The 53,673-nt window shown below is 70.6% G+C and carries 51 protein-coding genes and 1 tRNA gene (1 of these 52 running past the window's edge); 27 read left to right on the forward strand and 25 right to left on the reverse strand.

Annotated elements, in window-relative coordinates; genetic code table 11:
* From FHW79_RS25415 to tsaD, 3 genes are all read right to left on the reverse strand, one after another.
* Positions 1-365, reverse strand: partial view of an NAD(P)H-dependent glycerol-3-phosphate dehydrogenase gene (locus FHW79_RS25415; RefSeq protein WP_183181475.1) — the 5' portion only. 646 nt of this gene lie to the left of the window's left edge; 365 of the gene's 1,011 nt are visible here — the first part of the coding sequence; the start codon lies at positions 363-365; its stop codon lies off the left edge, out of view.
* Positions 366-448: 83 nt separating this feature from the next.
* Positions 449-916, reverse strand: coding sequence for a GNAT family N-acetyltransferase (locus tag FHW79_RS25420; protein WP_183181476.1), 468 nt, complete (start codon positions 914-916; stop codon positions 449-451).
* Between the two features lie 13 nt (positions 917-929).
* On the reverse strand, positions 930-2,003 hold the full coding sequence (tsaD, locus tag FHW79_RS25425; protein WP_183181477.1) for a tRNA (adenosine(37)-N6)-threonylcarbamoyltransferase complex transferase subunit TsaD: 1,074 nt from the start codon (positions 2,001-2,003) through the stop codon (positions 930-932).
* A 76-nt stretch (positions 2,004-2,079) separates the two neighbouring features.
* Here tsaD and FHW79_RS25430 point away from each other — a divergent pair, with 76 nt between their 5' ends.
* The 6 genes from FHW79_RS25430 to FHW79_RS25455 all read left to right on the forward strand — a co-directional run bounded on the left by FHW79_RS25430 (position 2,080) and on the right by FHW79_RS25455 (position 8,931).
* Entirely contained in the window at positions 2,080-2,916 is an 837-nt protein-coding gene (locus FHW79_RS25430; RefSeq protein WP_183181478.1) for a class I SAM-dependent methyltransferase, read from the forward strand.
* A gap of 101 nt (positions 2,917-3,017) precedes the next feature.
* Entirely contained in the window at positions 3,018-3,944 is a 927-nt protein-coding gene (gene hemC, locus FHW79_RS25435; protein ID WP_183181479.1) for a hydroxymethylbilane synthase, read from the forward strand.
* 12 nt (positions 3,945-3,956) lie between these two features.
* On the forward strand, positions 3,957-4,712 hold the full coding sequence (locus FHW79_RS25440; RefSeq protein WP_183181480.1) for a uroporphyrinogen-III synthase: 756 nt from the start codon (positions 3,957-3,959) through the stop codon (positions 4,710-4,712).
* 62 nt (positions 4,713-4,774) lie between these two features.
* Entirely contained in the window at positions 4,775-6,646 is a 1,872-nt protein-coding gene (locus FHW79_RS25445) for a mitofilin family membrane protein (protein WP_183181481.1), read from the forward strand.
* The gene (locus tag FHW79_RS25450) at positions 6,643-8,052 is read left to right on the forward strand and encodes a heme biosynthesis HemY N-terminal domain-containing protein (protein ID WP_183181482.1); all 1,410 of its coding nucleotides are present in this window, start codon (positions 6,643-6,645) and stop codon (positions 8,050-8,052) included. The genes FHW79_RS25445 and FHW79_RS25450 overlap by 4 nt, the downstream gene beginning before the upstream one ends.
* Before the next feature lie 408 nt (positions 8,053-8,460).
* The gene (locus FHW79_RS25455) at positions 8,461-8,931 is read left to right on the forward strand and encodes a Rid family hydrolase (protein WP_183181483.1); all 471 of its coding nucleotides are present in this window, start codon (positions 8,461-8,463) and stop codon (positions 8,929-8,931) included.
* On the opposite strand, the gene FHW79_RS25460 is transcribed toward FHW79_RS25455, so the two are convergent.
* The 3 genes from FHW79_RS25460 to FHW79_RS25470 form a co-directional block, all read right to left on the reverse strand.
* The gene (locus FHW79_RS25460) at positions 8,906-9,886 is read right to left on the reverse strand and encodes a LysR family transcriptional regulator (protein WP_183181484.1); all 981 of its coding nucleotides are present in this window, start codon (positions 9,884-9,886) and stop codon (positions 8,906-8,908) included. The genes FHW79_RS25455 and FHW79_RS25460 overlap by 26 nt on opposite strands.
* 296 nt (positions 9,887-10,182) lie before the next feature.
* Positions 10,183-11,421: a pentapeptide repeat-containing protein gene (locus FHW79_RS25465; RefSeq protein WP_247884601.1), complete on the reverse strand. Its 1,239-nt coding sequence runs from the start codon at positions 11,419-11,421 to the stop codon at positions 10,183-10,185.
* 43 nt (positions 11,422-11,464) lie between these two features.
* Positions 11,465-12,442, reverse strand: a complete 978-nt coding sequence (locus FHW79_RS25470; protein ID WP_183181486.1) for a hypothetical protein — start codon at positions 12,440-12,442, stop codon at positions 11,465-11,467.
* A 441-nt stretch (positions 12,443-12,883) separates the two neighbouring features.
* Here FHW79_RS25470 and FHW79_RS25475 point away from each other — a divergent pair, with 441 nt between their 5' ends.
* Positions 12,884-13,990 (forward strand): Do family serine endopeptidase, encoded by a 1,107-nt coding sequence (locus FHW79_RS25475; protein ID WP_183181487.1) that lies wholly within the window; start codon positions 12,884-12,886, stop codon positions 13,988-13,990.
* A 34-nt stretch (positions 13,991-14,024) separates the two neighbouring features.
* Positions 14,025-14,762 carry a hypothetical protein gene (locus FHW79_RS25480; RefSeq protein ID WP_247884602.1) on the forward strand — a complete coding sequence of 246 codons (738 nt, stop codon included), beginning with the start codon at positions 14,025-14,027 and terminating at the stop codon, positions 14,760-14,762.
* A gap of 10 nt (positions 14,763-14,772) precedes the next feature.
* Here FHW79_RS25480 and FHW79_RS25485 read toward each other — a convergent pair whose 3' ends face one another.
* Both FHW79_RS25485 and FHW79_RS25490 read right to left on the reverse strand, forming a co-directional pair.
* On the reverse strand, positions 14,773-15,042 hold the full coding sequence (locus FHW79_RS25485; RefSeq protein ID WP_183181488.1) for a DUF2934 domain-containing protein: 270 nt from the start codon (positions 15,040-15,042) through the stop codon (positions 14,773-14,775).
* Between the two features lie 77 nt (positions 15,043-15,119).
* Positions 15,120-15,785, reverse strand: coding sequence for an NnrU family protein (locus FHW79_RS25490; RefSeq protein WP_183181489.1), 666 nt, complete (start codon positions 15,783-15,785; stop codon positions 15,120-15,122).
* A 220-nt stretch (positions 15,786-16,005) separates the two neighbouring features.
* On the opposite strand from FHW79_RS25490, the gene FHW79_RS25495 reads away from it, so the two are divergent.
* From FHW79_RS25495 to FHW79_RS32900, 4 genes are all read left to right on the forward strand, one after another.
* Positions 16,006-16,536, forward strand: coding sequence for a hypothetical protein (locus FHW79_RS25495; protein WP_183181490.1), 531 nt, complete (start codon positions 16,006-16,008; stop codon positions 16,534-16,536).
* A gap of 229 nt (positions 16,537-16,765) precedes the next feature.
* Positions 16,766-17,239, forward strand: a complete 474-nt coding sequence (locus tag FHW79_RS25500) for a DUF4398 domain-containing protein (protein WP_183181491.1) — start codon at positions 16,766-16,768, stop codon at positions 17,237-17,239.
* Positions 17,239-18,009, forward strand: a complete 771-nt coding sequence (locus tag FHW79_RS25505; RefSeq protein WP_183181522.1) for an OmpA family protein — start codon at positions 17,239-17,241, stop codon at positions 18,007-18,009. Before FHW79_RS25500 ends, FHW79_RS25505 begins: the two co-directional genes overlap by 1 nt.
* A 274-nt stretch (positions 18,010-18,283) precedes the next feature.
* On the forward strand, positions 18,284-19,591 hold the full coding sequence (locus FHW79_RS32900; protein ID WP_247884603.1) for a methyl-accepting chemotaxis protein: 1,308 nt from the start codon (positions 18,284-18,286) through the stop codon (positions 19,589-19,591).
* A 21-nt stretch (positions 19,592-19,612) separates the two neighbouring features.
* On the opposite strand, the gene FHW79_RS25515 is transcribed toward FHW79_RS32900, so the two are convergent.
* On the reverse strand, positions 19,613-21,190 hold the full coding sequence (locus FHW79_RS25515) for a phospholipase D-like domain-containing protein (RefSeq protein ID WP_183181492.1): 1,578 nt from the start codon (positions 21,188-21,190) through the stop codon (positions 19,613-19,615).
* A gap of 328 nt (positions 21,191-21,518) precedes the next feature.
* Between FHW79_RS25515 and FHW79_RS25520 the strand changes: the two genes are divergently transcribed.
* The gene (locus FHW79_RS25520) at positions 21,519-21,896 is read left to right on the forward strand and encodes a hypothetical protein (protein WP_183181493.1); all 378 of its coding nucleotides are present in this window, start codon (positions 21,519-21,521) and stop codon (positions 21,894-21,896) included.
* A gap of 74 nt (positions 21,897-21,970) precedes the next feature.
* On the opposite strand, the gene FHW79_RS33565 is transcribed toward FHW79_RS25520, so the two are convergent.
* The 4 genes from FHW79_RS33565 to FHW79_RS25540 all read right to left on the reverse strand — a co-directional run bounded on the left by FHW79_RS33565 (position 21,971) and on the right by FHW79_RS25540 (position 27,898).
* Positions 21,971-24,289, reverse strand: coding sequence for an ATP-binding protein (locus tag FHW79_RS33565; protein ID WP_183181494.1), 2,319 nt, complete (start codon positions 24,287-24,289; stop codon positions 21,971-21,973).
* 125 nt (positions 24,290-24,414) lie between these two features.
* Positions 24,415-25,128, reverse strand: coding sequence for a type 1 glutamine amidotransferase (locus FHW79_RS25530; RefSeq protein ID WP_183181495.1), 714 nt, complete (start codon positions 25,126-25,128; stop codon positions 24,415-24,417).
* 10 nt (positions 25,129-25,138) lie between these two features.
* Positions 25,139-26,149, reverse strand: a complete 1,011-nt coding sequence (locus tag FHW79_RS25535) for an amidoligase family protein (RefSeq protein WP_183181496.1) — start codon at positions 26,147-26,149, stop codon at positions 25,139-25,141.
* A 72-nt stretch (positions 26,150-26,221) separates the two neighbouring features.
* A complete protein-coding gene (locus FHW79_RS25540; protein WP_183181497.1) occupies positions 26,222-27,898 on the reverse strand; it encodes an ATP-binding protein in 1,677 nt (558 codons plus the stop codon).
* Positions 27,899-28,449: 551 nt separating this feature from the next.
* Here FHW79_RS25540 and FHW79_RS25545 point away from each other — a divergent pair.
* The gene (locus FHW79_RS25545; protein WP_183181498.1) at positions 28,450-31,416 is read left to right on the forward strand and encodes a PAS domain-containing protein; all 2,967 of its coding nucleotides are present in this window, start codon (positions 28,450-28,452) and stop codon (positions 31,414-31,416) included.
* 24 nt (positions 31,417-31,440) lie between these two features.
* Here the strand turns inward: FHW79_RS25545 and FHW79_RS25550 are convergent, their stop codons facing one another.
* Positions 31,441-31,662: a hypothetical protein gene (locus tag FHW79_RS25550; protein ID WP_137103943.1), complete on the reverse strand. Its 222-nt coding sequence runs from the start codon at positions 31,660-31,662 to the stop codon at positions 31,441-31,443.
* 289 nt (positions 31,663-31,951) lie between these two features.
* On the opposite strand from FHW79_RS25550, the gene FHW79_RS25555 reads away from it, so the two are divergent.
* The 3 genes from FHW79_RS25555 (at position 31,952) to FHW79_RS25565 (ending at position 34,618) form a co-directional block, all read left to right on the forward strand.
* Entirely contained in the window at positions 31,952-32,902 is a 951-nt protein-coding gene (locus FHW79_RS25555; RefSeq protein ID WP_183181499.1) for an ABC transporter substrate-binding protein, read from the forward strand.
* A 129-nt stretch (positions 32,903-33,031) separates the two neighbouring features.
* A complete protein-coding gene (locus FHW79_RS25560) occupies positions 33,032-33,820 on the forward strand; it encodes an ABC transporter permease (protein WP_183181500.1) in 789 nt (262 codons plus the stop codon).
* A gap of 9 nt (positions 33,821-33,829) precedes the next feature.
* Positions 33,830-34,618 (forward strand): ABC transporter ATP-binding protein, encoded by a 789-nt coding sequence (locus FHW79_RS25565; RefSeq protein ID WP_094307089.1) that lies wholly within the window; start codon positions 33,830-33,832, stop codon positions 34,616-34,618.
* Positions 34,619-34,711: 93 nt separating this feature from the next.
* On the opposite strand, the gene FHW79_RS25570 is transcribed toward FHW79_RS25565, so the two are convergent.
* Positions 34,712-34,924, reverse strand: coding sequence for a hypothetical protein (locus FHW79_RS25570; RefSeq protein WP_183181501.1), 213 nt, complete (start codon positions 34,922-34,924; stop codon positions 34,712-34,714).
* A gap of 608 nt (positions 34,925-35,532) precedes the next feature.
* Here FHW79_RS25570 and FHW79_RS25575 point away from each other — a divergent pair.
* Positions 35,533-35,760, forward strand: a complete 228-nt coding sequence (locus FHW79_RS25575; RefSeq protein WP_014238634.1) for a YMGG-like glycine zipper-containing protein — start codon at positions 35,533-35,535, stop codon at positions 35,758-35,760.
* A 113-nt stretch (positions 35,761-35,873) separates the two neighbouring features.
* On the opposite strand, the gene FHW79_RS25580 is transcribed toward FHW79_RS25575, so the two are convergent.
* Both FHW79_RS25580 and FHW79_RS25585 read right to left on the reverse strand, forming a co-directional pair.
* A tRNA-Gly gene (locus FHW79_RS25580) sits at positions 35,874-35,947 on the reverse strand.
* A gap of 35 nt (positions 35,948-35,982) precedes the next feature.
* A complete protein-coding gene (locus FHW79_RS25585; RefSeq protein WP_183181502.1) occupies positions 35,983-36,642 on the reverse strand; it encodes an N-acetyltransferase in 660 nt (219 codons plus the stop codon).
* A 416-nt stretch (positions 36,643-37,058) separates the two neighbouring features.
* Between FHW79_RS25585 and apaG the strand changes: the two genes are divergently transcribed.
* Both apaG and folE read left to right on the forward strand, forming a co-directional pair.
* Complete coding sequence (gene apaG / locus FHW79_RS25590) at positions 37,059-37,451, forward strand: Co2+/Mg2+ efflux protein ApaG (protein WP_014238636.1); 393 nt, start codon at positions 37,059-37,061, stop codon at positions 37,449-37,451.
* Positions 37,452-37,784: 333 nt separating this feature from the next.
* The gene (gene folE, locus FHW79_RS25595) at positions 37,785-38,417 is read left to right on the forward strand and encodes a GTP cyclohydrolase I FolE (protein WP_183181524.1); all 633 of its coding nucleotides are present in this window, start codon (positions 37,785-37,787) and stop codon (positions 38,415-38,417) included.
* A 12-nt stretch (positions 38,418-38,429) separates the two neighbouring features.
* Here folE and FHW79_RS32910 read toward each other — a convergent pair whose 3' ends face one another.
* A complete protein-coding gene (locus FHW79_RS32910) occupies positions 38,430-39,014 on the reverse strand; it encodes a helix-turn-helix domain-containing protein (protein WP_183181503.1) in 585 nt (194 codons plus the stop codon).
* A 236-nt stretch (positions 39,015-39,250) separates the two neighbouring features.
* Here FHW79_RS32910 and ybaK point away from each other — a divergent pair, with 236 nt between their 5' ends.
* The 3 genes from ybaK (at position 39,251) to FHW79_RS25615 (ending at position 41,435) form a co-directional block, all read left to right on the forward strand.
* A complete protein-coding gene (ybaK, locus tag FHW79_RS25605) occupies positions 39,251-39,733 on the forward strand; it encodes a Cys-tRNA(Pro) deacylase (RefSeq protein WP_183181504.1) in 483 nt (160 codons plus the stop codon).
* 135 nt (positions 39,734-39,868) lie between these two features.
* Positions 39,869-40,780 carry a DMT family transporter gene (locus tag FHW79_RS25610; RefSeq protein WP_183181505.1) on the forward strand — a complete coding sequence of 304 codons (912 nt, stop codon included), beginning with the start codon at positions 39,869-39,871 and terminating at the stop codon, positions 40,778-40,780.
* Positions 40,781-40,919: 139 nt separating this feature from the next.
* Positions 40,920-41,435, forward strand: a complete 516-nt coding sequence (locus FHW79_RS25615) for a MarR family winged helix-turn-helix transcriptional regulator (RefSeq protein ID WP_183181506.1) — start codon at positions 40,920-40,922, stop codon at positions 41,433-41,435.
* A gap of 3 nt (positions 41,436-41,438) precedes the next feature.
* Here FHW79_RS25615 and FHW79_RS25620 read toward each other — a convergent pair whose 3' ends face one another.
* The 5 genes from FHW79_RS25620 to FHW79_RS25640 all read right to left on the reverse strand — a co-directional run bounded on the left by FHW79_RS25620 (position 41,439) and on the right by FHW79_RS25640 (position 46,823).
* Positions 41,439-42,215 carry an ABC transporter ATP-binding protein gene (locus FHW79_RS25620; RefSeq protein ID WP_183181507.1) on the reverse strand — a complete coding sequence of 259 codons (777 nt, stop codon included), beginning with the start codon at positions 42,213-42,215 and terminating at the stop codon, positions 41,439-41,441.
* A gap of 3 nt (positions 42,216-42,218) precedes the next feature.
* Positions 42,219-43,061, reverse strand: a complete 843-nt coding sequence (locus FHW79_RS25625; protein WP_183181508.1) for an ABC transporter ATP-binding protein — start codon at positions 43,059-43,061, stop codon at positions 42,219-42,221.
* Entirely contained in the window at positions 43,058-43,978 is a 921-nt protein-coding gene (gene nikC, locus FHW79_RS25630; protein ID WP_183181509.1) for a nickel transporter permease, read from the reverse strand. The genes FHW79_RS25625 and nikC overlap by 4 nt, the downstream gene beginning before the upstream one ends.
* A gap of 10 nt (positions 43,979-43,988) precedes the next feature.
* On the reverse strand, positions 43,989-45,008 hold the full coding sequence (locus FHW79_RS25635; protein ID WP_183181510.1) for an ABC transporter permease: 1,020 nt from the start codon (positions 45,006-45,008) through the stop codon (positions 43,989-43,991).
* A 207-nt stretch (positions 45,009-45,215) separates the two neighbouring features.
* Positions 45,216-46,823 carry an ABC transporter substrate-binding protein gene (locus FHW79_RS25640; RefSeq protein WP_183181511.1) on the reverse strand — a complete coding sequence of 536 codons (1,608 nt, stop codon included), beginning with the start codon at positions 46,821-46,823 and terminating at the stop codon, positions 45,216-45,218.
* 228 nt (positions 46,824-47,051) lie between these two features.
* On the opposite strand from FHW79_RS25640, the gene FHW79_RS25645 reads away from it, so the two are divergent.
* Both FHW79_RS25645 and FHW79_RS25650 read left to right on the forward strand, forming a co-directional pair.
* Positions 47,052-47,210 carry a hypothetical protein gene (locus FHW79_RS25645; protein WP_183181512.1) on the forward strand — a complete coding sequence of 53 codons (159 nt, stop codon included), beginning with the start codon at positions 47,052-47,054 and terminating at the stop codon, positions 47,208-47,210.
* 58 nt (positions 47,211-47,268) lie between these two features.
* A complete protein-coding gene (locus tag FHW79_RS25650; protein WP_183181513.1) occupies positions 47,269-47,490 on the forward strand; it encodes a hypothetical protein in 222 nt (73 codons plus the stop codon).
* A gap of 22 nt (positions 47,491-47,512) precedes the next feature.
* Here FHW79_RS25650 and FHW79_RS25655 read toward each other — a convergent pair whose 3' ends face one another.
* Entirely contained in the window at positions 47,513-49,345 is a 1,833-nt protein-coding gene (locus tag FHW79_RS25655; protein WP_183181514.1) for a tetratricopeptide repeat protein, read from the reverse strand.
* A gap of 45 nt (positions 49,346-49,390) precedes the next feature.
* Between FHW79_RS25655 and FHW79_RS25660 the strand changes: the two genes are divergently transcribed.
* The gene (locus FHW79_RS25660; protein WP_183181515.1) at positions 49,391-49,798 is read left to right on the forward strand and encodes a hypothetical protein; all 408 of its coding nucleotides are present in this window, start codon (positions 49,391-49,393) and stop codon (positions 49,796-49,798) included.
* Between the two features lie 8 nt (positions 49,799-49,806).
* Here FHW79_RS25660 and FHW79_RS25665 read toward each other — a convergent pair whose 3' ends face one another.
* On the reverse strand, positions 49,807-51,369 hold the full coding sequence (locus tag FHW79_RS25665) for an ATP-binding protein (protein WP_183181516.1): 1,563 nt from the start codon (positions 51,367-51,369) through the stop codon (positions 49,807-49,809).
* 183 nt (positions 51,370-51,552) lie between these two features.
* Here FHW79_RS25665 and FHW79_RS25670 point away from each other — a divergent pair, with 183 nt between their 5' ends.
* Positions 51,553-53,406 carry a bifunctional diguanylate cyclase/phosphodiesterase gene (locus FHW79_RS25670; RefSeq protein WP_348984273.1) on the forward strand — a complete coding sequence of 618 codons (1,854 nt, stop codon included), beginning with the start codon at positions 51,553-51,555 and terminating at the stop codon, positions 53,404-53,406.
* Positions 53,407-53,673: the final 267 nt, after the last annotated feature.

Raw genomic sequence — 53,673 nt, forward strand, 5'->3', positions numbered from 1 at the left:
TCGCTCATCAGGGCGTGGCTGTCCAGCTCGATCCCCTTGGCGCAGATGACCAGCGGGGTGCCCGGCCGCAGATGGGCGGCGAGGCCGGCGCAGGCGCTGCGCAGATGCTGGGCCGGGGTGACGAGGAGGATGGCGTCGCAGGCGGCGGCCTCGCCCAGATCGCCGGTCGCGCGCAACTCGGCGGGCAGGGTCACCCCCGGCAGATAGTCGCGATTCTCCCGCGCGGCGTTGACCGATTCGACCACCGCCGGCTCGCGCGCCCACAGCAGAGCCTCCCGCCCGGCGCGCAGGGCGGCCAGAGCCAGCGCCGTGCCCCAGGCCCCGCCGCCGATCACGCCGATGCGCCGGAAGTCCGTTGCCGCCATGGATGCCCCCCGTTTTTAAGACTTGCCTTGAAAGAATCGCCCGACTGTTTAGGCGGAGCGTCCCCGGTCCGCAACCCGGTCGGTCACGCCTCCGGCGTCAGCAGAAGCTTCATCCCGACATGGCTCGCCCGGAAGCCCAGCCGCTCGTAGAAGCGGTGGGCGTCGGTGCGCCGGGTCTGGCTGGTCAGCTGCACCATCACGCAGCCCTCGGCGCGGGCCAGCGCGATGGCGTGCCGCATCATGGCGCTGCCGATCCCCTGGCCGCGCAGCGCGCCGTCCACCTTCACCGCCTCCACCGTCGCCCGCGCCGCGCCCCGGCGGGCCAGCCCGTGGGTGACGGTGAACTGAAAGCAGCCGACGATCCGCCCGTCCCGCTCCGCCAGCACGATGGAATTGCCCGGCTGGGCCGCCATGCGGTCGAAGGCGTCCCAGTAGAGCGGGTCCAGCGGCTCTGCATAGACGTCGCCGCCGGTGGACAGGGCGTCGTCGGCGGTCAGCCGGACGATCTCCGGCACGTCGTCGCGCCCGGCGGTGCGGAAGGTCAGGGTCACGACGGCATCATCCTCACGCCTTCACGCCGGAGCCGACTCCGGCCTTGCCGATGGCCGGCTTCGCGCTGGGGTCGAGCGGCCAGCGCGGGCGCGGCGCGAAGTCCAGCGGGTCGGTCTGGCCCAGCCGCAACCGCTCGATCCCCGCCCAGGCGATCATCGCCGCGTTGTCGGTGCACAGCCGCAGCGGTGGCGCCACGAAGGGCATGCCCTCGCGGTCGGCCAGCGTCTGCAGGCGGGCGCGTAGCGTCCTGTTGGCCGCCACGCCGCCGGCCACCACCAGGGCGCCGCCCTGCGGGTGCATCTCCTTGAAGCGGCGCATGGCGCGGGCGCAGCGGTCGGCCATCACCTCGGCCACCGTGGTCTGGAAGGCGGCGGCGAGGTCGGCCTGGTCCTCCGCCGACAGGGGCGTTCCCAGCTCCTCGACATGGCGCCGCACCGCGGTCTTCAGGCCGGAGAAGGAGAAATCGCAGCCGGGGCGCCCGACCATCGGGCGCGGCAGCTCGAAGCGGCCCGGGTTCGTCGCCAGCGCCGCCGCCTTCTCCAGCAGCGGCCCGCCGGGATAGCCGAGGCCGAGCAGCTTGGCCGTCTTGTCGAACGCCTCCCCCACCGCGTCGTCGATGGTGGTGCCGAGCCGCCGGTAGCGGCCCACCCCCTCGACCACCAGGAGCTGGCAGTGCCCGCCGGACACCAGCAGCAGCAGGTAGGGGAACGGCACGTCGTCGGTCAGCCGGGCGGTCAGCGCGTGGCCTTCCAGATGGTTCACCGCGACGAAGGGCAGACCGCGCGCCGCGGCGATGGCCTTGGCGGTCATCACCCCGACGATCACCCCGCCGATCAGCCCCGGCCCACCGGTCGCCGCCACGGCGTCGATGTCGGCGAAGCCCAGCCCGGACTCCGCCATGGCGCGGCGGATCAGCCCGTCCAAATGCTCCAGATGGGCGCGCGCGGCGATCTCCGGCACCACCCCGCCGTAGGGCGTGTGGTCGTCCAGCTGCGAGAGCACCACGTCGGCGCGGATCTCCCGCGCGTCGGTCACAATGGCCGCCGCCGTCTCGTCGCAGCTCGTTTCGATTCCAAGAACGATCATGATGGCCGTCAAACTAGCCGTCTCCACCGCTCTGGTATAGGGTCTTGGCCCGGATTCTTCAGGGTTTTCCCTTTCCATGAACAAGGACGTCCCCGACGACGACGCCAGCATCGTCTATTACGACGGCGACTACCCCTCGCTGGAGATCGGCGAGGCGCGGGCCGAGCATGCGGCAACGCTGGCCCGCCTCGGCATGCTGGGCGACGTGCCCTTCTACACGGAGCGCGCGGCGGCAACCGGCGGCCCGGTTCTGGAGATCGGCTGCGGCACCGGCCGCCTGACCATCCCGCTGGCCCGCGCCGGGCACACGGTGTGGGCGGTGGACGTCTCCGCCGCCATGCTCGACCAGCTCGGCGCCAAGCTGGAACGCGAGGCGCCGGAGGTGCGGGACCGCGTCCACATGGTGCGGCAGGACGCCGCGGCGCTCGACCTGCCGGTGCGGGATTTCCGGCTGGCGGTCATCCCCTTCAACGTGCTGATGCTGATCCCCGACCTGACGGCGGAGCGCCGCACGCTGGCCGCCGCCGCCGCCCATCTGGCGCCCGACGGCATGTTGGCGCTGGACGTGATGAACCCGCTGACTCTGCCGATGGACGCCGAGACGAAGCCCAGCCCGTCGGAGCCGCGGCGCAACCCGCACAGCGGCAACCGCTACATCCGCAACAGCCTGGCCACCCGCCTGGACGAGCGGCAGTGCCAGCGCATCCACGGCTGGTACGACGAGCTGCTGCCGGACGGCAAGATCGCGGTGACCGAGTACGGCTTCACCTGGCGGATGATCTTCCGCTACGAGCTGGAACTGATGCTGGAGAGCGCCGGATTCGCCATGGAACGGCTGGCCGGCGATTTCGAGGGAGCGCCCTGGACGGTGGACAGCCGCCGCATGGTCGTCACGGCCCGGCGCGCGCAATGAGATGCGCATCATGAGATGCACGGCGAAGTCTTTCACCAAAGAGTAGCAGGCCCGTCACCAGGGCTTGCAAACCGCGGTGGATCGCCTAGAACACTGGCCCCATGACCCAACCGCTCCGCATCGGCACGCGCGGCAGCCCGCTGGCGCTGGCGCAGGCCCACGAGACCCGCGACCGGCTGATCGCGGCGCACCCGCATCTGGCCGCCCCCGGCGCCATCGAGATCGTCGTCTTCAAGACGACCGGCGACCGCATCCTGGACCGCACGCTGGCCGAGGCCGGCGGCAAGGGCCTGTTCACCAAGGAGTTGGAGGACGCGCTGCTCGACGGCCGCGCCGACCTCGCCGTCCATTCGATGAAGGACGTGCCGACCTGGATGCCGGACGGGCTGGAGATTTCCACGCTCCTGCCGCGCGAGGACACGCGCGACGCCTTCTTCTCGCGCGGCGGCCATACGGTGGACACGCTGCCTGCCGGGTCCGTCGTCGGCACCGCGGGCCTTCGCCGTCAGGCCCAGATCCTGGAGCGGCGGCCCGACCTGACGGTCGTCCCCTTCCGCGGCAACGTTCAGAGCCGCCTCGCCAAGCTGGAGGCCGGGGAGGTCGACGCCACCCTGCTGGCGCTCGCCGGGCTGCGCCGCCTCGGTCTGACCGATCGCATCACCGCCGTGCTGGAGCATGAGGAGATGCTGCCCGCCGTCGCCCAGGGCGCCATCGGCATCGAAATCCGCAGCGCCGACGAGGCCACCCGCGCCCTGCTGGCCCCGCTGAACTGCGCGGCCACCACGGCCCGCGTGACGGCGGAGCGCGCGCTCCTCGCCATGCTCGACGGCTCCTGCCGCACTCCCATCGCCGGGCTGGCCACGCTGGACGGCGACCGGCTGCATCTGAAGGCCAAGGTGCTGTCCAACGACGGACGGCAGGTCTTCCGGGCCGAGCGCAGCGGCAGCGCCGGCGACGCCGCGGCGATCGGCGCCGACGCCGGGGCGGAGATCAAGGCGGTCCTGCCGCCCGACTTCTTCAAGAGCTGACGGCGGCCGGCGATGGCGGCCCCTCACCTCCTGGTCACCCGTCCGGCGGAGGATTCCGAGCCGCTGGCGGCCCGTCTGCGCGCGCTGGGCTTCACCGTGTCGGCGGAGCCGATGCTGGAGATCCGCTGGCTGGACGGGCCGGAGCCGGACGTCGGGAACGTACAGGCCCTCCTCTTCACCAGCGCAAACGGCGTACGGGGATACACCAGACGTACAAGCCGGCTTGACCGTCCGGTCTATGCGGTCGGCGACGCCACCGCGACCGCCGCCCGCGCGGCCGGTTTCACGCAGGTCGAAAGCGCGTCCGGCGACGTGTACGCGCTGGCCGATCTGGTGCGCCGACGCTGCAGCGCGGCGGCGGGTCCGCTACTTCATGTCGCAGGAACCAAGCTCGCCGGAGACCTGTCGGCCCTGCTGGGGGAGTCCGGATTTTCCATCCTGCGGGAAACGCTGTACGACGCCGTTCCGAGCGCACGGCTGTCGGACGGCACGGCGGCGCTGCTGCGTACGGGAACACTGGACGCCGTGTTGTTTTTCTCTCCCCGTACCGCCCGTTCGTTTGTTAGGCTTGTCGCCGAGGCCGGGCTCATCGACCGCTGTCGTACAGTGGACGCGCTCTGCCTCAGCCCCGCGGTCGCGGAGGCTGCCCGCGCGTACGGTGAGCTGGGAGTGACACCGTGGCAGAACGTACGGGTGGCGCCACGGCCGGAGCAGGACTCTCTGCTCGGCCTGCTGCCGGAAGCATCCGGCGGCACGGGCCGGGCTTGAGCGCATCCGCTTGGGGGCTTGTGTGGCGTTCGTTGAGAACAACTGCGACCAGAAGGCACCCAATGACCTCTCGCCCAGGCTCCGAACACGAGGCTGACCCGAACGGCCACACGCCGTCCGACCAGAACCAGACGCCCAACCAGAACCAGATGGCCGACCAGAATCAGGTGGCCGGCGGCCCCGCCGTCGAACGCATCATCGAGCGCTTCGGCGGCATCCGTCCCATGGCCCACAAGCTGGACATCCCGGTCACCACGGTGCAGGGCTGGAAGAAGCGCGGCGCCATTCCGCTGGCCCGCCACGCCGACCTCCGCGCCTCCGCCGCCAAGCATCGCATCAAGCTGAGCGAAGCCGACCTGGAAGCCGCCACGCCGAGCGAGGACCGCAACGCCCCGGACGCCGCCGGCTCGGTGACGCCGCTGCCGCCGGACGCCGCCATCATCGCGTCGGCCTCCCCCCTCCCCAGGAGCGCCGAGCCGTTCAAGACCGAGCCCGGCAAGACCGAGCCCGACCAGAACGAGCCCGGCAGGACCGAGGACACCCTGCCGGGCGCCGACACGCTGCCGGGTGGCGGGCCGGTGCCGGCCACGGATTTGCCGCCTTCCACCCTGCCGCCCGCTGCGGACACCCTGCCGCCCTCCACTTTGCCGGGCGCCGACACGCTGCCCGGCGGCGAGGTGAGGGCCGAGACGATCAAGGTCGAGGAGACCCGGATCGAGGAGGGCAAGGCCGATCCCTTCAAGTCGGACGAGGTCAAGAGCGAGACGCCGCCGCCGGTGGAGCCCCCCGCCCCCGCCTACACCGCCTCCTCCTACGAGCCGCCGCGCTATGAGGCGCCGCGGGAGGAGCGCAAGTCCGGCGCCGGCTTCGCCACCGCCGTGTCGCTGATCGCCCTGCTGGTCGGCGCCGCCGCCTTGTCGCAGCCCTGGTGGGGCCCGCGCGTTCCCGGCTGGCCCACCGCCGGCGGCCCCGCCGCCCCGTCCGCCGCCGCCCCGGCGGCGCAGCCCGACCCGGCCCTGCGCAACCAGATCCAGCAGTTGACCGAGCGCCTCGCCAAGCTGGAGCAGCGCCCCGCCGCCCCGGCCGAGGGCAACGCGGCCGCCGCCGGCATCGACCAGCAGACGCTGGACAACGCCGTCGGCCAGCTCGCCGCCCGCATCCAGCAGCTCGAGCAGCGCCCGCAGGCCGCCGCCGAAGCCGCCCCGGCCGAGCCCGACCCGCGCGTCGCCCAGCTGACCGAGCAGCTCGGCCAAGTCCAGCAGCGCGTCGACTCGGTGGGCAGCGAGGTCCAGGCCGCCGGGCAGATCCGCCAGGAGGTGGACGCCCTGAAGCAGGAGCTGGCCGCCGTCAACCAGGCGGTGGAAACCCGCCGCGACGCCGCCACCGCCGCCCAGGCGCTGGTGCTGGCCGCCGGGCAGCTCCGCTCCGCCCTGGCCGCCGGGCAGCCCTTCCAGCAGGAACTCCAGGCCGTCCGTGCCGTGGCGTCGGGCGACGCCCAGGTGACGCAGCCGCTGGAGGCCGTGGCCGGCTACGCCGGCAAGGGCGTGCCGACCCAGCCGCAGCTCACCGACCGCTTCTCCGCCATGGCCTCCGACATCGTGCGCGCCGACAACCAGGGCGAGGGCAACGACTGGGTGGAGCAGGTCACCGGCAAGATCGCCACGCTGGTCACCGTGCGCCGCTCGGGCGGCGACGCGGTCGGCGACGGCGCCTCGGCGGTGGTCGCCCGCGCCGAAGCCGCGCTGCAGGCCGGCAACCTCGGCGGCGCGGTCAACGAGCTGGCGGCCCTGAAGGGTCCGGCGGCGCAGGTCGCCGCCCCGTGGATCGCCGACGCCAAGGCCCGTCTGGCCGCCAACGAGGCGGGCCAGCAGCTCACCAACCGCGCCATCGGCCTGCTGTCGCAGTCCGCCGGTGTCAAGGGAGCGGCCCAATGACACGCGCCATCTGGTTCATCATCAAGGTCGCCATCGTCGTCGCGATCGCGGTCTGGCTGGCCAACCACCCCGGCACCCTCGCCATCAACTGGCAGGGCTACGTCGTCGAGACCGGCATCGGCATCGCCATCCTGATCGGCGTGGCGGCTCTGGCGGCGGGCATCGTCCTCTACCGGCTGGCCCGCGCCATCCTCGGCGCCCCGCGCAACTACGGCCGCTACCGCCGGTCGCGCCGGCGCGAGCGCGGCTATCAGGCGCTGACCCGCGGCATGGTCGCCGTCGCCGCCGGCGACGCCACGACCGCCCGCAAGATGGCGCGCAAGGCCGACGGGCTGCTCAACGAGCCGCCGCTGACCATGCTGCTGTCGGCCCAGGCCGCCCAGCTCCAGGGCGACGACCGCGCGGCGAAGGAATACTTCACCGCCATGCTCGACCGGCCGGAGACCGCCTTCCTCGGCCTGCGCGGGCTGCTGACGCAGTCGCTGAAGGCCGGCGACCGGGTGGAGGCTCTGCAGCTCGCCCGCCGCGCCCAGTCGCTCCAGCCCAACACGCCCTGGCTGCTCGGCACGCTGTACGACCTGGAAGCCCGCTCGGGCGAATGGGCGGCGGCGGAAGGCACGCTCCAGCAGGCCGTCCAGGCCGGCGCCATCAACCCCGACGACGGCCGCCGCCACCGCGCCACCCTGCTTCTGGAGCGCAGCTTCGAGGCGGAGCGCCGCGGCCGGTCCGACTCGGCCCTGTCGCACGCCCAGGCGGCGCACGACCTGCTGTCCGGCTTCGTCCCGGCGGCGGCCCGCGCGGCCCGGCTGCAGATGGCCATCGGCAAGCACAAGAACGCCGCCAAGACCCTCGAGCGCTGCTGGCGCGTCAACCCGCACCCGGACCTGACCTCGGCCTACCGCGAGGTGGTGTCGAGCAACGACCCGATGACCCGGGTCAAGATGTTCGAGAAGCTGCGCAACCATGCGCCCAACGACGTCGAGTCGCTGCTCGCCGTAGCCCGCGCCGCCCTCGACGCCCAGCTCTGGGGCGAGGCCCGCGCCCATCTGACCAAGGCGCTGGAGATGCGGCCGTCGCGCCGCGTCTTCCAGCTCCTGGCCGAGCTGGAGCGGGCGGAGCGGCAGGACGAGGAGGCGGCGCGCGCCTGGCTGGCCCAGGCGGCCAACGCCCCGGCGGACGCGGCCTGGACCTGCAGCGCCTGCAACGCGGTCAGCCCGAGCTGGGGCGGCCTGTGCGGCCATTGCGGCGCCTTCGACAGCCTGGAATGGAAGACCCCGACCGTCAGCATGTCGCTGATGAGCCCGGAGTCGGCGCCGACGGCCATCGCCCACCACGCGACGGAGCCGGTCACCGGCCAGCCGGGCGTCGCCCCCGGAGGCCAGATCGCCCCCCAGGGAGCGACCTGATCCCACGCCGGTCGCAGCATGAAAAAAGCCCCTTCCCGGTCCGCCGGGGAGGGGCTTTCTTTTTGGGGGATTGGTGGAAACGCGGGGATGGTGAGCCTAAGGCCCCATTTAAGGACGGTGCTTGCCTGTTTTCCGTGTGGAGGCTCTGCCGGATCGGCCACAGCTGTCGCCTGGACGATCACTGCTCCCTCGCAGAACAATTGCATGCCCCAGGTAATGCAGGCGGCGGTCCGGCTGCCTCCGCTCCAGGAGAACAGCGACCAGCCGGCGGACTGGGATCCTCGGCCAACGGCATTTGAGCACGATCAATTCCGCAGGAATGCCGTTTGCGGAGCGCGTCGGACCATGGCGATTATTTGCAGGCGCTGGACCGCCGGAGGGATCAGCCACCGACCGAGGAGACACGAGATGCAGACCGCCACCGCCATCAAGGCCGCCGCCATCAAGAAGGAAGCCGCCTATCTGGGCGTGCCGTGGGAGGACGCCTACGGCTATGCCCAGGCGATCAAGGTCGGCAACACCATCCGCGTCTCAGGCCAACTGAGCCATGACAGCGAAGGGAAGCTGATCGCGCCCGCCGCCCTGAACGACGAGGGCAGGCCCGCCGATTTCTCGACCATGGAGCAGCAGATGCGCACCACTTACGCCAATGCAGCCAAGCTGCTGGCGCAGTTCGGTGCGAGCCTGGACAACGTGGTGGAGGAAACGCTTTTCGTTTTGGACGTCGATGCCGCTTTCGCCGTTGCGGCCAAGGTCCGCGGGGAAGCCTACAACACGGCGCGTCCCCAATGCGCCAGCAACCTGATCGGCGTGACGCGCCTGGCGTTCCCCGAACAGATCATCGAAATCACGTTCACTGCGGTACTGCCGGAAACCTGAGCGGACGCCAAGGACCGTTGAGCGCGCCGCTCGGACCGGATGGTCTTTCCAGACGGCCTTCGACAAGCTCGCGGTGCTGGCCGATGGCCTCGATGCAATGGCTCATGAACGCGTAAACACGGCCCGACCTGCGGATATCGGGATGGGTCAGAAGCCACAGGTCGTCCGTGAGCGCCGGCTCGACCGGTCCCACACGCTCGATGTCGGGCGACAGGTCGCCAAGCATGCAGGGCAGATACCCCACGCCCAGGCCCGCGGCGATGGCCGCCGCAGCGCCGGCGACCGAGTCCGTACGGTAGCCGATGTTGTCCCGTGGCACACGCCCGTCAACGAACTCGGCCGCCGTCAAGCCCGACAGCATGCCGCCGTACGACACCCATTGACGGTCGGCCATCGGGCGCGCATCGGACAAGGGCGGGGCGGACGCGGAACAGGCGGCGTAGGGAGCCCAGGCAATCGTGGCGACCTTCCGACCGAACAGGTTCTCCGGGGGCGTCTTGGTAGCCCTGATCGCGATGTCCGACTCCCCACGGGCAAGGTTCAACGCTCCGTTTCCAACGGTCACCTCCATGTTAACCGCGGGATTCAGCGCCTTGAACGATGCGATCATGGGCGTGAGGAAGTAGAGCAGGATCGAATCGCTGGTCGTGATGTGCAGATCGCCCGCATGCCCCTGGGTGTGACCGGAAACCCGCCTCGCCACGCTGACCACGTCCAACTCGATGCGCTCGGCGAGTGCGACGATCTCTTCCCCCTGCACGGTGGTTACATACCCCGTCCGGCGCCGGTCGAAGAGCGCGGTGCCGAGAACCTGTTCAACCTTTGCCAAGCGCCGCGCGATGGTGGAACCGTTGAGGCCCAGCATCTGGGCAGCCGGTGCCAATGCCCCGTTCTGGGCGATCGCGCGGACGATGCGGAGGTCATCCCAGGACAGCCTGCTGATCAGAGCGCTCATGCAATTCCTTGGCTCTGCTGAGTGTTTGAAAGCAAAGCTCTCCCTTCCATGCCACAAGGCCCGCATCCGGGCTAAGCGGAAAAGTGGGTGGCGTCGAGGACCGTCCGCAGATCGACGCTGCGCCGCCGGTCCCCTTTGGCCGGGCGGGGCAGCCAGAGCTCAATCAGGACCCACTCGGTGTCTGTCAGCTCCGTTGGGGACCGCTGCGCCTGTTTTGCTCGGTGAGCCTTCATCCACATCGCCTGCCTTCCGCTTCCACACGGAAATCGGGCAATCCGTCTTTCTCAAACGGGTTCTCAGGCGTTGCCCAGGCGGGCGCCGTCCAGGATGGCCTCGTCGAAGATCGCGCCGCTGCGGTCGCAGCCGGTCAGGTCGGCCAGCGTCAGGTCGCAGCCCTTCATGTTCGTCGCGCTGAGCGAGGCGCCGGCCATGCGGGCGCGCACCAGCGAGGCCCGCATCATCTTCGCCCCGGCGCTGATCAGCAGCATTCCCAGATTGGCCCCGTCCAGGCAGCCGTCGATGAGGATCGCGCGGTCGAGCTTCGCGCCGCGCAGGTCGGCGCCGCGCAGGTCGGCGGAGCGCAGGTCGGCCCCGTCGAACTGGGCCGCCTGAAGCTGCGCGCCGTTCAGCCGGGCGTGGCGCAGCCGCACCCCCGATCCCTTGGCGAGCGTCAGCACCTTGCCCGACAGGTCGGCCCCATCCAGGTTAAGGCCGGTCAGGTCGAGCTGGCGCCCCTGCTGGCCGCTGGTGCCCAGCCACAGCAGATGCTGGCGCAGCAGAACCTCGATCTCCGCCGCCGCGATCGCCGGGTAGACGGGCTCCGCCGCCGGATCCTCGTCCGGTTCCAAGATGGGCGTGGGCGCCTGGGCCGCCACCGCCGCCTCCTCGTCGGTGCGGATGGAGGTGATGAGGTCCAGTTCCGACACCTTGGCGCCGTCCAGCTTGGCCCCGCGCAGGTCGGCGCCGTTCAGGTCGGCCCCCTGGAGGTCGGCGCCGGAGAAGTTGCAGTCGCGCAGGTCGGTGCGCTGGAGCCGCGCGCCCGACAGGCGGGAGTTGGTGAAGTCCGCCGCCCGCGCGAAGCTGCCCGACAGCTTGGCCCGCGCCATGTCGGCGTTGGTCAGCTTGGCCGAGGCCATGTCGGCCGGTCCCGGCTCGAAGCCGACCACCTTCAGCTCGCCTGACGCGCTGCGGTTGGCGACGCTGCCGTCGCGCAGGTCGACCTCCACCATCACCGCGCCGTCCAGGATGGCGCCGCGCACGTTGGCGCCGCGCATGTCGGTGCGGTAGAGCCGCGCCTCCGACAGGTCGGCACCGCGCAGGTCCGCGCCGTAGAGGTCCACGTGGTCGAGGATGGTGCCGCGCATCCGGGCGTCGCGCAGGATGGCGCCGGACAGATGCGCGCCGGTCAGGTTGCGGCCCGACAGGTCGAGCCCGGTCAGGTCGAAAAAGGGCAGGTTGGCGCGGGCGCCGTTGGGCCGCCCCTCGGTGAAGCGGACATGGCGCTCGCACACCCGGTCCAGCTGCTCCTGGCTCAAGCGTATCCGGGACTTGTGGGAGCCGTCGTTCGCCATCGGCGCCTCAGGCGAACAGCGCGTCGATGTCGGCCTGCGAAATCTCGCTGCCGCCGCCCGATGGTTCGGGCGCCGGGGCGGCGGGTCGCGGGGCCGGCTTCGCAGCGGCAGGCGGAGGGGGCGGCGGCGGTGGGGACGATGCCGGCGCTTCGGCCGGCTCGACCCGTTCCAGCACCTGGGGGATCTGCGTGACCAGCGTGTCGAACAGGGCGTCGATGTCGTCCTGGCTGACCTCCGGCCCGCCGAGCTGCGGGCCGTTCAGCAGATGGGCATCGGGCCGGGTGTCGCCCAGCTTGCGATGGGACGCCCCCTCGCCGATGGCGGCGGTTTCCGAAGCGGAGGCGATGCGGTCGACACCCCAGATCTCGATCATCGTGTTCACGCGCTGCTCGATGTAGCGCAGCGTGTTGACCACCTTGGTGGTGCGCTGACCGGTGATGTCCTGGAAGGCGCAGGCGGTCATGATCTCGATGCTCCAGGCGTCGATGGCGTCGACCATCTCCGCGATGTCGGGATCGTCGCGCGGGATGCCCTGGGTGATCTCCTGGATCTTCTCGGTGGCGTTCAGGATGTCGGTGGTCGCCCGCTCGGTCGCCGCGACGATCTCGTCCAGCTCGCCGGTCGCCGCCTCGATGCGGTTCGACCCGGTGTCGGCGGGGCGCAGTGCGGCGATGTCGCTGCGCGTCTCGCGCACCACCTGGGTGATCGACATCAGCTCCTGCTGAAGCTGCAGACCATCCCCCAGGCCGCCGCCGATGCCGCTTCCGGGCATCGGACGGGGCAAGGCGCCGGGGTCCACCCCGCGCAGCCGGTTGACCTGCTGCTCCAGCGCGGCGGTCAGCCGGTGGAACTCGTCCACCGCGACCACCCGGGATCGTCGGTCGCGCATGCGCAGGAACGCGCGGCCGCGCGCGGTCTGCGACAGCGCCTCCTCCATCTGGAGGTAGTCATGCTCGGTCAGTTCCATCAGAGGAACGTCGCTCATCGTCGTCACCGTCGGCGGGCCGCTGTTGAGTATCCGCCATGGAGGAAAGCACGTCTTAGGAAAACTGAGGTTACACCAGACATGCCCTGGATTTCAGGCAAATCCTTCACACCTCTGCCTCGCAGATCCCGCTGAACAAAGTCTTAATGAAGTCATGGGGAGCACGCGATGACGCACCCCGTCGTCCTGCAACCAAGCATGGAGGACACACAGGAAAGCCAATCACAAGACGAGGGCGCGCCGCGCCCTTGAGGATCCGTCCCCCCGCCGGCGCCCTAAACTCCGTGGCCCCGGCGCCGCGTGCGGTGGGGCGCGGGGTGGGGCAAAGGGTGCGCAGGCTTGACCCGCCGCCGCCGTTCGCCCACATCAGCCGCGCCAGACCCGAACAGGGGCTGCCGCGCAAGCGCGGGTCGGAACAACAGGAACGGGGACAAGATGCCGATGACGACGACGCTTCGGTTCGCGACGCTTCGAATTGCAAAGGCGGCGTGCGTGGCCGGGCTTTTGGGGATCGGCCTTCCGGGCATGGGTCTGGCCCCCACCCCCGCGGCGGCCGCCTTGCCCGCCGGAGTCGCCGGGGTGACGACCATCGCGCCGATGCTGGAGCAGGTCACCCCGGCCGTCGTCAACATCGCCGTCCTGTCGCGGGCGCCGCAGGCCGAGAACCCGCTGCTGCGCGACCCCTTCTTCCGCCGCTTCTTCAACGTCCCCGAACAGCAGGCCCGCCCGCAGGTCAGCGCCGGGTCGGGCGTCATCGTGGACGCGCGGCGCGGCTACGTCATCACCAACGCCCATGTGGTGGAGAACGCGCAGGAGATCGCCGTCACCCTGAAGGACCGTCGCCGCCTGCGCGCCAAGCTGGTTGGGCGGGACGCGGCGACCGACATTGCGCTGCTGAAGATCGAGGCGGAGAAGCTGACCGCCCTGCCCTGGGGCGACTCGGACCAGCTGAAGGTCGGCGATTTCCTGGTCGCCATCGGCAACCCCTTCGGGCTGGGCCAGACGGTGACCTCCGGCATCGTCTCGGCGCTCGGCCGCAGCGGTCTGAAGATCGAGGGGTACGAGGACTTCATCCAGACCGACGCCTCCATCAACCCCGGCAACTCCGGCGGCGCGCTGGTCAACTTCAACGGGGAACTGGTCGGCATCAACACCGCCATCATCGGCCCGGCCGGCGGGTCGGTCGGCATCGGCTTCGCCGTCCCGGTCAGCATCGTCCGCTCGGTGATGGAGCAGCTCGTCGAGTATGGCGAGGTGCGGCGCGGCCGGCTGGGGGTCTCCATCCAGGACCTGACCCCCGATCTGGCGGACAGCATGAACCTGGCCGGCGACGCCGGGGCGGTCATCGCCCAGGTCGAGCGCGGGTCCGCCGCCGAGCGCGCCGGTTTCCGCAGCGGCGACGTGGTGACCGCGGTGAACGGGCGCCCGGTGCGCAGCGCCACCGACTTCCGCAACCGCATGGGTCTGGTGCGGGTTGGCACGCCGCTTCAGGTGACCGTCCTGCGCGGCGGCAACGAACGGGTGCTGAACGTCCGAACGGCGAACTAGACCCGGCGGACCGGATCGGGATAACCATGGTCTGATGATCGGCCGCCCCTCCCCTCCCCGCCGGCAGGCCCCGCCCGCCCCCATGGTCAGCGCGGCCCAGCGCCAGCGCGAAGTCGCCCGCATGCTGATGCGGCTCGACGACATGCTGAAAAAGTGCGCGGATCTGGCGGCGGCGGCGCGGGAGCGCGTGTCGGTCGGCGGGATGGGCCGCTACCGCAAATTCTCCCGGAAGGTGCGCGACTTCTTCTCGCTGGCGGCGGTGACCCAGGAACGGCTGGACGCCGCCCCGTCGGAGATGGAGGAGCTGATCGGACCGATGACCACCGCGCTGGAGCGCCTGCACGCCCGCATGGTGATCCTGTTCGTGGAGGAGAGCCTGGGCTTCTTCAACACCTTCGCGCGGGTCAAGGCGTTGCCCATCGGCACCCACGAGACGGTGGGGGTGGAGTTCCGCGCGCTGATGGAGATCCGCAAGTTCCTCGACGACCCGCTCTATGACGGGGAGCGCGGGCAGGGCCTGCGCAAGCAGACGGACCGGGTCGCCGTCCTGATGCGCGCGGTGATGGACCGCTGCCCGCCCCTGCCCGACTTCGGCGACGAGCCGAGCATCGGGCCGCGCGGGACGGTGAACAAGCCGCTGCGCCCGCCGCGCGCCGCTCCGCCAGCCGCCACGGGCCGGGCGGCGGAGCCGCGCCCGCTCCCGCAGCCCAATTCCCAACGGCCCGATCCTCGGTTGGAGGTTCGCCAACTGTCTCTGGACGACGAGGACTGACGGGCCGCCGTTAGCCTTCCGCCGGCGACGACTGGCGGTGGGGACTGTGCGCGTCCACGCCGCGCAGATGCTCGGCGGCCTCGTGCAGGGCGCGCTCGCTGGCGCTGTCGGGGGTCTGCAGACCGGAGTCCGGGCCGGGAACGGCGTCCTCCTCGGCGATCTCGCGGGCGGCCTGCTGCCAATGCTCGATGTGGCGCCCTTCGGGACGGCCCTCCCGTTCCCAGATGGCGTGGGCGCGCTCGCGGACGCGGGGGTCGTCGGGGCCGGTGTGATGCTCCATGGCGCTGTCCTTCCTGTGCGGTCCGTTCTCAGGACCGTCAACAGGCGGAGCGGCGCGGCGTGCCGCGGACCTTTCCGCTACAGCCAATAGAGCGGGCTGACCCCGAACAGCCAGGGATGCACCGCGATCATCGCGGCGTAGGCGGCCAGCGCGCCCAACGCACGGCCCCAGCCGATCTCTCCGGGACGGAAGCGCTGGCGTCCGGCCAGGATGGCGGCGAAGGGCAGCGCGGAGGTCTCCGCCCGGTAGGCCCGCCCGGCGGCACTCCGGCGCAGCAGCCAGTCGTTCTTGACCATGGCGAACAGGGCGATGGCCGCCATCGCGACGAACAGCACGACCCGCCGCCCGTCTCCGGTCGCTTGCAGGTGCAGCAGCGCCCAGAGCAGCAGCCCCATGCTGCCGGGAAAGCGGGTAATCCGGTAGATGCCCCGCGGCGGGTTGGGGGCGTCGGGCTCGCCGGCCTTGCTGGTGACGCGGGCGGCGATCAGCAGGAAGGACAGCGGCATCAGTGCGACGACCAGCGGCGCCGCCCAGCCGGTGGGGACGAACAGCGGCTCGCCGCCCCCGGCCTCGCGGTAGGCCCAGACGAACAGGCCGAGCGCCAGCAGCGAGCCCAGCGAATGCAGGGCGACGAACCCGCCCCGCCCCAGCCGGGTGATCAGCCACGGCCGCACCCCCGGCCAGGACGGCACGGCGTGGGTGGCGAACAGGAACAGGGCGGCGAGGAGTAGGTCGGTGGTCATGGGCCGCAAGGAAACACCGCTTTGCCCGCCAGAGTCTTGATGAACGTCAAGCATGCAGCGCTGAAAGCAAACCGCGTCCGAGTGTGGCGCAGGCCACAGCGGGGATGGGCGGCGGGGCGTAGTGTCTGGTCATCGGACAGGCCGGGCCCCGACGCAGACGGAACCGGCAGCCAACGCCCCCAGACACCAACTCCCCCAGACACCGGAAGGAAACCACACCATGCGCCGCACCACCCTGATCGCCGCCGCCGTCGCCGTCCTGTGCTCCGCCGCCTCCTTTGGCCCCGCCTTCGCCGGCGACCTGATGACCGGCGGCATCCCGCTCGGCAACGCCAGCAACCTGGGCGTCATCTCCAACACCGCCGCGGGCATCCAGAACAAGGCGCAGCAGCAGGTGATGGGCGTCCAGGCGGGCGGCGGGCTGGCCGGGCCGTTTGGCACCGCCTCCAACCTGGGCAACGTCTCCAACCTCGCCGCCGGGGTGGGCAACACCGCCAAGCAGCAGGTCTTCGGCATGCAGGCGGGTGGCGGCGGGGTGAAGACGCCCTTCGCGCTGGGTGGCTTCAACAGCAACGCCGGCACCGTCAGCAACAGCGCGGTCGGCATCGGCAACACCGCCCAGCAGCAGGTCAAGGCGATGCAGTTCGGCGCGCCGGGCGCCCTGTTCAACCAGAACCTCGGCACCGTCTCCAACCTTTCCGCCGGCATCGGCAACAAGGCCCAGCAGCAGGTCATCGGCATCCAGAAGTAAACCCCTCCCCATCCCCCCTCCCATCCAGGCAGACCTTGCGGCCGGGGCACTCCCCCGGCCGTCTTTTTGCGCGCAAGCGGGGCGTTTCCCGGCGCGGATGTGCCGGCAAGGAACCTTCCACCCGGCGGCGCGTTGGAGCGGCGATCACACTCCCGCGGCCATCCGCCGCGGTCATTCGGGAAGCCGCAGCATGAACCGCAACAGCATTTCGACATTGGGATGGCCCAGGGTGGGATGGAGGGCCGCTGTCATCCTGTCGGCGTCGCTCGGGCTGGCCGCCTGCGCCGGCAGCGTGCCGCCGCCGACCGCCCAGCTCGGCGCGTCGGCGCAGGCCATCCAGCAGGCCGAACGGGCCGGCGCCCTCGAACACGCCCCCGCGGAGTTCCAGTCCGCCCGCGAGAAGCTGGCTGCCGCCGACGCCGCCATGCGCGAGGACGAGCGGACCGAGGCCCGCCGCCTCGCCGAGCAGGCGCAGGCCGACGCCGAACTCGCCACCGTGCGCTCGCAGCGCGCGACGGCGCAGCAGGCCGCCAGCGCGGTCCGCACGCTCGCCAACCCCAACGCCGGTATGCCCAACGCCGGCATGACCGGCGCCGCGCGTCAGGACCGGGCGCCCGCCGGGTCCGCCGCTCCCCTGGCCCCGTCGGGCATGAGCGGGACCTCGACCTGGGATTCCCCGCGCACGCTGGAGGGCACGCCGTGATGCACACCACCGACAAGAAGACCCGCAAGATGAGGAAAGGCTTGGCCCTGGCCTCGCTGGGCGTCGTCGCCCTGTCGCTCGGCGCCTGCGCCACCCCGGACGACACCCCGGCCCTGGCCCAGGCGCGCCAATCCTATTCCAGCGCCGCCGCCAACCCGCAGTTGGCGAGCAACGCCACGCTGGAGCTGCGCCGCGCCGAAGAGGCGCTGCAGCGCGGCGAGCGGGCGCGCAGCGACGGCAACACCGCGGAGATGGACCATCAGGCCTATCTCGCCAACCGGCAGCTCCAGATCGCCCAGGACGTGGCGGCGATGAAGGGCGCGCAGCAGGTCGTCGCCAACGCCGAGACCTACCGCCTCCAGGACCAGATCCGCGCCCTCCAGGCGGAGCGGACGGAGCGCGGTCTGGTGATGTCGCTGGGCGACGTGCTGTTCGCCACCGGCAGCGCCCGCCTGACTCCGGGCGCCGACGCGCGGCTGAGCGAACTCGCCAACTTCCTCCAGCGCAACCCGGAACGGACCGTGCGGATCGAGGGCTACACGGACACCACCGGTTCGTCGGCCACCAACCTGCGCCTGTCGGAGGAGCGGGCCATGGCGGTGCGCGACGCGCTGACCGCGCGCGGCGTCAACCCCAGCCGCATCGCCGCCCAGGGGCTGGGGTCGGCCCAGCCGGTCGCCTCCAACAGCACGGAGTCGGGACGCCAGCAGAACCGCCGCGTCGACATCGTGATCTCCGAGCCGGGCTCGGTGGCGGAGACGCGCTCCTGACGGGCCATGCTGCCATTTGACGCACATTGCGCTTGACCAAGAACGGGCGGGCCGGAAACGGCTCGCCCGCTTCGATTCCGGCCCGATTTCCAGCCGTTTTCCCCGCTCCGACTTGCCCGTCCCGCTCCACCACTGCGCCGGAAGCGCGGTCATTCGAAAAAATTGTCTCGAATGCAAAGCAAAATCAATGCTTCTTTACCTTTTACGGTGTGTGGTTTTACGATGCGCGAACATGAGGGGACACGGCGTCCTTTTGATTGCGCGGGGATTCGGAATGACCACTGGACAGGGTGACGAGGGAGCGATGCTCAGCAGGGGATTTTTGAAGGCGCAGGCTCTGCTTCTCCTCATCATCGGCCTTCCGGTGATCGTGGTGGTGGTTCTCCTCAACCCGCTGTGGAACGCCACGCTGCACCGGTTCGGCGTGCCGGAAGGGCCGGCGGCGGCGCTCGGCATGATCGTCACCATCATGGTGGTGATGGTCGTCCAATATTGGGTTCTGGAAACACGGCGGACCATGGTCAGCTCGCTGTTCAACTTCATCCCGCACGAACGTCTGACCTTCGACGGCGAGACGCTGACGACGGACGAGGCCAACCGCCTGTTCGTCACCCTGCACCGGGATTCGGAAGAGTGGCGGCGCCTGCTGCGCGACAACGGCATGGACGTCCCGCTGGACGAGTTCGGCAGCCTGTGCGCCGCCCGGCTGGCCTTCGCGCGCCGCCCCCAGGGCATCCCGCCGGAGGCGGAGCGCGCTATCGCCGAGGTGCCGCAGGCGGTCGAGCTGGCCCAGGCCCGCGTCGGCGCGGCGCTCGACCAGGCGGAGCGGGAGGTGCAGGCCCTGCGCGGCCGCCTGTCCGACACGCAGGATGCGGTGGCCGCCCTGGTCGGCTTCATCCGCGACAGCGGGGTGCAGATCGCCGGCCGCCACGACGACGCCCAGCGCTGCGCCACGGAGAACCACGCGCTTCTCGCCAGCCTCCATGAGCATCTGGACCGCCGCCGGGCGGAGGCGACCTCCGACCTGACGCGGTTCGAGCAGATCGTCGCGGAATCCCGCGCTCTGGAGGACTCGGTCAACGCCATCACCCGCATCATGTCCGCCACCAACATGCTGGCGCTGAACGCCGCCATCGAGGCGACGCGGGCCGGGGAATACGGCCATGGCTTCCGCGTGGTGGCGAACGAGGTGCGCGATCTGGCCCGCCAGTCGAACGAGGCCATCCAGGTGATCCAGAAGGGCATCGACCGCATGCAGCAGGCGATCGCCCAGCAGATCGCCGGGCAGGACGCCCAGGCCAAGGTGGCCGCCGAGCACGCTCTGCTGTCCGATCTGGCCGACCGCCTGCAAAGCCTCAGCGCCGGCCAGCAGGACGTCGCCGGGCATGAGCGGCGGCTGATGGGCGAGTTGGACCGGCTGGGCGACACCCTGGCCGACACCTTGTCCGGTTTCGCCGGCGACCTGCACGTCCCCGAAGGGCTGCGGCGGGAACTGGACGCGATCAGCGGCGGGCTGGCGCGGCTGAATGGTCTGGAGGAGGATCTGCGCGGCCTGTCCGGCGTCCGGAAGCGCGCCGCCTGACCGCCTTGCGCGGCACGCCGCTCAGCGGTCGCCGCGCTCGGTCTCGACCATCGCCCGTGCGACGGCGTAGACGCCGGCGATCGCCCCGGCGGTGAACAGGGCCGCCCCCACCGCGCGGGTGAGGGAGCGGGCCGGCGCCGGAGCCGGGGGCATGCGCTTCCACACCGCCCAGGCCTCCTCCGGACGGTCGGGATCGGCGATGCGCAGGGCGGCGAAGGCCTGCTCGGTCAGGCCGGGATCGGTGTCGGGCAGCGGCGCCAAGCGGCGCCCGGACGGCTTGTTCAACCGGTCGATGGCGGCCACCAGACGGCCGGTGGCGCGGACGGCGGCGGTCAGCTCCGACGGGTCGACGCCCATATGCTCGGCCAGCAGGCGGTTGCGCACCGCGCCGATGGCGTTGGCGGTGCTGCGGTCGCCCGGCGGGGCCTCCACCGCCAGATCGCATTCCGTGTCGTAGCCCATGGAACGGTTGTTCAGGTTGCTCGACCCGATGCGCAGCAGCCGGTCGTCCACCACCATCAGTTTGGAATGCACGACGATGCCGTTGCCGCCCTCGGTCAGCGGGGTCATGGCGCGCAGACGTCCGTGGCGGTCGGCGGCGCGCAGCTCCTGAAGCACCACGCCGCGCGGTGTGTCCATGGCCATGCGGTCGAACCAGCTCGGGCTTTCCATGGGGACGACGACGACCACCTCCGGCCCGTCCGGCTCGCGCAGCCGCCGGGCCAGCGCCTCGGCCACCCGGAAGGAGGCGAAATACTGGTTCTCCAGATAGATGCTGCGCCGCGCCCCGGCGATGGCGGCGAAGGTCAGCGCCTCGTTCTCGCGGACCGGACGGCCGACCAGACAGTCGGGAAGCGTGCGGGCGATGCCCACCGCCGCGTCGGTGATCAGGGGGTGCAGCCCCTCCGGCCAGGGATCGCCACCCGAAGCGCCGTCGGAGGGCGGAGGCGGCAGCGACTGTCCCGTGGCGTGGCCCCAGCGCTCGCGCGCCATCATCCCCAGCGCGCGGGCGGCGGGTCCGTCCACCGCCATCATCACGTCGTGGCGCGGCGCGTGCAGCTCCCCGGTCGGCCAGCGGCGGCGCGGATCGTTGTCCAGATGCTCCGGCGTGTCCCAGCGGTCGCCGGCCAGATCGATGCCACCGCAGAAGGCCAGCGCGTCGTCGACCACCACCAGCTTCTGGTGCTGCGCCGCCCCCACCGGCAGGGCGTCGTCCAGTTCCAGCGTCAGCCGCGGGCCGGTGCGCCGGTTCAGCCGTTCCAGCGGCCCGTGCGGGTGCTCCAGCGAGATGGGGAACGGCATGTCCCACTTCAGCGCGTGGATCTGCAGCGACGGGCGGTGGCGGATCAGGCGGGCGAGGAAGTCGCCCAGCGTTTCCGGATCGTAAGGGTCGAGGCGCATCCGCGGATCGATGTCCCAGCCGAGCAGGATCACCGATCGCCGCGCCCGCAGCAGGGCGGCGCGCACCGCCGCGAAGAAGGCGGCGCCGTCGACCAGCACGGCCACCCGGTCCGCCCGCTCGGTGCGCCAGCAGGTGGCGCCGGGGCGCAGGATGGGCCTCGTCCCGGCAAGGTCCGCCGCATCCCGATGTTCGCTCATTCCTGCCTCGACGTGCCGTAACGGTGCTTGCGTCAACTCTTCCGGCGGCGGCCTGTTCCGCAAGGCGACCGGCTGCTCCGGAATCGCCCGGCATTCGCATCTGGATGGGAGAGGACGGAAGGCCCGGACGGTCGGCGGTTCGCCAGAAGGTCGGACCAAAAGAATTGGATGCCACTCCGCTTTTGCCGCAACGATGCGCCCGGCCTTCTGTTGGGGATGGGCGAATGGGGGACGGGCGCGCCGCAGGGCGCCGGACTGAATACCCGCCCGAACCCCCGCCAGGAGGGCGCCCGGCCAAAGGGCGCCGCCACCAGATGGAGAGATGAGGATGCGTACCGTTTTGATCGCCGCCGCGTCGGCCCTCGCCCTGATGGCCGGCTCCGCCGTCGCCCAGTCGGGCGGCACCTCCGTGAGCCCGACCGTCCCCAGCACCACGACCTCGCCGTCCACCGGCCTGAGCACCTCCGGCCCCGGCTCCACTCCGGGCAGCGTCACCACGCCGGGCACCTCCGGTTCGTCGGGCAGCACGATGGGCAATGGCACCATGGGCAGCGGCTCGTCGGGCGGCACCTGGCAGGGCCAGACCACCGCACCGTCGGGCATGGGCAGCGCGACCAGCAGCAACCCGGCCCGTGACAACCAGACCGCGACCGGCACCCACTGCCCGCCGGGCACCCCGAACTGCGGCCCGGACGGCAGCAAGTAAACCGCCTTCCAGGTTCGCGTCAAAGAGCGCGCCGGAACCTCCGGCGCGCTCTTTTCGATTTCAGCCCGCCAACTTCAGATCACCGGTTCCGGCCTGACCGCCGGCGGTTCCCCGGAGTCCACCGTGGGCGGAGCCTCGGCGGGGAAGCGCAGGACGAAGCAGGTGCCCCCATTCCCCTGGCCGCCCTCCCGGCTGTCCACCCGGATGCTCCCGCGCAGCCGGGTGGTCACGATGTTGTAGACGATGTGCAGGCCGAGCCCGCTTCCCCCCTCGCCGCGCCGCGTCGTGAAGAAGGGGTCGAAGACGCGCCCCAGATGAGCGGCGGGAATGCCGCAGCCGTCGTCGGAGAAGCGCAGCTCGACTTCCTGAGGACCCGGGCGGGTCACGGCGACGGTCAGCGTGCCGGCCCGCCCGTCCGGATAGGCGTGGACCACCGCGTTCATGGTCAGGTTGGTCAGGACCTGGAACAGCGCACCGGGATAGCTGTCCACCCACAGGCCCGCCGGGCAGTCGACCACCACCCGGTGGGGAGTCTGCTTCAAGCGCGGGCGCAGGCTGGTCAGCACGTCGTCCAGATAGGCGGCCAGATCGACGCGGCGCCGCTCCTCGCTGGTCTGGTCCACGGCGGTCTGCTTGAAGCTCTGGATCAGTTCGGCGGCACGGTTCAGGTTGCTCTCGATCAGCCGGCAGGCCTCCACGGCGGTGGTCAGATAGCCGGTGAAGTCGGCGCGGCGCAGCGTGTTGGCCTCGACCCCGCGGGCCACCTTGCGGGTCTGGTCGGCCAGATGGGTGATGCCGGTCAGGGCGATGCCCACCGGCGTGTTCACCTCGTGCGCCACCCCCGCCACCATTCCGCCGAGCGAAGCCATCTTCTCCGCCTGGATCAAGTGCGCCTGGGTATCGCGCAGGTCGGCCAGGGCGCCCTCGGCGCGCTGCTTGGCCGCCTCCGTCTCCTCCTCCGACCGCTTGCGGAGCGTGATGTCGTTGACGGCGATGAGGATGGCCGGTTCGTCCACGTCGTGGATCTCCACGGCGGAAATCATCGCCCAGAAGGGCCGGCCCCCGGCGGTGCGCATCTCCATCTCCAGATCGCTCGCCGCGCCCTGCTCGGCCACCAGACGGGACAGCCGGGCGGCGTCGGAGGGGTGAACGAAGAAGCGCGCGTTCCGCGTCAGCGCCAGCCGAGCCCCCTCGGTCCCGAACAGCGCTTCGGCCTGCGGGTTGGCGAACAGGACGGCATCGTCCGACCGCCGCGCGATCACGATGGGAAAGGGCGAGGCCGCCAGGATCGCGCGCATCCGCTCCTCCCCCGCCTTCAGCGCCTCGGCGTAGGCGTGGGTCTCCACCAGCGCCGTGCCGAACCGTTCCACGCTGGTGGAGATGGCCTGAAGCTCCGCGAACAGGGCGGGCGGCAGTCGGACGGTCCGGCGCTCCTTCTGCACCATGGCCAGCGCCTGCGAGGCGCGGCGGATCGGGCGGACGACATGGACGCGCAGCAGCACGTAGAGCAGCGTCTGCACCGCCGAGGCGACGCCCAGCCCGACCAGCACGATCCACAGGCCGCTGCGCGCCTGATCGGTCAGGGTGTCGGCGATGCGCCGCGTGTTGGTCGCGGCGGCGTCGGTCAGGCTGCCGCTGAGGTCGTTCAGCACGCCATGGGCGATTTCCGTCTCCAGCCCCATCAGCCCCGCTTCCGACAGGATGGTCCGGCGCAGGGTGAACAGGTCGCCCAGCCCGTCGAGGTCGCGCGCCGTGCGGGCCAGCGGCGCCCGCTCCCCGGGCTCCAGCGGGATCAGCGCGTTCACCACCGCGGCGGCGTGCTCATGGAAGCGGGCGACCTCGACGGCGAGTTGCTCCGTGTCCGTCGCGGTCAACCCCGCGGCCAGCGCCTCCAGCGCGCGGTGGTAGGGTTCCTGCACCGCCAGGGGGGCGCCCGAGCGCAGCAGGCTCAGGAACGCCTCGTCCCCCTTGCGCTGCAGGCCAACCGCCTGCGCCGCCAAAGCGTCGATGGCATCGGCCCGCTCCGCGGTGCGGCGCACCGCCTGGATCGCCGTCTCGAGCCGTTGCAGCAGTTCCGGGGCCGCAGCGTCCGCCGCGAAGCGCTGCGACACGCCCTCCACCTCGGCCAGGGCGCCGGCGCGCTCCTCCGGCGAGCGCGAGCGCAGGACGGCCTCGGCGAGTTGGCCCATGCGGGCGGCGAAGACGGCGTACTGGTGCTGGCGGGCGATCTGGGGAACGATGGCGCGGTCCGCCTCCTCGGCGAGATCGAGCACCCGGACGAAGGCCCCGCCCACCCCAAAGGTCAGCCCGGCCATCAGAAACGCCGTGGCCAGCGCGGTGAGCATCGTCACCGTGTGCAGCCGAAGCCGCCGGCCCGCCTGTTTCTCCGTCACCCGTTGCCCCTCCGCCGTTGCGGCGGCCCGATCGCCAGGCCCGATCGTTAGGATAGCCGCTTCCGCGCGCCAGGGAAATGGTGGCACAACGAACAGTTAGGGAGGCGTGGCGGCCAGGGGATCGGCTACAGCGTGGCGGCGTCCTCCAGGCTGGCGGTTCCGGCGGCGGTGGCGGCCAGGGTGTGGAACAGCGCCTGCTGGCGCGGGTCGGCGACCAGATATTCGGGATGCCACTGCACCCCGATCAGGAAGGGATGATGGACCGCCTCGATCCCCTGGACGATCCCCACCGTCTCGCGCGCCACCACGCGCAGGCCGTCGCCCAGCCGGTCCACCGCCTGATGATGCAGCGCGTTCACCCGGCATTCGGCGATGCCCAGGATGCGGTAGAGGTGGCTGCGCGGGTCGATGCGGATGCGCTTGCGCGGAAGGACGGTGCGCAGGCGCGGCGCCTCCTCGTAGACCTCGTGGATGTCGGTGATCAGCGAACCGCCGCGGTGCACGTTGATCATCTGCGAGCCGCGGCAGATGCCCAGCACGGGAAGCCGACGCGCCGACGCGCCGTCCAGCGCGCGCAGCTCCAGCCGGTCGCGCTCCGGATCGATGCGCATCTTCGGGCGGGCGGCCTCGCCGTAGAGGGCGGCGTCGATATCGTCGCCCCCGCCGACCACCAGCCCGTCCAGCCGCTCGATGGGGAAAGGATCGCGCGCGGTGATGCGCACCGCCCGCGCCCCGGCGCGGCGCAGGGCCAAGCGGTTCGCCCACCAGGCGATGCGGCTGCCGTGCACCGACGCGGTGACTCCGATCAGGGGGCGTCCCCGTGCGATGAAGGCGGCCATGTCGCCCCCGTCAGCCGGCGAGCCGCCGGCCCGCCTCGGCGGCCCAGCCGTCCAGCGCCTTGCGCGCGGCGAAGGCGCGGAAGTCCACCGCCAGCGCGTCCAGCCGGTTGCGGTCCGCCGCCAGTTCCTCCACCGCCACCCAGCGGTTCCAGTCCTGGGCCAGGCACCAGTCCGGATCGCCCAGCCGGGCGTTCGGCAGACGGTAGTGGAAGGTCGGACGGGGCCGCACATGCGGATCGGCCAGCTTGGCCGCCATCGTCTCCGGGGCGAGATGGGCGAACAGCGGGAAGAGGTCCAACTCGCGGTTGCGGGTCGGGTTGGCCTCCAGATAGTCGCCGATCAGCCCGTCGAGGTCCGGGCGGTAGGCGGGATCGACGACCTTCACCGCGTAATCGACCGGAAAGGCGGCGATGAAGCCGGTCAGGCGCCGGGTCGGGTCCACGCGGATCTCGCGGCGCAGCCAGGGGGCCAGCAGCAGGAAGGACTTCAGGTGGTCCAGCACATAATCGCCGTCCGTGCGCGCCACCTGCGGATTCAGGTGCAGGCCGAAGGCGAACAGCGGGCTGGCGTCGGTGCCGGCGGCCCCCTGGGCGCTCAAGGCGGCGAACAGGGGCTCCAGCTCGGTCAGCCGGTCGATGGGAATGGGCGGGGCGGCGATCTCGAAGGGCATGACGAGGCTGCCGACGTTGCCCCACCAGGGCCGCAGCGCCTCCACCACGCCGTCCACCGCCTTGCCGACCGCTTTGCCGACCGCCTTGCCCAGAGCCCCCGGCTCACCGGGTCCGGCCTTGCCGGGATGGGCGGAGCGCATGTCCAGCTCCACCGAGAAATCGCCCAGCCGCGTGCCGGTCACCCGGCAGCGGTGCGGATCCTCCGGCTCCAGAGAGCCGCCGTAAAGGCTGCGCACCACCGCCGCCGCCGATGGGGCGTCGAGGTTGGCGAACTCGACCTCCACGCCGACCGTGCGCGGGGCGCCGTCCGTCGTGGTGGGATGGGGGGGCGTGCGGAATGCGGTGTTCATGGCGCCCGTTCAACACGATGCGCGGCTCGGCGGTTCCACCACCAAATTCGCTGGGATGATCCGCCGGCTTCCTCAGCCGGGCCCGTCCCCCGTCGCCGCCCGCGGCAGATAGAGCGTGACGGTGGTGCCGGCCCCGACGGTGCTGGTCACCGTGACCGTCCCGCCCGATTGCCGGGCGAAGCCGAAGACCTGGCTGAGCCCCAGCCCGGTTCCCTTGCCATCCGGCTTGGTGGTGAAGAAGGGTTCGAAGATCTGGCGCAGTTGCTCCGGCGGGATGCCGGTTCCGGTGTCGCGGACCGCCAGCGCCACGAAGTCGCCCGTCAGCCCGGTGTCGTCGCCACGCCGCCCCGGCAGGGCGCGGTTCTCCGCCATGACGGTCAGCGTGCCGCCGTCCGGCATGGCGTCGCGGGCGTTCACCGCCAGATTGAGCAGCGCCACATCCATGGCGTCCGGATCGGCGATGATGGGCCAGAGATCGTCCGGAACGATCAAGGCGGTGTCCACCGCGCTGCCGGCGGAACGCGCCAGCAGAGCCTCCAGTGTCGCCTTGCGGATCTGAAGGCGGAAGGGCACCGGTTCGTAGACGCTGCGGCGGCCGAAAGCGGCCATCTGCCGCATCAGCGCCTGCCCGCGCGCCACCGCCCCCTCGATCTCGAGCAGCACGCGGGCGATGCGCTCCGGGTCGTTGGGACGGCTCCGGATGGCGGCGATGCCGCTCATCACGACGGTCAGCAGGTTGGCGATGTCATGGGCGACGCCGCCGGTCATGCGGCCCAGGGCCTCCAGCCGCAGGCTTTCCTCCCGCGCCGCCTCCTGACGGCGGCGCAGCCGCAATTCGCGAACGAGGAGCCACAGGAAGGCGCCGGCCATCGTCACGCTGACCAGCCCTCCGACCCCGGCCAGCCACAGGGCGTTGGAGACCGGCGCCCGATAGGCGTCCTGCGGGATGGCGAAATGGACCGACCACCCGTAATCGGGCAATGTGCGGAAGGCGACCACCGTCGGCGTGCCCTCCAGGCTCATACCATCATAGACGCCGCTGCCGGCGGTGCGGCGGGCGCGGAGCGCGTTTTCACTGGCGTGACGCCCGATCAGGTCCGGTTCGCCGCCGGCCCGCGCCACCAGACGTCCTTCGGCGTCGATGACCGCGGCGATCCAGCCCGGCGGCAGGCTGTTGCCGAACAGCAGGCTCTGGAATCCTTCGGGCATCACCACCGCCGACAGGACGGCGACCGGTGCGCCGTTGCGCGTCACCGGAACGCGGATGGGAAAGGCATAAGCGCCGCGCGGACCGCGCAGGATCGTGCCGACCACCGGCTTGCCCGTCTCCACCACGCGCCGGTGGCTGTCCATGTCCAGCACCCTGCCCCTGACCCCCCCGACCAGGAGAGGGGCGTCGAGCAGCCGGTTCCCCTCGACGTCGCTGAGGACGATCGTCGTCCACAGGGGCAGAGCGCCCTGCACCCGCTCGGCGTATTCGAAGAAGGCCACGGCGTCGACCTCCCGGTCCGCGGCCAGGCCGTCCAGCAGGGGCGACGCCGCCACCGCCTTCAGCGCGTCCATCTGCGCGGACAGTTCACGGTCCACCAGGGCCGACAGACGGTCCACCCGCGCAATGGCGTTGGCCTCCATCGCGCTTTGCTGCTCGCGCAGCCAGGCGCCGCCGAGAACCGCCGACAGGACAACCAGCGGCAGCAGTGCGGCCAGCACCAGCAAAACCAACGGACGATGATGGGACTTCAGCGGCAAGCGGGTCTTCCGGAGCGGCGGGGCCTGCACTGTAGCACGGCCGTCCGCCGCTGGAAGCGGATGATCCGGTTCCGGGACGCCGAGCATCCCCCAACAGCCAAGGGTTGTTGGGATGACACCGATCCATTCAGGGCGGATGGTCTTCACAGGGTTGCGCGGACACAATCTCCGGACGCCACACGGGCTCTGGACGCCACACGGGAGTCGCCACGGGAACGGGTCCGATCCGCCACGGCGCACCGGGTTGCCCTGCCCTGACGGCCGCCAATGCTTGACCGTGGAGCACCGGTTCATCGATAGGGCAGGTGATTACCCCCTTCGATACGGAGAACTCAAAAATTTTAGGAGAAATTCAAAAGTAAATCATCCACAGCACCGCCCCGCCTACCCCTTTATTTCCAGGGAAATCCTGCAGGTTGCCGATTTGAAAGAAAATAAACTCGGTCCATTAACTGCGATTTAACCATGCAAAGGTTATTCGGGACACAGGCGAAACGATAGCGGCCTTTTGGTTCCGGCTGCTTTCCCGCCCGATGGGAGCCTGTGACACGATGACCTTGCTGGCCCGCCTTTTCCTGCTGGTGCTTCTGGCCGTCCTGCCGGCCCTGGGCATCCAGGCCTACAGCGTCTTCCAGTTCCGTGCGGAACGCGCCGAGGAAGTCGCGACCCAGGCCGAGCGGCTGCTGCATCTGGTCGAAGGGGAGCAGGCGCGGATCGTCGACGGCGCGCGGCTGATGGTCACGTCCATCGCGGAATCGGCGGCCCTGCGCTCCGGCGACTACACCCAGTGCCAGGCCCATCTGATCCGGCTCGCCCAACGCGCCCCCGAATACCGCAACCTGACCGTCCTCGACCGCGACGGCGCCGTCCTGTGCAGCGCCACGCCCGACCACGCCGCCGCCAGCCTTCCCAGTGCCCAGCGTCCCTATGTCCGCCGCGCGTTGGAAGAGGGCCGCTTCGTCGTCGGCGAATGGACGACCCCCGGCCCGGCGGCGGAGCCCGGCACCGCCATGCTGCCCTTCGCGGTTCCCTTCCGCGACGAGGCCGGCGCGGTCGCCGGGGTGGTGACGCTCGGCCTCGACCTGCCCTGGCTGGCCACCAACTTCGCCGCGCGCCCCCTCCCCGAGAACGCCAGCCTGCTGGTGACCGACCGCAACGGCACCATCCTGGTCAAGCTGCCCAACGGCATCGCCCAGCGCGGCGAGCGCGTGCCGCAGCCCTACCTGAACCTGCTGAACGAGAACCGCGGCGGCGTCACCACCCTGCCGGGGATGGACGGGGTGGCGCGCGTGCTGGCCTATTCGCCGTCCCGCCAGGGCACGCGCGACCTCTTCATCAGCGTCGGGCTCGACCACACCGCCGTGGCTGGCACCATCGACCGCGCCACCCGCCAGGGCCTGCTGATGACGCTGACCGGTCTTCTGGTCGCCATCCTGGCCGCCTGGATCGGCGGCACCCTGTTCATCCGCCGCCCGGTCGAGGCGCTGATCCGCGCCACCCAGGGGTGGAGCGCCGGCAACTCCAGCGCGCGAGCCGGTCTGGTGGACCGCAAGTCGGAGATCGGCCAGCTCGGCCGCGCCTTCGACGCCATGGCCGAGACTCTGGAGGCCCGCGAGCGCGCGCTGCGCGGCTCGGAGGAGCATCTGCGCGCCGTGCTGGACGCCCTGCCCACCTTCGTCGGCGTGCTGAGCCCGGACGGCGACGTGCTCCAGGTCAACCAGACCGCCGTCCAGGCGTCCGGCCTGCCGGTCGAGCAGATCGTCGGCCATCCCTTCCACGAGGCCTGCCGGCGCGCCTTCGCCGGGGCCGCGGGCGACCGTCTGCGCACGGCGGTGGAGCGCGCCGCCCACGGCGACTCCGCGCGCTTCGACGCGCCGGTGCGCATCGCCGGGGACCGCGCGGCGATCATGGAGATGCGGGTCACCCCGATGCGCGGCCCCGACGGGCGGATCACCCACCTGATCGTCTCGGGCATCGACATCACCGAGCGCAAGTCCACCGAGGAGGCGTTGCGCGTCGCCAACGAGCGCTTCCGCACGGCGCTGCGCAACTCCGGCGTCGTGGTCTTCAACCAGGATTGCGCCCTGCGCTACACCTGGATGCACAACCCGGCGCTCGGCTTCACGGCGGAGCGCGTCGTCGGCAAGACCGATGCCGAGGTGTTCGAGGACGCCGCCGACGCCGCGACCCTGACCGCCATCAAGCGCCGCGCGCTGGAGACCGGCGAGGGCGTGCGCGAGGAGGTCCGCATCCGCCAGGCCGGGCAGGACCATTTCTACGACATGACCATCGACCCGCTGCGCGGGCCGGACGGCGCGCTGGCCGGCATCACCTGCGCCGCCGTGGACGTGACCGGCCGCAAGCAGGCCGAGGCCGACCTGCGCCGCGCGCGGGAGGAGGCGGAGCACGCCGCCGCCGGCAAGTCCAAGTTCCTGGCCGTCGCCAGCCACGACCTGCGCCAGCCCGTGCAGTCGCTCTACCTCTTCGCCGCAGCGCTGGGCGACCGCCTGCAAGGGCACCCCAGCCTGCCGCTGCTCGACAACATGCGTCAGGCGCTGGACACGCTGAAGGGCCTGCTGGACGGACTGCTCGACATGTCGCGGTTGGAATCCGGCAAGATCGCCGCCAACCCGGCGGAGGTCCGGCTGGGCCAGGTGCTCGGCCGGCTGGTCGCCGAATACGCGCCGCGCGCCGCCCAGAAAGGGCTGGAGCTGCGCGCCGTCCCGACGCGGGCCTGGGTGCGCACCGACCCGTCGCATCTGGAGCGCATCCTGCGCAACCTGATCGAGAACGCGCTGCGCTACACCCGCCAGGGCCGCATCCTGATCGGCTGCCGCCGCAGCGGCCCCGACCGGCTGCGCGTCGAGGTGTGGGACAGCGGCGTCGGCATCCCCGCCGACCGGCTGGAGGACATCTTCGAGGAGTTCACCCAGATCCAGGGCAGCGGCGACCGCGGCCTGGGCCTCGGCCTCGCCATCGTCAAGCGGCTGTCGAAGCTGCTCGACCACCGCGTCCGCGTGCGCTCGAAGGAGGGCATCGGCTCCGTCTTCTCGGTGGAGATGCCGCGGGTCGTCGTGGAGAGGCCCCGCGCCGCCGTGCCTCCGCCCGCCATGGACCTGTTCCGGCAGGCCGCCAACGACTGCGCGACCAAGGGCATGGTGCTGGTCATCGACGACGAGGCGATCATCCTGCTCGGCCTGAAGGCGATGCTGGAGGGCTGGGGCTACAGCGTGCTGACCGCCCGCTCGGGCGACCAGGCGCTGGAACGGCTGCGCGCCGACGGACGCCGCCCGCAGATCGTGCTGGCCGACTATCAACTCCAGCAGGGGCGGACCGGACCGGAGGCTCTGGCCGCGGTGCAGGGTCTGGTCGGCAAGGACGTGCCGGGCATCATCCTGACCGGCGACACCGCCCCGGAACGGCTGGACGAGGCCCGCCGCAACGGCTTCAGCATCCTGCACAAGCCGGTCTTCCCCAACGACCTGCGCAAGATGATGGCGAACGCCGGGGCGGCGTAAACGGCGGAAGCGCGTGCGGCGGCGTCAGCGCCGCCGGACGATCCGCCGCCACAGCGGCACCGGGCGCTCCTCCGCGGCCTTCTCGGCCAGCCACTGGTCGGCCAGCTCGCGCACCTGCCAGCCGCCCAGGTAACGGTCGCAGTCGATGGCGCTGTACAGCCGCACCTTGTCCCGGCCGAGTCGTTCGAAATAGTCCAGCGTCCGCTGGCGGTCCGTCGCGTTCATCGGCGGGTTCATCGGGTCCATGGAGCGCATCCTGTCCGGCCTCCCCTCTGTGATGCCCAAAAGATCGGCATACACCCGTCGCGGTTTGTTCAGTTGGTATATGGATTGGGCACGCAAGCATCCCAATTAGCCTTTGGTTGCAAGAGCTTCCCTCCGGCCCTTCCGACGAAGGTCAGGCTTGCGCGGCCGCGGCCGCCGGTCCCTTCCCACCTGCCCCGCGGGCGTGCACAATGCGGCACACGGATGCGTGGGCGGCGGTCCGCCGCCCGGCGCGATCAAAAGACACCTTCAGAACCGGGAGCGGGGGATCATGAGGAAGACGTCGTGGATGGCCGGAGCCCTTGCGGCGGCCGTCGCCGGGCTGTGCGCGGTTTCGGCCTCGGCGCAGACCAAGGTGACCGTGGCGATGAGCGGCTGGACCGGCTTCGCGCCGATCACGCTGGCCAAGGAAACCGGCATCTTCAAGAAGAACGGCATCGAGGTCGAGATCAAGAAGATGCCGACCTCCAACCGCCACCAGGCGATGGCGGCGGGCGAGGTGCAGGCGATCACCACCACGGTGGACACGCACCTGCTCTACGCCTCCTCCGGCGTTGATGTGACGCAGGTCCTGGTGCTCGACAGCTCGCACGGCGGCGACGGCATCGTCGTGCGCGACGCGGTCAACAGCCTCGCCGACCTGAAGGGCAAGCAGGTGGCCGTGCAGTACGGCGGCGTGCCGCAGTTCTGGCTGGCCTATGTGTTGAAGAAGAACGGGTTGTCCATCGGCGAGGTGCAGACCGTCAACCTCCAGCCGTCCGACGCCGCCAACGCCTTCGTCGCCGGCCAGTTCGACGCCGCCGTGACCTATGAGCCGTACCTGTCCAAGGTGCGCGAGGCCAACGGCAAGATCATCGTCACGTCCGACCAGACGCCGGGCGTCATCATCGACACGCTGGCCTTCCAGCCCGACTACATCCAGAAGAACCCGAAGGTCGTGAAGGCCTTCGTCGACAGCTGGTTCGAAGCGCTGGACGCGATCAAGCAGGACGAGAAGAAGGCCTTCGAGATCATGGCCCGCGACGTCAACCAGACGCCGGAACAGTTCGCTGCCTCCGCCAAGACCGTGCTCTGGTACGACAAGGCCGGCAACATCGAGTATCTGACCAAGACCATGCCGACCTTCATCAAGGAGGTCCAGGACGTGATGCTGGAGGCCAAGCTGATCCGCAAGGCCCCGCCGAGCCTGGACAGCATGACCGACGCGTCCTTCGTGAAGTAAGTTCCTGCCCCCTCCCCAACCCTCCCCCGCTTCGCGGGAGAGGGGGTTAGGTTCCCTCCCTCGCCGAAGGCGGGGGAGGGTCAGGGAGGGGGCACCGCCTTCCAAACCCGACAACGGTCCACCAATCCCATGTCCCCCCTCTTCACTCCGCTGAAGCCGGTCGCTCCGGCGCTGCGCACGGTGCTGGGAATTTCCTGCTTCGTGCTGTTCTTCCTGGGCTGGGGCATCGCCACCTACGGCGGCTTCGTGAAGCCTCTGTTCCTGGCCTCGCCCGGCGACACGCTGACGGCGGGCATCGCGCTGTTCCGGGAATTCGGCTTCGCCGAGGACATCGCCGTCACCGTCTGGCGCGTCTTCGCCGGCTTCGCCATGGCCGCCGCCCTGGCGGTGCCGCTGGGCATCCTGATGGGAGCCTTCAAGCCGGTGGAGGCCTTCTTCGAGGCCTTCGTGTCCTTCGCCCGCTACCTGCCGGCCTCGGCCTTCATCCCGCTGCTGATCCTGTGGGCGGGCGTGGGCGAGTTGCAGAAGATCCTGGTCATCTTCATCGGCTCGGTCTTCCAGCTCGTCATCATGGTGACGGTCATCGTGTCGGGCATCCGCAGCGATCTGGTGGAGGCCGCCTACACGCTGGGCGCCAAGCGCGACGGGGTGGTGCTGCGCGTCCTGCTGCCCGCCGCCTCGCCGCAGATCTTCGAGGCGCTGCGCCTCGTGCTCGGCTGGGCCTGGACCTACGTGATCGTGGCGGAGCTGGTGGGCGCGTCGCGCGGCATCGGCCACATGATCATCGACGCCCAGCGCTTCCTCGACACCGGGCAGATGATCTTCGGCATCTTCATCATCGGCGTGATCGGCCTGATCACCGACCTGCTGTTCCGGGCGCTCAACGCCCGCCTCTTCCCGTGGGCCAAAGGACGATAAGCGCCGGCCATGAGCAAGCTGTCCATCCGCAACGTCGAGAAGACCTTCCCCGGCCGCAACAGCACGGCGCCGACCCGCGCGCTGGTGCCGACGAGCCTGGAGGTCGCCGACAACGACTTCATCACCATCCTGGGGCCGTCGGGCTGCGGCAAGTCCACGCTGCTGCGCATCGTCGCCGGTCTGGAGACGCCCACCGCCGGCGAGGTGCTGCTGGAGGGCAAGGCGGTGTCCGGCCCCGGCCCCGACCGCGGCATGGTGTTCCAGTCCTACACGCTGTTCCCCTGGCTGACCGTGCGCGACAACGTCTGCTTCGGCCTGCGCGAGCGCGGCCTGCCGCGGGCGGAGCAGTTGGCGATCGCCGACCGCTTTCTGGCCCAGGTCGGGCTGAAGGGCTTCGAGAACCACCACCCCGCCCAGCTCTCCGGCGGCATGCAGCAGCGCACGGCGCTGGCCCGCGCGCTGGCCAACGACCCCAAGATGCTGCTGCTCGACGAGCCCTTCGGCGCGCTGGACCACCAGACGCGCGAACTGATGCAGGAACTGCTTCTGGGCATCTGGGAGGCCGACCGCAAGACGGTGATGTTCGTCACCCACGACATCGACGAGGCCATCTTCATGGCCAGCCGCGTGGTGGTGATGTCGGCCCGCCCCGGCCGCATCAAGTGCGACATCCCCATCGAGCTGCCGCACCCCCGCTCCTACAAGGTCAAGACCACCCCGGAATTCGCTGCCTACAAGGAGCGGCTGACCGAGGAGATCCGCGTCGAGACCATCAAGGCCGTGACGATGGAACGCTGACCGGCGCCCCTTCCGGACCGGACCATGCGAACGAGCGGCACCCCCGGGCGCCGCTCTTTTTCTTTATTCACTGCCTCGCTTTGTGCCGCCGGGTCAGGCTTGGCGGCCGGTGTTCATGACCAGATCAGACAGGGCGACGCCGGCGCGTTCGGCGTCCGCCGCGAGGGAGCGCGGACAACCCCAGTGCAGCCGTCCGTTGATTTCAAGCATCCGCCCCTGACGCTTCACCACCCAAACGCCGGTGGTCGCCATGTGGATGACGCGGGCCAGCGGCTTCCCGTCGAAGCCGGAGCGGCTCTTGGGCATGGATTGGCCAACCGCTGGACCTGCCGCCGGACCAGCCGCCAGCACCGCTGGATGCATCGCCGCATCCGAGCGCTCGAAGGCCGACGCACACGGATGGGCATTGACCGGCTGCAGCGGGTGCCGTTCGCGGCGGTCGCTCGGGCGGCTCGCCGGGAGGACGGCAAGGGCCTGCGGCCTGGAAAGATGCAGCATAAGGGGAATCCTGGGACGTTTCCGATAAGCCTGCGTCCTCAATGTCGCGCAGGTCGTTAGGACACTGAACCTTCCACGCGGCCTGGATGAAGTAAAGAGGAAACGCCTCCGAAACCGTGCAACCTTTCGACGCGGAAAAGGGTGAACGGGTAATAACCTGACTTTTATTATAGTTTCTCGGCTGTTGGCCATTCGCCATTCCAGCGACTTTGCAGCGCGCCCCTATCTCCCTATTTCGAGGAAGGGAGGGGGAGAAAACCAGCCCTCTTAGGGCTGGAAAAGACGGCCCTCTGCCCCGGAATAGTCACACGCAAAGGCGTGTTCATTCCGTAAGCATGCGTCACAAGCGCAGGCTTGGCCGCTATTTTCCGAAGCTGGCGGCATCCAAGAATGCAGGGAAGACAACGGGTAGGATCATGGTGAAGAAACTGGCAGTGATCGTGGTTGGCGGCCTTGTCCTGACGGGCTGCTCGAACCTCAGCCACCGCGAACAGCGCACGCTGTCGGGCGGCGCCATCGGTGCCGCGGGCGGTGCCGCGGTCGGCGCCCTGACGGGGGGCAGCGCGGTGATGGGCGGCGTGATCGGCGGTGCGGCCGGCGCCGCGGTCGGCGCTTTGACCTCCAACAACGGCAAGCACCGATAAACACCGGTTTGAAACGGGGATCGGGCCGCCGGACCAGTGTCCGCGGCCACCCCGCACGCCTGTGCACCCTGAACGTCAGGACCGCAACAGGTTTCAGATTTTCAAGGGGATGGTGGAGCGGGTGAAGGGAATCGAACCCTCGTCGTAAGCTTGGGAAGCTTCTGCTCTACCATTGAGCTACACCCGCGCGCCGCATGTTTATAGGCGACGCTTTCGCCGCTTTCAAGCGGTTCGAGCATGCCACAGGCGGGATTCGGAAAGTTCCCGCGGGGACGGGGCGAAAACCGACACCAGCGGCGAGATCAGACGCGGAAACAAGGCGGTGCCGCCGGGCTCAGGCCGCACGTCCTCGTTCGCGGGCATCCCATAGCCCTGCTCCGTCGCCGGGGCGGTCACCATGCCGGCGGCGCCGGCCAGGGCGCCGGGGACCAGTTCCAGACCCAGGAAGCGGTCGAGATCGACCGGACCCGGCAGGGCCATGTCCAGCGTCAACTCCCGCGTGAAGCCGAACCGCGCGTAATAGGGCGCGTCGCCGACCAGGATCACCGCCCGGTGGCCGAGCGCCGCCGCCTTGTTCAGGCTCATCCGGATCAGCTTGCTGCCCAGTCCGCCGCCCTGCAACCGGTCCGACACCGCGATCGGGCCGAGCAGGAGCGCCGGCACCGTGCCGCCGATGGTCACCGGCCAGTAGCGGATCGTGCCCTCCAGGATCTCGTTGCCCAGTTCGTCATGCTCGATGGCGACGAAGCCGAGGTCCGGGATCGGGGCAACGCCCTCCCGCAGCTTGTAGGCGGTCTTCTTGAAACGGTCCGGGCCGAAGGACCGGTCGAGCAGGGCTTCGATCGCCGCGTCGTGCCGCGGCTCTTCCAGGGAGATCATCATGTCAGGGGCTTCCCGGCAAAAGGACTGTGGTCGGAGGCGGACCGCGCCGCCGCGCCGGGGGAGCGCCGGATCAGTGCCGGCGGAAACCCGAAGCGTCCGCACGCGACCCAAGGACGGCCGCAACCGCGCGCAGCGCGGTGTGGCGTCGTCGTCGGATGCTGATGCTGTGCGGACGAGACATGGGCAAGGCTCTTCGGCCGTTGCAGGGACCTCGCATATATCACCAGCGGACAGGGGGTTCAAGCGATCGTGAAAAGACCGGAACCGGCCCGTTGCGCATGGCTTCCCGGTGTGTCCCGCATGCATCGCAGCGGCACCCGTCCCACCGCCTCCGGGCATCCGGAGGGGGTGTCCCCCGCTCCACCACTGGACAGGCGCTTTCCCCCACCCCTATTCTCAGAGCCGGGAGTGCCGCCATGTACACGAAAGTCACCCGCGCGATCCGCGTCACCGTCCAGCCGGTCTTTCTCGACGAGCAGTCGATGCCCGCCGAAAGCCGCTATGTCTGGGCCTATCACGTCCGGATCGAGAACGAAGGCCAGGAGACCGTCCGGCTGCGCACACGCTATTGGCACATCACCGACGCGCTGGGGCGCGTGCAGGAGGTCCGCGGGCCCGGCGTGGTGGGCGAACAGCCGGTGCTGGAGCCCGGCGGCAGCTTCGAATACACCAGCGGAACACCGCTTCCCACGCCCTCCGGCATCATGGTCGGCTCCTACCGGTTCGAAACGGGCGGCGGCGAGGCCTTCGACGTTGCGGTCCCCGCCTTCTCGCTGGACAGCCCGCACCAGCCCCGCCAGCTGAACTGACGCCGGTCGCGCGGCGGTCGCCGTCGGGAAACCCCGGTGCGTGCCGCAAAGCGCCGAAGGGTGGACGGAAAGACTGCCTCCGGCGCCTTGACTGAGCGACGTCCGAACCCACCTGCGCCATACCCCCGCCCCGCCGCCTGCCGAGTTTTTTCGAAAATCCCGGTGATCCAGGCGAGCGGGAGGCCGTATTCATAGCTGACCAGCCGGCTGCGGCATCGGGTGCCGTGGCGCCGGCTCGCCTGTGACCAGAACCTGTTTGACCGCGATCTGTTAGACCAGGACATCGAAAGGTTTCGCCCCGTGACGGCTTCCAAGACTCCGCACGCCGACAACATCCTCCGCGGCCCCGGCCACTCGGCCGGCGACGACCACGGCGCGACCGCACGCCCAACCCGTGCCGAGGCCGAGGATGCTGTCCGTACCCTGATCCGCTGGGCCGGCGACGACCCGGCGCGCGAGGGTCTGGTCGGCACGCCGGACCGGGTGGTCCGCTCCTACGAGGAGTTCTTCGCCGGCTACGCCATCGACCCGGAGGAGATCCTTGCGCGCACCTTCGAGGAGACCGACGGCTACGACGAGATGGTCGTCCTGCGCGACATCCGTCTGGAATCCTACTGCGAGCACCACATGGTGCCGATCATCGGCAAAGCGCATGTGGCCTATCTGCCCCGCCAGCGCGTCGTCGGCATCTCCAAGCTGGCGCGGCTCGTCGAGGCCTACGCCAAGCGCCTGCAGATCCAGGAGAAGATGACGGCGCAGATCGCCAACGCCATCGACCAGGTGCTCCAGCCCGAAGGCGTCGCCGTGGTGATCGAGGCGCAGCACCAGTGCATGACCACGCGCGGCGTGCACAAGACCGGCGTGACCATGGTGACCAGCCGGATGCTGGGCGCCTTCCGCAGCGACCCGTCGACCCGGCGGGAGTTCCTGTCGATGATCGGCAACCCCGGCTCCCGGGCGGAGTGAACCGGGGCCACGCTAGTCCGCGCGGATGCCGTGCTGGCGCAGCAGGCTGTAGAGCGTCGGGCGGCTGACCCCGAGCAGGCGCGCCGTCGCCGACAGGTTGCCGCCGGAGCGGGCCAGCGAATCGAGCAGGGCCCGCCGCTCCGTCTCGTCGCGCAGCACGCGCAGCGTCGGCGGGGCGTCACCGGTCGCCAGCCGGCGCCCTTCCAGTTCCAGGTCGGCGCGCTGGAAGGCGCGCTGCACCACCCCGGCCAGCTCCTGCGCGTCGATCGGCTTGCCGCACACCTCGTGGGCGCCGCGGGCCACCGCGCGCACCGCCAGCACCCGCTGGTCGTGCGGGGCCAGCGCGATGACCTTGATCGAAGGCGCCTCGCCCAGGATCAGCGACAGGGCATCCAGGCCGCCGCCGCTGTTCGGCGATTCGGCCAACTGGGCAAGATCGACCGACAGGGCCACCACCGGGGGCCGGTGCGTCCGCACCGCCTCCAGCGCGTCCGCCACGCCGCCCGCGGCGACGATCCGGCACACTGGCAGAGCGTCCTGAACCCGGCCTTCCAGGGTGGGATCGTCATCGACGACAAGCAGCGTGCGTGGGACCATGATTCTCCAACTCTCCGACCGGGAAACGGGCCGGCGGTCAGAATCGCGGCAGGCGGCCCGTCTGTCCAAGGCGCGTTGGCATGAACACCGACGCAATTTGGGCAAAATTGCGTCGTCGAAAGGGGTGCACCGCGGCGGGAAGCCCGCCCGTCCGCCACCCTCTCCCCCTCGCCCGAGCGGTCTGCTAAGCTCCCGGCGCGCAAGGGCGAATCCGCGCCTGGGGGAGCAAGGTCATCATGGCGGCGAAGGTCACACCGGCGGTGAACGCGGCGAAGGCGGCGGGGATGGCCCACCGCCTGATGGAGTATGAGTACGACCCCTCGGCGGACGCCATTGGTCTGCACGCCGCGGCGGCCATGGGGCTGGACCCGGCGGTGGTCTACAAGACGCTGATCGTCCAGCTGGAGCCGAAGGCGCTGGCCTGCGTCGTCATTCCCGTCGCGGCGAAGCTGGACCTGAAGGCGCTGGCCGCCGCCGCGGGGGCGAAGAAGGCCGATCTCGCCGACCCCGCCCTGGCCGAACGCACCACCGGCTACATGGTTGGCGGCATCAGCCCGCTCGGCCAGCGCAAGGCCCTGCCGACCTTCATCGACTCCAGCGCCGAGAGCCTGCCGGAGATGGTCGTCAACGGCGGGCGCCGCGGCCTGCAGATCGCTCTGGCCCCCGCGGATCTGGCCCGCGCCACCAGGGCCGTGGTGCGGCGGATCGTGGTGCAGTAAGCGGAGCACCGCACCTCACCCCCGCCATGCCACCGCCGCACTACCGCCCCCGCCGGGTTCCGGATAGGGTGCCGACACCATGCCCTCCCCTGCGCCCCGCCCTGCGCCCCACTCCGACCTTGCGAAGTTCCCATCATGCTGACCGCCAACCTCGCCGCCCTGGGGGCCGCGCTCTGCTGGGCGGCCAGCGGGCTGATCGCCATCGGCCCGGTGCGGGCCATCGGCTCGGTCGCCTTCAACCGCCTGCGCATGAGCATCGTCTTCGTCGGCACGGCGCTGGCCACGACGCTGCTCGGCGGCTGGCAGACGCTCGACCTTCAGGGAGCGGCGATCCTGGCGCTGTCCGGCGCCGTCGGCATCGTGATGGGCGACACCGCGCTGTTCTGGGCGCTGGGGCGCATCGGGCCGCGCCGCAACTCGGTCATCTACGCCACCAACGCACCGATCACCGCGCTGCTCGCCTGGGCCGTGCTGGGGGAGGCGCTGGGGCCGTGGACCGCGGTCGGCATCGCGCTGGTCACCGCCGGGGTGATGCTGGCGATCTTCTTCCGCGCCAGCCCGGTCCCGAACGGCACCAGCCCCGCCCCCCATGACTGGGAGTCGGTGCGCGGGCGCCTGCTGATCGGCGTCGGCGCCTGCCTGATCGCCGCCGTCTGCCAAGCCGCCGGCTCGGTCATCGCCCGGCCGGTGATGGCGGCCGGCGCCGACCCCATCGCCGCGGCGGCGGTGCGCGTCGGCATGTCGGGGCTGCTGCTGTTCGCCGGTGGGCTGCTGCCCGGCCAGCGCCTCGGCTTCGGCCCCGGCCTGACGCCGCGCATCTTCGCCCAGGTGATGGTGAACGGCTTCATCGGGCTGGGGCTGGGGATGACGCTGCTGCTGATCGGGCTGGCCCACGGCAACGCCGGCGTGGTCGCAACCCTGTCGGCCACCAGCCCGGTGCTGATCCTGCCGATGCTGTGGGTCTGGACCCGCCAGCGGCCGGGAGCCGGCGCCTGGGCGGGCGCCATCGTCGCCGTGCTGGGCGTCGCGCTGATCGTCAATCGCTGAGCCTGCCGGGGCGGCGTCCGCGGGTTGAAAATTTTTATCTGAAACGGTTGCGTCCGCCAATTTCCGGGGCAGGATGGAGAAACCGGCATCCGGTTCCCGCATTCCGGCGTTCCCGCATTCCGACAAGGCGCGACACCCCATGGCCTCCCCCCGCCGCAAGCGCACCGGCGCCGACCCCGCCGCGCCGATGCTGCATCTGACCCGCTTCCTGCCCTACCGCCTGTCGGTGCTGTCCAACACGGTCAGCCACACGGTGGCGAAGCTGTACGAGAAGCGATTCGGCATCACCATCCCGGAATGGCGGGTCATCGCCGTGCTGGGCGGCGGCGAGACGCTGAGCGCGGGGGAGATCGCCCAGCGCACCGCCATGGACAAGGTGCAGGTCAGCCGGGCAATCAGCCGGATGCTCGATTCGGCGCTGATCCTGCGCGAATCGGGCGCCACCGACCGCCGCAAGGCGCAGCTGACCCTGACGCCGAAGGCGCTGGCGATCTACACGGAGATCGTCCCCCTCGCCCTCGCCTACGAGCGGGAGCTGACCGACGCGCTCACGGAGGAGGAGATGGGCCAGCTCGACGGCCTGCTGACCAAGCTCCAGGCCCAGGCCGACGCGCTGGCCACCCGCCCCGGCCCTCAGTCCCCGAAGACGGACTGACCGCTACGCGAAGTCCTTGAAGCTGTCCGCCGCCGCGCGGTCGTAGCCCTGGCTGGCGCGCAGGAGCTGGCGCGTGTAGTCCTCCCGCGCGGCTCCCCGGCGCAGGGCGTCCACGTCCATCTCCTCGACGATGCGGCCGCGGTTCATCACCGCCAGCCGGTCGCACATGGTGGCGACCACCGCCAGATTGTGGCTGACCAGCACGTAGGTCAGCGCATGCTCCGCCCGCAGCCGCTTCAGCAGGTTGAGGATTTCCGCCTGCACCGACACATCGAGCGCCGAGGTCGGCTCGTCCAGCAGCAGCACGCGCGGCTCCAGAACCAGGGCGCGGGCGATGGCGACGCGCTGGCGCTGCCCGCCGGAGAGCTGGTGCGGGTAGCGGAAGCGGAACTGCGGCCCCAGCCCGACGTCGCGCAGCACCCGGTCGATCCGCGCGTCGGCGTCGCGCAAGCCATGGATGGCGATGGGCTCGGCCAGGATGCGGTCGATGGTGTGGCGCGGGTGCAGCGAGCCGTAGGGGTCCTGGAAGACCATCTGGCAGGACTTGAAGAAGCCCTTCTCGCGGCGGCGGCTTTGCGCGGCGCCGGCCACGGCGATGGAGCCGGTCCAGTCGTGGTTCAGACCGACGACGGCGCGCAGCACGGTGGACTTTCCCGAGCCCGATTCGCCGACCAGCCCGAAGCTCTCGCCCTCCCGCACGGTGAAGGACACCCCCTGCACGGCGGCAACCACGTCGGCGCCATGGCCGAAGGTGACGCGCAGATCCCTGACGTCGATCATGCCTCAGCCCTCCAGCCAGGACGGGTCGCGCGCCAGCACCGGAAGCTCCGCCCGCGTGTCGTCGAGGCGCGGCAGGCTGTCGAGCAGGCCGCGGGTGTAGGGGTGCTTCGCCGCGTGCAGCTCCGACGCGCGGCAGGTCTCGACCACCCGGCCGGCGTACATGATCAGGATGCGGTCGCAGAAGGACGCCACGAGATTCAGGTCGTGGCTGACGAAGATCATCCCCATGCCGCGGCTGGAGCACAGCTCGTCCATGATCGCCAGCACCTGCATCTGCACCGTGACGTCGAGCGCCGAGGTCGGCTCGTCGGCGATCAGCAGGTCGGGGTTGGGGATCAGCATCATGGCGATCATGATGCGCTGGCCCATGCCGCCCGACACCTCGTGCGGGTAGAGGCCGTAGACGCGCTCCGGGTTGCGGATGCGCACGGCCTCCAGCATCTCCAGCGCGCGCCGCTTCGCCTCCGCCGTGCCGGCGCTGGAATGGACGCGGTAGGCCTCGGCGATCTGGGCGCCGATGGTCATCACCGGGTTCAGCGAGAATTTCGGGTCCTGCATGACCATGGAGATGCGCCGCCCGCGGATGCCGCGCAACCGCTTCTCCGGCAGGGTCAGCAGGTCCTCGCCCTGGAAGCTCAGCCGGTCGGCGGTGACGATTCCGGGCGGCGGGACCAGCCGCAGGATGGCCCGCCCGGTCATCGACTTGCCGGAGCCGGACTCGCCGACGATGCCCAGCTTTTCCCGGCCCACGGTGAAGGAGACGCCGCGCACCGCCTGCGTCACGCCCGTCCGGGTGGGGAAGGAGATGCGGAGGTTCTCGACCTCCAGCAGAGGAGTCTCGCTCATTGGCCTTTCGGGTCCAGAACGTCGCGCAGGCCGTCGCCCAGCAGGTTGAAGCCCAGGCTGACCACGAAGATGGCGATGCCGGGCATGGTGGCGACCCACCACTGCTCCAGCACATACTGGCGCCCGGTGGCGATCATCGCGCCCCACTCCGGGGCGGGCGGCTGCGCGCCGAGGCCGAGGAAGCCCAGCCCCGCCGCCGTCAGGATGATCCCCGCCATGTCCAGCGTCACCCGCACGATCAGCGAGGAGGAGCAGAGCGGCACCACATGGCCGAGGATGATCCGCGGCGTCGAGGCGCCCTGGAGCCTTGCGGCGCTGATGAAGTCGCTCTTGCGGATGGTGATCGTCTCGGCCCGCGCGATGCGGGCGTAGGGCGGCCAGCTGGTGATCGCGATGGCGATGATGGCGTTCTCGATGCCCGGCCCCAGCGCCGAGACGAAGGCCAGCGCCAGGATCAGCTTCGGGAAGGCCAGGAAGATGTCGGTGACGCGCATCAGCACCGCGTCCACCCAGCCGCCGAGATAGCCGGCCACCGTCCCGATCAGCAGCCCGGCCACCGGTGCCGTCACCGCGACCAGCGCCACGATCATCAGCGTCAGGCGGGAGCCGTAGAGGATGCGCGACAGGATGTCCCGCCCGAAGGCGTCGGTGCCCAGCCAGTGCGCCGCGCTCGGCGGCAGAAGCCGCTGCGACAGGTTCTGCGTGTAGGGATCGTAGGGGGCGAGCAGCGGGGCCAGCGCCGCCATCAGCACCAGCAGCAGCACGATGCCCAGCCCGATCATGGCCAGCCGGTTGCGCGCGAAGGCCAGCCAGCCCAGATAGACCCGGCCCAGCCGCGCCTGCCCGCGGGAGTGCGGCGTCTCGGCGGTCAACCACGCCCGCAGCCCGCTTTCGGTCGTTTGAGTCTGTGCGGTCATCGTGCCCCCCTCATCGCGCACGGGGATCGAGCAGGCGGTACAGCAGGTCGGACAGCAGGTTCAGGCCGATGAAGACCGCCCCCACCACCAGCGTGCCGCCCAGCACCGCGTTCATGTCAGCCGACAGCAGGGAGTTGGTGATGTAGAGCCCCAGCCCCGGCCAGGCGAACACCGTCTCCGTCAGCACCGACCCTTCCAGCAGCGAGGCGTAGGACAGCGCCACCACGGTCGTCAGGGGCACCGCGATGTTGCCCAGCGCGTGGCGCCAGATCACCCGCGCCTCCGACATGCCCTTGACGCGGGCCGTCGTGATGTATTCCTGGCGGAGCTGGTCCAGCATGAAGCTGCGCGTCATGCGCGCGATGTAGGCCACGCTGTAGAGGCCGAGGATGCCCGCCGGCAGCACCAGATGGTGCAGCGCGTTCCAGAACACGTCGCTCTCGCCGGCCAGCAGAGCGTCCGCCGTGATGATCCCGGTCACCGGATCGACCAGCCCCTCGTAGAAGACGTCCACCCGCCCCGGCCCCGGCGCCCAGTCGAGGCGCGCGTAGAAGACCAGCAGCGCCATCAGCCCCAGCCAGAAGATCGGGATGGAATGGCCGATCAGCCCGATCACCCGGATCAGATGGTCCGGCCAGCGCCCGCGATGGACGGCGGCCATCACCCCCGCCGGGATGCCCAGCAGAACGCCGACGACCAGCGCGGCGGTGGCCAGCTCCAGCGTCGCCGGGAAGACGCGCAGGATGTCCTCCAGCACCGGGCGGGAGGTCAGGACCGAGGTGCCGAAATCGCCCTGCAGCACGTCGCCGACGTAGCGCAGGAACTGCTGCCACAGCGGCAGGTCCAGCCCCAGCTCCTGCCGGACGCGGGCGTAGGTGTCGGCGGACACGCGGTCGCCGACCACGGCGATCACCGGGTCGATGGGCACCACGCGCCCGATCAGGAAGGTGACGAGCAGGAGTCCGAGGACGGTCAGCGCCACCGAGACGAGCAAGCCCGCCCCGCGAATCGCATGACGCCGCCCCGGCATCCCCGGTCGTTTCAAGATAGCGGCCAAGTTTCACCCGACATGAGTTCAAAATCCCTCTCCCGCCCCGGGAGAGGGAGGGGACCCGTGCGGAGCACGGGAAGGGTGAGGGTACCGCCGAGGATCAGTGTCTCGATCCTCCCACGACCCTCACCCGGCGCCTTCGGCGCCACCCTCTCCCGGGACGGGAGAGGGGATGGGCGGCCAGCCTTACTTCTTGCTGACCTTCCAGTAGTAGTTGCTGTCGAAGCTCGGCCCCCAGACCAGACCCTCGACGTTGCTGCGCTCCGCGATCACCTCGGTCTGCTGGAACATGATGACGAAGGGCGAGGTCTCCAGCACCTCGCGCTGAAGCTCCTGGTACATCGCGGCGCGCTTGGCGGTGTCGCGCTCCTCGACCGCGGCGGCGGTCTTCTTGGTCAGCTCGGGGATGTCCCAGGCGTTGCGCCAGGACAGCGGCTTGGCCTTCGCGTCGTCGGCATTGTCCGGGTTGGCGGCGAAGGTGTCGGCGTTGGTGTTCGGGTCCTGATAGTCGGCGCCCCACTGGTAAAGCAGCGCCTCGTGGTTGCGGGCGCGGTACTTGGTGACCACCTGCTTGCCGTCCGCCGGCAGCAGGTTGATCTTGATGCCCGCCGCCGCGGCGCTGCCCTGGATGGCCTGGGCCATGTCCATGCTGGGCGAAGTGTTGCGGACGTCCATCGTCACCGTGATGCCGTCCGGATAGCCGGCCTGTTTCAGCAGCTCCTTCGCCTTGGCCGGATCGTACGTGTACGGGTTCTCCTCCAGCGCGCCGAGGAAGCCCTTGGGCAGGAAGGCCTGATGGACGGTGCCGAGGCCGTTCATGATGGTCTTCGCCATGCCGTCGTAGTCCACGGCGTACTTGAAGGCCTTGCGCACGTCGGGCTTGGCCAGCACCTCGTTTTTCTGGTTCAGGCCGAAATAATAGAGCGTGCCCTTGGGCGCCTGGACGATGCGGATCTTGTCGTTGCCGCGCAGCGGCTCGAACTGCTCCGGCTTCAGGTTGCGGGCCACGTCGACGTCGCCCTTCTCCAGCAGCAGACGCTGGGTCGCCGGCTCCGCGATGTGGCGGATCAGCACGCGCTTCACCGCCGGGGCGCCGCCCCAGTAATTGGCGTTGGCCTCCAGCGACAGAAGCTCGCTGGCCTTCCACTGGCGCAGCACGAAGGGGCCGGACCCGGCGGAGTTGGCCTTCAGGAAGGCGGCGCCGAAGTCGCCGTTGACCTCCTTGCTCTTGACCAGTTTGGAATCGACCACGCCGGAGACGTCGGCGGTCAGGCAATAGAGCACGAAGGTCGGGGCGTAGGTCTTGTCCGTCTCGAAGACCAGGGTGCGCGGGTTGGTCGCGCGGACCTTCTGGTCGACGTTCTCCGGCGTCAGGCCGAACTGGGTCAGGATGAAGGCCGGCCCCTTGTTCATCTTCACGGCGCGCTGGAGCGAATAGGCCACGTCCTCCGCCGTCAGCGGGTTGCCCGAGTGGAACGTGATGCCGTCGCGGATGGTGAAGGTGAAGGTCTTGCCGTCGTCGGAAACGGTCCAGCTTTCCGCCACCTGCCCATGGATCTTGCTGACGTCGTTGACGTCGAAGCGGATCAGCCGGTCATAGACCTGGGCGCCGTATTCCGCCCCCGACAGCTCGAAGATCTCGCCGGGATCGAGCGTCACGATGTCGTCGAACTGCCAAGCCATGACCAGCGTGTCCTTCGGCGTGTCGGCCAGGACCGGCGTGGCCGCAAGACCGAAGGAAAGACCAGCGGACAGAAGGGCGGCGCCGGCCAGACGGCGCGCGAGCGTGTTCATGGTTCCCATACTCCCTGCATGATCCCGGAACGACCCCGGACGGGGCGAATTCTCTTTGGAATTCTTAGCGGTTAACGGCCGGATGATCCGGCGGCGCGGGTTCGCCTGTCAAGCGGGCGGCGGTCATAGCGCCCCCCGTGATCGAGCGCGAACGCCTTAACCCGGTCCGCAAGAGGCTTGCCGATCCCATCCTTCCGTCCACATCACTGGCAAAGCGATGGAGGACCCATGGACCAGGACCGCGAGAACGGCCAGTCGCGCGTGCCCAAGCCGCCGAGCCGCGACGAGGTGGAGAAGATCAGCGACGCGCAGCGCTATATCACCGACGACTGGACCGGCGACGGCGGGAAACCGGCGGACCAGTCCAGGGACGACACCAAACATTGAGTTCGGAACCGTCCCCGCGTAGCCTCGTCCGCCGACGACCACACGCGCGGGGACGACCATGATCGGGAACGACGGAAAGCCGGTGTCGAAGGAGGGGCTGCGCCAGCACCTCGCCGCCTACAACACGCAGTCGCGCGGCTCGAAGGAGTTCGCGGAGATCCCGCGCGCGCTGGTCACCGTCTGCGACAACCTGAAGGCCGGCAAGACCACCTACGTGAAGTGCCTGGACGGCCAGTTGCAGTTGTCCCGGCGCAAGGACAACAGCGTCCAGGCGGCGTAGCGCCCCGTCTACCCCTCGCCCTTCACCCCTCGCCCTTCACCGGGAAATCGAACCAGGGCAGGCGCAGGAACTCGTGCTCCCGCAGTCGCGGCGCCCGCCCACGCCGCGTCCAGTCGTGAAGGACAGCGTAGGGCGCCGCCTGGTCGAGCGTCCAGGCCGCCTCGCCGCGGTCGAAGAACCAGCCGATGTAGGCGCCGACGAGGCCGAGGAATTCCCGCCCCGCCGCGGTCGGCGCGACGCCGAGGAAGCTGACGATGATGTCGTCGAACGGCCCGCGGGCGCGGCGGTCGCGCATGACGGTCAGGTCCCAGCCAGCCCCGTCGCGCAGCTCCGGTGGAAGCGGCGCCGTGTTGCGGGCGTCGATGTCGGTGATGAAGACCGGCGCCCCGGTCCGCTCCAGCAGGTCGAGGGCCACGAAGAAGCGCGCGCAGGCGTAATAGGTGGTCTCCGCCCCCGGCGCGTGGACGGGCAGGTCGATGCGCTCCAGCGACCAGGACAGCCGCCCCGGCTGGGCGGCGCAACGGTGGTCCAGGTCGGCGTGGTCCTCCGCGTCGGGATTGACGACATGGACATGCACGCGGTTGCCCGCCGGGTCCCTCAGGGCGTGGGACAGGAACCAGCCGCCGAAGCGCCGCCAGTAGCCGGAATCGACGCTGACCAGCAGGATCGCGCCACCACCCGCCGCAGGAGGAACCGGCATCGACCGCTCCCCCGCCCCGGCGATGCGCGGCCGGTACGCGGCGAGCGCGTCGAGGAAGACCGGCCGCGCATCGACCTGTCGCCATTTCGCCGCCTGCGGGTCGGCGCGGATCGCCTCCTCCGACCAACCGCGCAGGTAGCGCCGGGCCAGCCGCGAGGCGGTCGTCAAGCGTCCCCGCCGGTAGAGGCCGTGGGCGACGCAGGCCGCCGCCGCGCCATCCCCCGGCGCGCGCCGCAGCCGGTCCCGCGCCCGCTCGGCGATCCGCTCCAGCCGCGCGTCGTCCAGCATACCGCGGTGGATGGTCAGCACGGCGGTGCGGAACAGCGCGGCCTCCGCCACCTCCCCCGCCCCGCGCTCCAGCGCCGCCAGGAACAGGTCGAGCGCGCGGGCGAGCGGTTCGCCCCATGTCGCCTCCGGGCGGTCGGCGCGAGGGAACTCCGGCAGGGCCCCGCTGGCCTGCAAGGTCGCCATGGCGAGGTTGCTCAGCGCCGCCCCGTCGCTTGGACGCAGCCTTGCGGCCCGGTCGTAGCTCGTCACCGCCCCGTCGGCATCCCCCGCCGCCAGTCGCGCGCGCCCAACGGCGGCCCACGCATCGGCGCTGTCCGGCGCCAGGGCCAGGGCGTGGGCCAGCCAGCGCTCCGCCGCCCCATGGATCACCCCTGGCTCCGGCCCGCCGGCCAGCAGCCGCCCCGCCGCCAGCGCCGCCGCCCCATAGCCCGGATCGATCCGCAGGGCGGCGCCAAAGCATCCGAGTGCCTCTCCCATCCGCCCCAGATCGCCGAGCGCCAGCCCGAGGTTGAAGGCCGCCTTGGCCCGCCCCGGCTCCAGCGTCAGGGCGCGGGCGTGCTGCGCGGCCGCCCGCGCCGGGTCGCCGGCGGTGCGGCGCAGGCTGCCCAGATTGTCGTGATAGTCCGCCGCCTCCGGGTCCAGCACGATGGCCTGGGCAATCAGCGACAGCGCTTCCTCAACCCGCCCGGTCTGGCCCGCCAGGACGCCCAGCAGATGCAGCGCGTCGGCCTGCCGCGGATCGGCGTCGAGGATCGCCCGGTAGACCCCGGCGGCCTCGCCCATCCGTCCGGCCCGGTGGTGGCCGATGGCGATGGCGTAGGCTTCGGACAGGCTGACCATGACGACTCCGGGCTGCGCTTGCGACATCGCGCCCGCTTGCGGAGGCGCGCCGTCCCTCTACCATCACGGGCCATGAGAACCGATCCCGACGGCCTTCCCCATCATGACGACCGCCGCGCCCTGGCGGAAGCCCTGCGCGCCGCTCTGACGCAGCGCTGTCCGGACGCCGACGCCGATCTGGTCGCGGCCATCGGGGCCATGGCGGCCAGCCGCTTCTTCGGGGTGCGCTTCCGCGCCGAGGGCAACCCCGCCCGCGCCTGGGTCGCCCGCCGCCCCAACCCCGACGTGTTCGAAGTCTGGGACCCCACCACCGGCGCCTGGGATTTCGTCGAACGCCTGCCCGACCCGTCGCTCCACCAGCCGACACCGGAGGGCACCGCGCGCATCGCCGCCAAGGCGCAGCAGGCCATGTCCACGGTCGCCGCCACCGGGCGTCTGGCCCACGCCCTGGCCGCCGGGATCGAGCCCGACGACGAGTAAAATAGACCTCAGGCGGTGGCGAACAGGCCGCCGTCCTCCGGCCCCTCCGACCCGTCATCGGCGTTCGGGTCGCCCAGCGCCGTCTCCCAGCCCAGCGCCGGCAGGGCGATGCTGCGCGTGTTGCCCAGCCCACTGCGCGTGGCGATGAAGCCGCGCTGCTCCATGTAGGTCAGCAGGCGCCGCGCCCGCCCGCGCGACCGGCTGCCGCAGGCGCGGGCCACGTCGGCGTCGGATGGGCAGGGCAAATGGTCCAGCGCCGCGCGGGCCAGCAGCAGGAAGACGACCTGGATGTCCTCCGGTAGGGTCGCCGCGACCTGGGTCGCCTTCGCCCAGGCGGGATTCTCCTCGGTGCCGTCCCCCGCCCCGGCGCGGGCCGCCGCCAGCTTGCGCCGGAAGGCCGGCAATTCCAACAGCTCGCCCCGCACCCCCTGCGTCCGGCAGCGCACCAGGAAGTCCTGATACAGCACGGCGATGGAGCGGTAGGGCGCCTCCGGATCGGCCAGCACCTCGCGCAGGATCGCCTCGTAGGCGGCTTTGCGCTCCGCCGCCTGCTCCGGCGTTTCCGGCTCCTCCATGGGCAGCGCGGATGCTGCGTCCTCGCTCTCCGGCTCCACCGGCAGGGAGCGCGGGCGGGAGAGCTGGGCCAGCAGGTCGGCGCTGGCGCTGGTCGAGGGGCGGCGCACCGGCAGGCGCGGCGGCTCCGGCTCGCCCGGCTTGAAGATCAGCTCCCGCGCGTCCTCCAGCGGGGTGTCGGGCAGCGGCATCAGCTTCGGGCTTCCGGCGCGCCCCTGCGTCTCGACGGCGCCGATGCGCAGCGGCAGCGGGCGGCGCGAGATGGCCGGGCCGAGCGCGATGAAATGGCCCCGCTCCAGGTCGCGGAACATCTCCGCGGTGCGGCGCTCCATGCCCAGCAGGTCGGCGGCGCGGGCCATGTCGATGTCGAGGAAGGTGCGGCCCATCAGGAAGTTCGACGCCTCCGCCGCCACGTTCTTGGCCAGCTTGGCGAGGCGCTGCGTCGCGATCACCCCGGCCAGCCCGCGCTTGCGGCCGCGGCACATCAGGTTGGTCATGGCGCCCAGCGAGACCTTGCGCGCCTCGTCCGACACCTCGCCGGCGGCCGACGGGGCGAAGAGCTGCGCCTCGTCCACCACCACCAGCATGGGGTACCAGTGGTCGCGGTCGGCGTCGAACAGCCCGCCCAGGAAGGCCGCGGCGTGGCGCATCTGCATGTCCGCGTCCAGCCCCTCCAGGTTCAGCACGACGGAGACGCGATGCTGGCGCACGCGGGCGGCGACGCTCTGCAAGGCGGCCTCGCTGTGCTCGTCGGCGTTCACCACGATGTGGCCGAAGCGCTCGGCCAAAGTCACGAAGTCGCCCTCGGGGTCGATCACCGCCTGCTGCACCCAACGCGCGCTCTGCTCGATCAGGCGGCGCAGCAGGTGCGACTTGCCGGAGCCGGAGTTGCCCTGCACCAGCAGGCGGGTCGCCAGCAGCTCCTCGAGGTCCAGCATCGCCGACGCCCCCGTCGCGCCAGCCGTCATGGCCGCCCCCATGTCGATGCCGACCTTCATGCCCCGCCGCCCCCAGATACATCATCGTCTGCGTTGAAGCGCACCCCTATAGCGCAAAGCGGGGCCATGGTGCGAAGGGCATTTTGGATCGCCCTCCGCGCAGACGCCTTGCCTTTGTCACGAAACCGAAAAGATCATCCGCTACAAGATGGGCTTGCCCGCGACGAACATGGACAGCCGGCGGTGGACGAAGCCATGGCCTCGGTGCCTGCACAGGAAACGGACGACAGCTTCGGCTCCCCGGCGGAGAGCGCCCGCAAGGCCGCGCTGCCGGCGGAATGGACCCATCTTCTGGCCAAGTTGTCGGTCGCCTTCCAGCCCATTGTGCAGATGCGCACCGGGCGCTGCCACGGGATGGAGGCGCTGCTGCGCGGGCTGGAGCGCAGCCCGTTCGCCAGTCCCAACGACCTGCTGGACGCCGCCTGCATGCAGGGCCTGCTGGCCGAGGTCGAATGCGCCCTGCACGCCAAGGCGGTGGCGGCCTTCCGCGCGCTGGACCACTGGCCGAACGCCAAGCTGTTCCTGAACATCGACGCGCGGGTGGTCGGGGTCGCCGGCTCGCCCTGGCTGGCCCCTTTCACGCTGCCCCCCTTCGCGCTGGACGGCGGCGTCCCCGACCCGCGCCTGACCGTCAGCCTGGAGATTTCCGAACGGCGCGAGTTGCGCCCCGACCACAGCATCGAGCAGGCCATCGACCGCTACCGGCAAGCGGGCATCGGGGTGGCGCTGGACGATTTTGGCGTCGGCTTCTCCGGGCTGCGGCTGCTTTACGAATCCAAGCCCGACTATCTCAAGATCGACCGCTATTTCATCGACGGCATCGACCAGGACCCGCGCAAGCGGGCCATCGCCCACGCGCTGGTCGGCTACGCCCACGCGCTCGGCATCCTCATCATCGCCGAGGGGGTGGAGACGGAGAAGGAATTCCACACCTGCCGCGATCTCGGCTGCGACTTCGCCCAGGGCTACCTGATCGCCCGGCCGAGCCTGGTGCTGACCGCCGTGCCCGAGCGCTACGGCATCGTCGAGGAGCTGAACCGCCAAGACCGGCGCAAGCCGAACGAGGCCCGCCTGCGCCTGTCCGAGGTGATCGAGCGGCAGCCGCCGCTGGCCGTCACCTCCCCGAAGACGGAGCTTCTGGAGTATTTCCGCGGCGACAACAGCCCGTCCATCGCCCCCATCGTCGACCGCCAGCAGCGCCCGCTGGGGCTGATCCGCGAGCGCGACCTGAAGCGCTTCGTCTATTCCCGCTTCGGCAGCGAGCTTCTGCGCAACAAGGGGCTGGGCGACACCCTGCTGGATCTGGTGGTGAAGAGCCCGGTCTGCGACATCTCCACCCCGCTCGACCAGGTGATCGAAGCCTTCTCGGCGGAGGAGGCCAGCGACGGCATCATCATCATCGAAGGCGGCGAGTATGCCGGCTTCCTGTCCAGCGGCGCGCTGATCCGGCTGGTGCACGAGCGCAACCTCGCCATGGCCGCCGACCAGAACCCGCTGACCCGCCTGCCCGGCAACGCCGCCATCGTGCGCCACATCGAGCGCGCCCTCCAGGAGCAGGACCGCGGACACGTCCTGGCCTATCTCGATTTCGACAACTTCAAGCCCTTCAACGACCGTTTCGGCTTCCGCCAGGGCGACCGCGCCATCCTGATGTTCAGCGAGCGGCTGAAGGCCTGGGCGTCGGGCAACGGCGGCTTCGCGGGCCACATCGGCGGCGACGATTTCTTCGTCGCCCTCAGCGGCGCCGCGGACGGGGAGGCGCTGTCCCGCGTCGCCGACCTCGTCGCGCGGTTCCGCTCCGACGCGGAGAGCCTCTACGACGCGGAGGCGCGGGACGCCGGCTGCTTCGAAGGCAAGGACCGCTACGGCGCGGTGCGGCGTTTCCCGCTGCTGTCGGCCAGCGGCGTCGCCGTGGTGATCGCTCCCGGCCCGCACCGCCTGACCCCCGACGCGATCAACACCGCCATCGCCGGCCACAAGAGCATCGCCAAGGAAAGCCCCGACAAGCTCTGCACCGTCCACCTCCCGACCCGTTAAATCCCCTCCCCTGCCCAGCGGGGGAGGGCTAGGGAGGGGGCCCGGTGCGACGCCCCGAACACAACGAAAAAACCGGCGCTTCCCACAGGGGAAAGCGCCGGCTTTGTCGTTCATGAAGCCGATTGTCAAGCGCGTGCGAAACCGTATCGTCCAAGTCCTGGGTGGCTTGGCATGTGCCGTGGTGACCTGGCGGCGACCTACTCTCCCACGTCTTAAGACGCAGTACCATCGGCGCTGAGGCGTTTCACGGCCGAGTTCGGAATGGGA

Origin of the sequence: Azospirillum sp. OGB3 (assembly GCF_014192915.1) — a bacterium.
In the GTDB taxonomy this organism is placed as follows: domain Bacteria; phylum Pseudomonadota; class Alphaproteobacteria; order Azospirillales; family Azospirillaceae; genus Azospirillum.

Coding starts and splice junctions, on each gene's coding strand:
- tsaD (WP_183181477.1), bottom strand. CDS start 2,003: ATGATCGTTCTTGGAATCGAAACGAGCTGCGACGAGACGGCGGCGGCC.
- FHW79_RS25430 (WP_183181478.1), top strand. CDS start 2,080: ATGAACAAGGACGTCCCCGACGACGACGCCAGCATCGTCTATTACGAC.
- hemC (WP_183181479.1), top strand. CDS start 3,018: ATGACCCAACCGCTCCGCATCGGCACGCGCGGCAGCCCGCTGGCGCTG.
- FHW79_RS25440 (WP_183181480.1), top strand. CDS start 3,957: ATGGCGGCCCCTCACCTCCTGGTCACCCGTCCGGCGGAGGATTCCGAG.
- FHW79_RS25445 (WP_183181481.1), top strand. CDS start 4,775: ATGACCTCTCGCCCAGGCTCCGAACACGAGGCTGACCCGAACGGCCAC.
- FHW79_RS25450 (WP_183181482.1), top strand. CDS start 6,643: ATGACACGCGCCATCTGGTTCATCATCAAGGTCGCCATCGTCGTCGCG.
- FHW79_RS25455 (WP_183181483.1), top strand. CDS start 8,461: ATGCAGACCGCCACCGCCATCAAGGCCGCCGCCATCAAGAAGGAAGCC.
- FHW79_RS25460 (WP_183181484.1), bottom strand. CDS start 9,886: ATGAGCGCTCTGATCAGCAGGCTGTCCTGGGATGACCTCCGCATCGTC.
- FHW79_RS25470 (WP_183181486.1), bottom strand. CDS start 12,442: ATGAGCGACGTTCCTCTGATGGAACTGACCGAGCATGACTACCTCCAG.
- FHW79_RS25475 (WP_183181487.1), top strand. CDS start 12,884: ATGACGACGACGCTTCGGTTCGCGACGCTTCGAATTGCAAAGGCGGCG.
- FHW79_RS25480 (WP_247884602.1), top strand. CDS start 14,025: ATGATCGGCCGCCCCTCCCCTCCCCGCCGGCAGGCCCCGCCCGCCCCC.
- FHW79_RS25485 (WP_183181488.1), bottom strand. CDS start 15,042: ATGGAGCATCACACCGGCCCCGACGACCCCCGCGTCCGCGAGCGCGCC.
- FHW79_RS25490 (WP_183181489.1), bottom strand. CDS start 15,785: ATGACCACCGACCTACTCCTCGCCGCCCTGTTCCTGTTCGCCACCCAC.
- FHW79_RS25495 (WP_183181490.1), top strand. CDS start 16,006: ATGCGCCGCACCACCCTGATCGCCGCCGCCGTCGCCGTCCTGTGCTCC.
- FHW79_RS25505 (WP_183181522.1), top strand. CDS start 17,239: ATGCACACCACCGACAAGAAGACCCGCAAGATGAGGAAAGGCTTGGCC.
- FHW79_RS32900 (WP_247884603.1), top strand. CDS start 18,284: ATGACCACTGGACAGGGTGACGAGGGAGCGATGCTCAGCAGGGGATTT.
- FHW79_RS25515 (WP_183181492.1), bottom strand. CDS start 21,190: ATGAGCGAACATCGGGATGCGGCGGACCTTGCCGGGACGAGGCCCATC.
- FHW79_RS25520 (WP_183181493.1), top strand. CDS start 21,519: ATGCGTACCGTTTTGATCGCCGCCGCGTCGGCCCTCGCCCTGATGGCC.
- FHW79_RS25530 (WP_183181495.1), bottom strand. CDS start 25,128: ATGGCCGCCTTCATCGCACGGGGACGCCCCCTGATCGGAGTCACCGCG.
- FHW79_RS25535 (WP_183181496.1), bottom strand. CDS start 26,149: ATGAACACCGCATTCCGCACGCCCCCCCATCCCACCACGACGGACGGC.
- FHW79_RS25545 (WP_183181498.1), top strand. CDS start 28,450: ATGACCTTGCTGGCCCGCCTTTTCCTGCTGGTGCTTCTGGCCGTCCTG.
- FHW79_RS25550 (WP_137103943.1), bottom strand. CDS start 31,662: ATGGACCCGATGAACCCGCCGATGAACGCGACGGACCGCCAGCGGACG.
- FHW79_RS25555 (WP_183181499.1), top strand. CDS start 31,952: ATGAGGAAGACGTCGTGGATGGCCGGAGCCCTTGCGGCGGCCGTCGCC.
- FHW79_RS25560 (WP_183181500.1), top strand. CDS start 33,032: ATGTCCCCCCTCTTCACTCCGCTGAAGCCGGTCGCTCCGGCGCTGCGC.
- FHW79_RS25565 (WP_094307089.1), top strand. CDS start 33,830: ATGAGCAAGCTGTCCATCCGCAACGTCGAGAAGACCTTCCCCGGCCGC.
- FHW79_RS25570 (WP_183181501.1), bottom strand. CDS start 34,924: ATGCCCAAGAGCCGCTCCGGCTTCGACGGGAAGCCGCTGGCCCGCGTC.
- FHW79_RS25575 (WP_014238634.1), top strand. CDS start 35,533: ATGGTGAAGAAACTGGCAGTGATCGTGGTTGGCGGCCTTGTCCTGACG.
- FHW79_RS25585 (WP_183181502.1), bottom strand. CDS start 36,642: ATGATGATCTCCCTGGAAGAGCCGCGGCACGACGCGGCGATCGAAGCC.
- apaG (WP_014238636.1), top strand. CDS start 37,059: ATGTACACGAAAGTCACCCGCGCGATCCGCGTCACCGTCCAGCCGGTC.
- FHW79_RS32910 (WP_183181503.1), bottom strand. CDS start 39,014: ATGGTCCCACGCACGCTGCTTGTCGTCGATGACGATCCCACCCTGGAA.
- ybaK (WP_183181504.1), top strand. CDS start 39,251: ATGGCGGCGAAGGTCACACCGGCGGTGAACGCGGCGAAGGCGGCGGGG.
- FHW79_RS25610 (WP_183181505.1), top strand. CDS start 39,869: ATGCTGACCGCCAACCTCGCCGCCCTGGGGGCCGCGCTCTGCTGGGCG.
- FHW79_RS25615 (WP_183181506.1), top strand. CDS start 40,920: ATGGCCTCCCCCCGCCGCAAGCGCACCGGCGCCGACCCCGCCGCGCCG.
- FHW79_RS25620 (WP_183181507.1), bottom strand. CDS start 42,215: ATGATCGACGTCAGGGATCTGCGCGTCACCTTCGGCCATGGCGCCGAC.
- FHW79_RS25625 (WP_183181508.1), bottom strand. CDS start 43,061: ATGAGCGAGACTCCTCTGCTGGAGGTCGAGAACCTCCGCATCTCCTTC.
- nikC (WP_183181509.1), bottom strand. CDS start 43,978: ATGACCGCACAGACTCAAACGACCGAAAGCGGGCTGCGGGCGTGGTTG.
- FHW79_RS25635 (WP_183181510.1), bottom strand. CDS start 45,008: ATGCCGGGGCGGCGTCATGCGATTCGCGGGGCGGGCTTGCTCGTCTCG.
- FHW79_RS25640 (WP_183181511.1), bottom strand. CDS start 46,823: ATGAACACGCTCGCGCGCCGTCTGGCCGGCGCCGCCCTTCTGTCCGCT.
- FHW79_RS25645 (WP_183181512.1), top strand. CDS start 47,052: ATGGACCAGGACCGCGAGAACGGCCAGTCGCGCGTGCCCAAGCCGCCG.
- FHW79_RS25650 (WP_183181513.1), top strand. CDS start 47,269: ATGATCGGGAACGACGGAAAGCCGGTGTCGAAGGAGGGGCTGCGCCAG.
- FHW79_RS25655 (WP_183181514.1), bottom strand. CDS start 49,345: ATGTCGCAAGCGCAGCCCGGAGTCGTCATGGTCAGCCTGTCCGAAGCC.
- FHW79_RS25660 (WP_183181515.1), top strand. CDS start 49,391: ATGAGAACCGATCCCGACGGCCTTCCCCATCATGACGACCGCCGCGCC.
- FHW79_RS25665 (WP_183181516.1), bottom strand. CDS start 51,369: ATGAAGGTCGGCATCGACATGGGGGCGGCCATGACGGCTGGCGCGACG.